Source organism: Nocardia sp. NPDC059240 (assembly GCF_042753865.1).
Taxonomy (GTDB): Bacteria; Actinomycetota; Actinomycetes; order Mycobacteriales; family Mycobacteriaceae; genus Nocardia.
This window is the reverse complement of the sequence record NZ_JBHZAC010000022.1, coordinates 1-57530: the sequence shown is the minus strand read 5'-3', so window position 1 is coordinate 57530 and position 57530 is coordinate 1. Positions and strand designations below refer to the sequence as shown.

Below are 57530 nucleotides of genomic sequence, written 5' to 3'. Positions count from 1 at the left end.
CCGCCTCCGGATCGAGGGTCAGTGAATAGCCGCTGTCGTGCCGGATCACCCTGTCCGGCAGGCTGCTTCGCAGCCGCTTGACCAGGGTTTGCAGGGCATTCACCGCATCCACCGGTAGCTGCTCGTCCCAGATGCGGTCGATCAGGCGCGCGACGGGTACCGGACGCCCGGCTTCCAAAGTCAGCAGGGCCAGCAGTGCGCGTACCCGAGGGCCGCCGATGGGTATCTCGACGCCATCGGTCGCCGTCACCGGCCCCAACAGCCTTACCTGCATGAACTCTCCCTTTCCCGACCAGCGCAATACTGCGTCCAGTGGACACTATTGTCAAATGGGTGCGCCGACAGCCCGTTGCCAGCACGTCGGGCAAGGCTGCGGCCCATGAGAATCTCCCCGCTGCTCGCACTCGCGGGCACCGTCCTGACCTCGGCATTGCTATTGACGACCGCCTGTTCGTCGCCGAAATCCGCTTCACCCACCCCTGTTTCCACCGTGGCGGCGGCACCCCTGCCCGGTTTCACCGAGGGCTCCGCCGACAATGGCGGCGTCGCAGTGCATTACGTGGTCGGCGGGCACGGCCCCGCGGTGGTGCTGTTGCACGGCTGGCCCGAAACCTGGCGCGCCTGGGGCAAAATCGCGCCCGACCTGGCCGCGGACCACACGGTGGTGGCGATCGATCTGCGCGGTTTCGGCGATTCCGGATTCGCGCCGAAGGACGACGGCGGCTATACCGCCCTGGCTGTCGCGTCGGATGTGCACGCCGTCGTGCAGCGGTTGCAGCTCGGCCGAATCGACCTGGCCGGGCACGACTGGGGCGGTCAGATCGCCCTCGCCTACGCGGCGCGCTACCGCGACGAGGTCAAGCACCTGGCGGTCTACGAGGCCCCGCCGTCGACCGACTATCTCGGCATCGTGCAGGCCAAACCCGGTGTGATGTGGTGGGATTGGTTCACCAAGGGCCCGGGCGGCGATCTGCCCGAGCGACTGGTCGCCGGCCACGAGCGCGACTTCTACGGGCACTTCTACGAGGAGTCGGCCGGAGCCATCGACGCCACCGAAGCCGATCAGCTGGTCGCCGCCTTCAGCCGCCCCGGCCGCACCCACGCGGGATTCGAATACTTCCGCCAGCAGGACGTCGGCTTGAAGGAAGTGGACGATCTCCTCGCCCACGACGGCAAACTCACCATCCCGGTTCTCGGCGTAGGCGGCGAGCGCAGCCTAGGCCCCGCCGTCGGTTCTTTCCTCCCGAGAGTTGCCGACCACCCCACCACCGACGTGGTCCCCGGTGCGAATCACTGGCTGCTGGAAGAGAACCCGGCCTATGTGCTGTCCGCCCTGCGCAAGTTCCTCACGACCTGAGTGCCGCAGGTCGCTGACAAGCGGTCCGAATCATCGCAGTCCGTCGAGGAATTCGTTGACCGCCTTGGCGAACCCGTCGGGGTCGTCGGTGTAGACGAAGTGGTCGGTGTCGAGTTCCACCAGGCGGGTGTGGGGGCGGCGGTCGACCATCGCCCGCGCCTGGTCGGCGGGAATCGTGCCGGGAGTGCCGCGACCGCCGCGAATGACCAGCGCCGGGCAGGAACTGGCGAGCCAGTCGGCCCAATGATCACCGTGCACCTGCTCCTCGGACTCGATGATGTCGAGCGGGTGGAACGGCAGGCCCCAGCTGCCGTCGGCGCGTTCGCGGATCAGCGGGCCGAAAAAGCTTGCGAACGGCCCCATCTCGTCGATGAGCTGTTGGTGGGAGGCGGCCTCGTAGGGCAGTGTGCGCAGGAATTCGAACGGGTTGCCGCCGCCGAGTCCGAGCGCAACGGCCGTGTCGGCGTTGATGATCGCCTCCACCCGTTGGGGCTGTTGTGCGGCGAGTTGGTAAGCGTTGACGCCGCCCAGGGAATGTCCGAGCAGCACCACGCTGTCGATTCCGAGGTGGTCCAGCAGTGCGACCACATCGGCGATGTAGCCCGCACGGGTGTAATCCGCCGGACGGTCGGAGTGGCCGTGCCCGCGCTGGTCGAGCGCGATCAGCCGCCACCCGCCGGTGAGGCGCTCGGCCAGCCCGGTGAAGCTCTCGGCGTCGGACATGTGGCCGTGCAGGGCCAGCAGCGGACGTCCGGTGCCGCCGAAGTCCAGGTAGGACAGGGTGCGACCGGCGATGTCGAGGGTGTTGCGAGTGGTCATTGTCAGCTCCGTTTCTGTTGTGCTGACACGACTCTAACAACGTCTTAGACAAATGTGCAAGACATTTGTGCAAGATGCTTGGACCTGCGCTTATGACCGCTGTCAGCCGTGGACAGGGCGCTGACAGTGGCCGGCGGCAGAGTCTGCGGTCGGTATCGGCACTATCCAGGAGACTCAATGCTCGGCCTTCTTCTGATCGCGCTCGTGGTCGTTGTCGGCGCACCCGTTCTCGGGGTGCTCGGCTATCGGCAGGTCAAGCGGGTGATCAATGCCAAACGGCTGCGGATCACCGATCCGCGGGGCGTGGACGAGTCCGGGTTCGTCCGTATCGGCGGTCTCGCCCAATGGATTTCGATTCGCGGCGACAATCGGGACAACCCGGTGATCGTCGAGATCCAGGGCGGTCCCGGCGCGTCCAATCTGGTGTTCATGACCCGGACCCGGGGCTGGGAACGGGATTTCACGATCGTGCGCTGGGATGTCCGCGGCTCCGGCAAGACCTTCGCCGCCGCGCCGGGGAACCAGGGCGAGATGAACTTGGACCAGATCTACCGAGACGCACTGGAAGTCATCGACAATGTGCGCCGGCGGATGGGTGTGGATCGAGTCCTGTTGGTGGCCAACTCTTTCGGCACCAATATCGGGCTGCGCTTGGCGCGCAATCACCCCGAACTGTTTCACGCCTACGTCGGCACCGACCAGAACATCAATGCCGGTGGTCGCGAGCGGTCGGCCTATGAGGCGATGGTTGCGCGACTGCGTGCGCAGGGAAAGAAGAAGGAGCTGGCCGAGGCCGAGGCCATGGGTCCGGACAAGTCCACCTGGACTCCGGAGCAGTGGTCGAAGTACAACAAGTTCGTCATCACCAGCGATCCGCTGTCCTTCGACACCATGAAAACTGTTGTGATCCGGTCACTCTGGTTCTCGCCGCTGCACAGCCTGCGTGGGCTGCGGCTGTACCTGAAGGGCATGACCTTCTCCGAGCAGATGGGCACGCAGGCCGTCATCATCGACGAATGGGCCGAGGGTCTGACCTTCCGTCTCCCGATGTTCGTCTTCCAGGGTGATAGCGACGCCCTCACCCCACCTTCCCCCGCCCGCGCCTACGTCGACGCGATCAACGCCCCGCTCAAGGATTTCGCCCTCATCCACGAGGCGAGTCACTTCGCCGGCTTCCGCCACCCCGACCAATTCCAGCACCTGCTGCTCACCAAAGTCCGGCCTCTCATCGCCGGAGAAACCGCTCATCCCTGAGACATGTATCCCGTTGTGCGAAACGCCCGCTCATGGCTTATGTGAATGGCTTCAGCGCCCCGTCAAGGCTGTGAACTGGCGTGATGTACCTCCAGTGGCGAGTCGATCGCCGATGAAGGTGGCCCGCTGGACTTTTCGTTGTACCAGGCGGCATTTTATGCCTTCTCCGGCGGGCCAATAACGTCGAATTCATGGAATCGAATCTTCAGTCGGCGGAAGAAATGTTGGCGGCACTGCGGGCCGGTGCAGTGACATCGGTGGAGCTGACCGAAGCGGCGATCGCTCGAATCGAGCGGGAAGACAAGGCGATCAACGCCATCTGCGTGCCGGATTTCGATAACGCGCGGGCGGCGGCACAGCGTACCGACGCGGCGCGTGCCCGCGGCGAGGACCGGCCGCTGCTCGGCATTCCGGTGACGGTCAAGGAGTCCTACGACATGGTCGGGCTGCCCACGACCTGGGGCATGCCCGAGTACGCGAACTATCGTCCGGCCGAGGACGCGGCACAGGTTTCGCGGTTGAAGGCGGCAGGCGCGGTGTTGCTCGGCAAGACCAATGTCCCGGCAACGCTGCGAGATATCCAGAGCTACAACGACATCTACGGCACCACCAACAATCCGTGGGATCACACCCGCACCGCGGGCGGATCCTCCGGCGGCTCGGCGGCGGCCCTGGCCGCAGGATTCGGCGCACTGTCCATCGGCTCCGACCTCGCCGGTTCGCTGCGCACGCCCGCCCACTTTTGCGGAATCTACGCGCACAAGCCAACACTCGGTCTGGCGCCGACCCGGGGCATGGTCGCGCCGCCCAGCCCGGCCCTACCGACCGACCTCGACCTCGCCGTCGTCGGCCCAATGGCACGCACCGCCCGCGACCTCACCCTGCTGCTCGATGTCATGGCCGGCCCGGACCCGCTGACCCACGGCATCGCCTACGACGTCGCGCTGCCGCCCGCACGTCACGAGCAGCTGTCGGACTTCCGCGTCTTGATCATCGAGGACCATCCCCTCATCCCGACCGGGTCGGCGGTGCGAGCGGGCGTGAACCGGGTCGCGGAGGCGCTCACCGACGGGGGTGCCCACGTCCGACGCCACAGTCCGCTGCTGCCCGATCCCATCGAAGCGGCGACGCTCTACATGCAGCTGATGCTGTCGAATGCCGCCGCAACACTTCCCATCGACGTCTACGAACGGCTGCGCACCGACGCCGCCGCTTTGCAGCCGGACGACCGGAGTCTCGACGCCGCCCGGCTGCGCGGCATGGTCCTCAGCCATCGCGACTGGGTCCACGCGAATGCTCGCCGCGAACTCCATCGCCAATCCTGGCGTCGGCTCTTCACCGAATTCGACGCCGTCGTCTGCCCCATCACCCCCACCCCCGCCTTCCCGCACAACCACAACGGCGGCTTGGAGGACCGCCACCTCACCATCGACGGCACCGACTACCCCTATTTCGACCAACTCGTCTGGGCCGGAGTGGCCACCATGCCCGGCCTCCCTTCCACGGCCATCCCCACGGGCCTGTCCCCGGAGGGCCTCCCGGTGGGAGTCCAGCTCATCGGCCCGATGTTCGAGGACCGCACCCCACTTCGGCTGGCCGAACTGCTCGAGCAGAAACTCGGCGGCTTTCGACCGGTGAACTCGGCGCGGCTGCACTCGCGCTGAGGAGTCGTTCTCGTATGGTCCTGACCATGACCCAGGTGCGGAGTGGCAACGGCAGCCGGGCGGTCCGGCTCGATTCGTTCGGCGGCCCTGAAGTTCTCGCCGTCCATGAGGTGCCCGTACCGGAGGCCGGGCCGGGTCAGCTGCGAGTCCGGGTCACCGCGGCCGGTCTGAACCCGATGGACTGGTTCATGACCGCTGACGCGGACACCGCCGGCCGGTTCGGCCTGACCCTGCCGGTCGGATTCGGCACCGATTACGCGGGAGTGGTCGACCAGGTCGGTGACGGGGTGACCGGCTTCGCACCTGGCGACCGGGTATTCGGTGGTGCCCTGTCGCGCGCGGTCGCCGACTTCGTGGTGGTCGATCCCATCCCGGGCACGGCGGCGAACGAAGCGCACCACACCCCCGACGGTGTCGACGACCGTACCGCCGCCACCCTCACCATCGCCGGGCGCACGGCATCCGCTGCCCTCGCCGTGGTCGCACCCGGACCGGAGGACACCGTGCTGATCGGCGGCGCGGGCGGGGGAGTCGGGGTGTTCGCCGTCCAACTGGCCCGGATCGCCGGGGCGCGGGTGATCGGAACCGGATCGGCGGCATCGGCCGACTACCTGCGCGATCTCGGTGCCGAGCCGGTCACCTACGGCGACGGCTTGGCGGATCGGGTCCGCACCCTCGCCCCCGGCGGTATCACCGCGGCCATCGATCTCTTCGGCACCGAAACAGTGCATGCCGCAAGGTCACTCGGCGTCCCCGACGCCCGCATTACCACCATCGCCACCCAGATCGACGGAATCACCCCGGCCAACGGCGCCAACGCCGCCCCCGGCGCGCTGGAGGAACTCGCCCGTCTGGTCGCGACCGGTCAACTCCGAGTCCCCATTGCCGCGGAGTTCCCGATCGATCAAATCCGCGCCGCGGTCGAACTCCAGGCCGGTCGACGAGTGAAGGGCAAAGTCGTTATCGACCTCTGAGAACCGGGTCGACCCCGGTCATGGTCGAACGCTATCGAATTCCTGATCGACGGAAGCGGAACGGGCCAGCAGTGCCAGGGAGTCCGACGCGCTGGATCCCGGGGGCGTGGTGACGACCACGATCGACTGTTCGGGTGAGCGGGCGGGGATGAGAATCTGCTGGGTGACGGTGAGCGGGCCGACCAGGGGGTGGCGTAGTTCGTAGGAGTCGGCCTCGCACGGTGTGACCCGATGATCGCTCCACATCTTCACGAATTCCGGGCTCTTCATGGACAATTCGCCGATCAGGGCGGCCAGCAGCGAGTCGTCCGGGTACCGGCCGGCGACGAGGCGGAGATTGCCGACAACGGCGCGGGCCTTGCGTGGCCAGTCCGCGTAGAGGTCACGAGTGTGCGTGTCCAGGAACAGCATTCGAGCATGATTGGGCCGGTCCGCGGGACGATCCGGGGCGGTGGGGTCGATGTGCCCGGCGAGGAGCGCGTGCCCCAGGCCGTTCCATGCGAGCACGTCGGTTCGGCGGCCGAGCACCATGGCGGGCGCGGTGTCGAAGGCGCGCAACAGATCTCGCGTCAGTGGATGCATTCGTTCCGAGGGTGGGAGTCCGGTTCGCGGGCGTCGCGTCGCGAGGTGGCGCAGATGCTCACGTTCGTGTTCATCGAGTCGCAGTGCGCCTGCGAGTGCGTCGAGGATGGCCGCGGAGGCATTGCCGGCCTGTCCCTGTTCCAGCCGGGTGTAGTACGACACGCTCACTCCGGCCAGCTGCGCCAGCTCTTCGCGACGCAAACCGGTCACTCGCCGTCGCCCAGGAAACTCGGGCAGGCCGACGTCCTCCGGGCGCAGGCGCGCACGACGTGCCCGCAGGAACTCTCCCAGCTGCATCGGGCCACCACTCATCAGCCCAGTCTGCACCCCGAGCCGGCCGCGAGCCTGACCCTGCCGGGGATACGCAGAACCGGGGCTGGCTCGCCGTCGCGCCCGGACCGCACGCTGAGGCGGAAGCACCGAAACCTCAGGAGCGCACTATGGACGAGATCGTGCTGGGTGATGTGACGATCACCCGGATCATGGAGTACCACGGCTCGGTCGAGATGACCCCGCAGACCTTCTTCCCCGACAGCCCCGAGGACGCCTGGCAACGCCACCGGTCCTGGCTCGCACCGGATTTCGTCGACACCGATGCCGACGACTGCGTCTCGGCCGTGCAGACCTGGCTGCTGCGCAGCGCGGGCGCGACGATCCTGGTCGATACCGGCGTCGGCAATCACAAGGAACGACCGTATGCACCCGTCTGGGGACACCTGAACACCGACTTCCTCGGCAATCTGGCTCGCGCCGGGGTGCGGCCGGAGGACGTCGATGTGGTGATCAACACCCATCTGCATATCGATCACGTCGGCTGGAACACCTACCTCGACGGCCGCGATTGGGTCCCCACCTTCCCCAACGCCACCTATCTCATGCCGCGACGCGACTTCGACTTCTGGAATCCGGCCAACGGCCACCCGACCGTCTTCGGGCGCGGCAACCAGAATGTGTTCGAGGACAGTGTCATCCCGGTGCACCAGGCCGGTCGGGCACTGCTCTGGGACGACAGCTACCGCATCGACTCGAATCTGACACTGGAGTCGGCGCCCGGGCACACGCCCGGATCATCCGTACTCACGCTGCAGTCCGGCACCGACCGCGCGGTGTTCGTCGGCGATCTACTGCACAACCCCGTGCAGTTCGTCGAACCCGACATCAACAGCTGCTTCTGCGAGGATCCCGCGCAGGCCCGCGCCACCCGTCGCCGGCTGCTCGGCCGGGCGGCCGATACGAACGCGCTCGTATTGCCCGCGCATCTCAGTGGGCACGGTGCCGCCGAAATCATCCGTGACGCAGACACATTCGCCATCAAGGAATGGGCTCCGTTCACGCGGCTGTGACCCGCGGCTGTTCCGAGACACCAGGAGGGACTCACATGTCCGACCCGATCGTCACCACCACCGAAGGCTCCGTCGCAGGCCGCCGCCGTGAGACAGCGCACGTTTTCCTCGATATCCCTTATGCCGCACCGCCGATCGGCTCCGCGCGCTTCGCCGCACCCGGATCGCATCAACCGTGGGCCGGAGTTCGTGACGCCGGCCGTCCCGGACCCACGGCACCGCAGCCACGCCGTGACGGCTTCGGAAAACTCGACATGTCACCGTATTTCGGTCCCGGCTGGATGGCCGGCGCGGACTACCTGACAGTGAACATCTGGACACCACCGCAGGCTCGCAACAGCCCGGTCATGGTGTTCGTGCACGGTGGCGGATTCGTCAGCGGGTCCACGCGCGCACCGCTGTACGACGGAACAGCTTTCGCCCGGGACGGGGTCGTCCTGGTGACCGTCAACTACCGCCTGGGGATCCCCGGATTTCTCGATCTGCCCGGCGCGCCGGCCAATCGCGGCATGCTCGACATCATCGCTGCCCTGCGGTGGGTGCGGCGCAATATCGCCGAGTTCGGCGGCGATCCCGGCAATGTCACCGTGTTCGGGCAGTCCGCCGGGGCCACGATCGTCGGTGGGCTACTCGCCGAGCCCGAGGCGACGGGGCTGTTTCATCGCGCTATCGTGCAGAGCGGCAACGGATTCGGTGCATTCAGTCCGGAACAGGCCGCGCGGGTTACCCACGCGGCAGCCGATGCGATCGGAATCAGCCCCACCGCAGCAGATTTCGCCGATATCCCGGATGAACGCCTCATCGCATTGCTGCCGGAGCTGACCGGCTTGGACCTGCGCACCGAAACCCGGTCCGACCCACTGGCGGGACTCAGCCCCTTCAGCCTGGTCCTCGACCGGCAACCGGCCGAGGCCCTGACCGCGGTCGGTGTGCCACTGATCATCGGAACGAACACCCGCGAAGCCAACCTCTACCTTGTGCCGCAGGCCAATTCGACAACCGAGGTGGAGTTGCACGCCACTGCCGCCCGGATCGATTCCGATCCCGAGGCGCGCATCGCGCGATACCGCGACCTGTCCCCACAGGCGACCCCGGAGGAACTGCAGTCGACACTGCTGAGCGATGCGCTGTTCGGAATCGGCAGCAGACACCTCGCCGCCGCCCATGCTGCCCACCGAACGGCCCTCACCTACACCTATGAATTCGACTGGCACTCAACGGCTGTGGACGGACGCCTCGGCGCGGCACACACCGTGGAACTCCCCTTCGTCTTCGACAACCTCACCCTCCCCGCCCTACACGGTCCCCGCGGCCTACTCGGCCCATCCACCGCCCCAGCCGCGCTCGCCGCACGCATGCACGCGGCATGGATCCAGTTCGCCCACACCGGTGACCCCGGCTGGGCGCCCGCACAAACCCACCGCTTCACAGATCCGTCGTGAGGCGTCCGATCGGGCACATTCGTTCAGATGACCCGTGCGGCCACCAGGGTTTCGAAGGTGTAGGGCCGCACGCCGTCGGTACGGTCGGCGAAGTACCGCTGCTGGAGTTCTGCGCGTGTGGGGTGGTCCACGACCTTCAGGCCGCACCGGCTGACCAGGCTCTCGATCTCGGATACCGGCCAGCCGGGCTGAAGCGGCTCGCCGACCGAAGCCGCGATCGGTGTGTAGATACGGGCGTATTCCGTCGACGCGTCGTCGAGCGCAGCGTCCTCGGCCAGGTAGGAGAACACCACCTCGGACCCGGGCGCAGCCGCCGCGATCGTGCGCAACGTCGACTCGATCGCCTGCGCCGTCAGATAGGGGGCGACGCCCGTCCAGCAGAACATCGCCGGCTGCGTCCAGTCGAACCCGGCCGCGCCCAACGCATCTCGAACCGGTTCGGCCTCGAAATCAACCGGTACGAATACCTGCGAGGGGTTGAGCGGCAGGCCGATCTCTTTGACCCGCTCGAGCTTCCAGACCTGGGAGGCAGGGTGATCAACCTCGAACACCGTCAGCGAGCCGAGCAGATCCGGCCGCCGCCACGCGAACGAGTCAAGTCCCGCACCGAGAATCACGTACTGCGTGAAAGCACCGGCAGCCAGCCGGTCCTCGGCGTACCGGCTGCGGGTGCAGACAGCCGCACGGGCCTCGAGCCGGACCGGGCCGGGAAACAGTGGATCGAACTGGTCTCGCAGCTGCTGCCATAGCGGGCCGACAAGCACCAGGGCCAGCACATCGTCCAGTACCCACGGCGACGCCGTCTCCAGGCGAAACAATCCACGCGATATGGCCGCGAATATCGCCGTCCTGCTCGGCGCGCTTTCCATGCATTCCTCCTTGCCGACCAGAACCCGGCACCCACTTCACAGGATGCGCCTGCAGCGGCCCGACAGCACGTACAGTTCTCGTATTCGCGGGTTTTCGACGCGATGACCTGAGCTTTTCGGCGAAGCGGTTCGGGGGACGGCGTGGAGTTGCGACCAGGTACCTACTTCGCCGGATACGTCATAGAGCGGTTGATCGGGACCGGCGGGATGGGTGCCGTGTACCTCGCGGGTCACCCACGCCTCGAGCGGCGCGTCGCCCTGAAGGTCATCAGCGCTGTCTTCGCGGGCAATCACGGGGCCCGAGCGGCGTTCGAGCGCGAAGCCACCCTCGCCGCCCGCCTGGAACATCCGAATATCGTTGCGGTGTATGACCGTAACGACCCCGGTGATGACGCATTGTGGTTGTCGATGCGTTTCATCGCCGGCGGCGACGCCACCGGCTTGCTGGCTGCCCGCCCCCATGGACTCGAACCGCAACGGGCGATCCAACTGATCACCGACGCGGCGGAGGCCCTCGACTACGCGCACAGTCGAAACGTGCTGCACCGGGACGTAAAACCCGCGAACCTACTGATCGAACATGACCCGCGTCGCGGCGAGCGCGCGATCCTCACCGATTTCGGAATCGCCCGGTCCTTCGACGACACCCTCACCGTCTCCCGCATCACGGCGACCTTCGCCTACGCCGCTCCCGAGCGGTTCGCCAACGACCCCACCGATCATCGTGCCGACATCTACTCCCTCGGTTGCACTCTCCACCAACTGCTTACCGGCCAGCCACCCTTCCCCCGGAAGGATCAGGCGGCCATGATCGCCGCACATCTACTCGACCCGCCACCGAGCCCGCGATCGATCCGGCCCCACCTGCCCGCAGCACTCGATCAGGTCATCGCGACCGCGATGGCCAAATACCCCGGCGACCGCTATCAGAGCTGCGCCGACCTCGCCGCTGCCGCAATGGCCGCCATGTCGGGCACCGCCCAGCCTCCCCCGGCGAGCACGACTGTCGTCCACCGACCGTCTCCGCCGAAACCCAGTGGTCTCCCGCTCTACCAGCCGCCCACACGATCGGCAGCTCACATCGTGCCGTGGATCGCGATCCTCGCGGTAGCGGTTGCCATCATCGCGGTAATCGCCTGGGCGCCATGGCATCACCAGTCGACAGCGACGCTGCCCCCACCAACATCGACCTCGATACCCGCCCAGCCATCCACCCAACCGGCCTCCACCACACCCCCGCCGACCACAACCGTCGCTGACGTACCCGGCCTGACCCCCTTCGTCGGCTCCTGGCACGCCCACGGCTCGGGACTCGAAATCGACCCGAACGGCTCCGGCAGCCTGACCTACGCCGACCTCTCAGCCTGCCCAACCGCCTGCTCCTACGGCGCCGCCCCCTCCGCAACAGTCCGCTTCACCGTGACATCGGTATCGAACGGACTAGCCGCCGGAACCGTCACCGCCTCAACCGATATCGAAAACGACAAAATAGGCGAACAAGTCCGGATCACCCTCGGCTCCGGCCTCCAGGGCAAAGGCGTAGTCCTCACAGTAACCATGGGCAAAATGAACGAGTTCCCCTTCTGCAACGAAACCTCAACCAACTACTGCGGCAGCTGATCCCGTCCACGGGCAGCCCACGCGTACCGCCCTCCATGCCGACCCGCCTGGCGGTTCAGACAACCTGTTAAGGGCGATGATGATCCCCGGCGACTCGGGCAGCTTGAAGTTATAGGTCCACGAGATCGGCATTTCCGGGCCGCAACGCGACCATCTGGACGTTGAATCGGTGCGCTGGAATTGCATTTCATTCTGACTGCGCGTCGAAATCAGCAGGGTATTGGTTTGGCGAGGCAGGGGTCGAGTCGGTTGGCCAGGCGGGTTCGGCGCTGGGCGGACCCGCGTAGGAATGCGGCGATGTGCTTGCGGAGGCGGGCCTCGCGCGGCTGCGGATCGGGTACGACTCGAGCGTCGGGTCGGGCTGAATTGGCTTGGGCCCGTGTCGCCTTGACGGCGATGTGTCCGGCAATGGGATGCATGTCGATCTCCTTGTGCGAGCGTTAACTGCGCACCGGACCGGTGCTGGAGCGGATAACCAGTTTGGTGGGTAGGGCGACGCGGTCTTCGGTGTAGGTCGGATCCAGGAGCATGCGTCCTAGGAGTCTCCCCTTGTCCCGAATCGGTTGGCGGACAGTCGTGAGCCCGACGGTCTCCGCGCCTGGGATGTCGTCGAATCCGGTGACGGAGATGTCGCGCCCCGCCTCCAGGCCACGGCGCCGCATCGCCTCGATGACGCCGAACGCGAGCACGTCGCCGCCGGCGGCGATCGCGGTCGGGCGGTCGCGGCGATCGAGGGCCAGTGCGGCGGCAGCGATACCGGACTCAACGGAGTTGTGACCGCCGGATACAAGCGTCAGCCGAGCGTTCGCCCCGAGCCCCTCCCGTAGGCCCTGCATCCGCAGCTGTGCGTTGTTGTACAGCGTTGTCGCGTCGGTGATCTCGTGCGGCGCGGTACTGGCTCGTCCGGAGTCGACCACCATCGCGACATGGGTATGGCCGAGTCGGGCCAGGTATTTGCCGAGACCACGCATGGCCTCGACCTCATCGATCACCACGCGCCGTCCGGCAGCGAGGTGGTCATCAGTGTGAGCGAACGGCAATCCGCGCTGCGAGATCACCTCGAGGGCAGGATGTCCGGCGTCGATGCAGTAGCCGACGACGCCGTCGACAACGGCATGCCGCACGGTCTCGACCGACTCGCGCATGGTCTCCTCGTCAGCGCCCGGCTCGTACCGGGGCAGCGGGATGAGCAGTAACCCCGTGCGCGTTCCCTCGGCAACCTCGCTCAACCCGGCGAGCAGACCGACCGCGAACGGATCGGAGAACGCAAAGGACAGCTGCTCGGTGAGGAGCAGCCCGATCGCGCCCGCGCGGCGGCTACGCAGCGTACGGGCCGCGGCGTGCGGACCGGAATAACCAAGCTCGCGCGCTGCCGCGAAGACCCTTTCACGCACGTCGGCAGAGAGCTGATCGGGCTTGTTATAGGCATTGGACACTGTCGAAGTCGATACGCCGACCGCAGCGGCGACGGACTTCATGGTCGCTCTCGAAGACACGTACAAACTCCTCCACAACGCCTTCTGTATCGTTCTACTAGAACGATACAGAAGGCTGCCGAGTAATCAATCCATCACGGCAATGAAGATCGTTGTGTAAGTGCGGAGTTGGAGGAAGGTTCGATGAGTCCTTCGTAGCCGTGCAGTGTTAGAACCGTGAGGCCGTTGCTGGGACCCGCGGGGCCCGGATTGGGAATACGCCGGTTGAAAGCTGGGGCGGCCGGGTCAGCCGTTGATTTCACGGATGATCTGTTCGCAGAGTTCGTGGGTGTGCAGGGCGTCTGTGGCGTCGAGTCGGTAGCCGGTGCGGATTGCGTTGAGGAAGTGGTTGACTGCTTGGGATATGCCGCGCTGTTGGCTGACCGGGGTCCAGTCGCCGCGGGGGTGGGTGGTTGTCACGCCGCCGTCGTAGGTGACGGTGTCGCCGAGGTTGGTCACCTTGTATTTGGTGTTGTCACCGGAGATTTCGAGGGTTTCCTCGGTGATTCCGCTGCATCGGTTCATGATTCCCACGGCGGTGAAACCGTCGCCGGACAGCTGCAGAACAATGTGATCGAGCTGCTCGTTGCCGGGAGTTCTGCGGCCGCGTACGTGGATGTCGGTGACCTTGTCAGGGGCCAGGAAGCGCAGGGTGTCCACGACGTGAATGAAGTCGTCGAAGACGAAGGTGCGCGCGGACTCCGGTTGATCGTGGCGGTTCTTCTGCAAGATGATCATCGACCTGCTGCGGCGGGCCGCCTCGACGTAGGCCGGGGCATACCGTCGATTGAAGCCGACCATGAGGCTGCGCTGCAGGCTCTCGGCCAGGTCGACCAGATGGCGTGCGCCCTCCAGGGTGTAATCGAGTGGCTTGTCTACGAATACATCGATCCCCGCTCGCAGCAGGGCATCGACCAACTCGACGTGTGCACTCGTGGCCGCGTGGACGAATGCCGCCCGGATGCCCGCGGCCAGCACGGAATCCAGGCTGGAATGCCGATTGGGCAGCCGGTAGCGATCCCCGATCTGATCCAGTTTCTCCGGATTGCGGGTCATGAGATGGATGTCCAACCCCGGCTCGGCCGCCAGTACCGGCAGGTAAGCCTTCTCAGCGATATCGCCCAATCCGATCACTGCCACCGGCAGCAGCCTGCTCTCCATGCCGATCAGCTTGTCACGTGGTTATAACCAGTCGCCACTGCACGCCGCGCTTCGAGGCGCGGACCACCCTCGAATCCCGCCGCCCGCCGACCCGATTGCTCACCACTCACGTTGTAGCGCAGCATTTTTGGTGCCCCCGCTGGGGTTCGAACCCAGACTGTGCGGATTTTAAGTCCGCTGCCTCTGCCAATTGGGCTACGGGGGCGTCTGGGTCAGACTACCGAGCCGTACGGTCGTGCTGGTAGCAGGTATTCAGGGGGGTGGGTTAGGGGGTGGGGGTGATCATGATGGGGGTTTGGACGGAGAGGAGGAGGGATTGGCTGGTGGAGCCGAAGACTTTCGAGGTGAAGCCGCTTCGGCCTCGGGTGCCTACTACCAGGAGTTGGGTGCTGCCCGAAAGGGTGAGGAGGGAGCGTTCGGGGGTGTCGTGGCTGGTTTCGCGGTCGATGCGGACATTGGGGTAGCGCTCTTGCCAGCCGGCGAGGCTTTCGGCGAGGACGTAGTCGTCGAGGGCGTCCATTTCGGGGTCGTCGGAGGAGCCTTCGGCGTGTAGGGCGATGACTGCCACGCCGCGGGCGGCGGCCTCGTCGAGGGCGGCGGCGATGGCGGATTCGCTGATTTTGGTGCCGTCGACGCCGACCAGGATGGGGCGGGTGGCGAGGTCGAGGGGGAGGGGGACGCCGTCTCGGACAACCACGAACGGGCAGTGGGAGCGGCGGGCCAGGACCGAGCTGACCGAGCCGAGCAGGGCGCGGCGCAGGGTGCCGCCGCCGCGGGCGCCGCCGACCAGCATGCGGGCGGTGCGGGTGCGTTCGAAGAGGGTGGGGATGATTGCGCCGGTGGCGAGTTCGGTGGTGACGGTGAGACCGGGCTCGGCCTTGGCGGCCTCGGTGGCGGCGGTCTCCAGCAGCCAGTTGGCGTGGTCCTCGAGCCGGTCGTAGTCCTCGGTGGTGAGGGTGGTGCCCAGGCCCAGCCCTTGATCGGGGGTGACCTCGAGGACGCGCAGCAGGTGCAGGGGTGCGTGGTGCAGGGCGGCGGTGTGGGCGGCCCAGGCCACCGCGGAACCGGCCGATTCGTCCACCGCGACGATGACGGTGTCCCCGTTCGACATGCTGTAGTCCTCTCCATCCGAATTGCGTGGCGCGGCTACGTGATAGCTGAGCGGTCGCTACCGACCCTACGCCGAGGTGTGCGCCGCGCCGCCGAGCGGCATGCGGCCACCGGTCGCGCGGATGTTGATTGCCCAGGTCCGGCGGGAAGAAACCCCGGGCCGCACCGAGGGGTGTACGGGACTCGGTGCGGACCCGGGCCGGGCTGTCGAAAGCCCATATCGGCATCCTGGTACCTCAACCGCCATTGAGGTCAAGTCGGGCGTAAGGCTCCCTCCGGCCAGCGGACCGTCACCGGCATGCCACGCTCCCGGGCGATGGCCACCACATCGGCGGTGCCGCCGAAACCACGGGCGGGCAGGCCGTCCCACACGGCCAGCAGCTCCGTGGCCTCGTCGAGCATGCGCAGGCTACCGGCCTGGTGCGCTTCGGAATTCGACTCCTCGCGGTCCAGCGCGATGACCCGGTCGGCGGCGTCGAGCAGCCGGTCGTAGTCGGCGTGATGGCTCGCGGGCAGACTCGACCGGTACCGCCGGGCGGGAATCACGGCGGTCAGCAGCCCGCCCGCGTCCAGGATCGCCTGTGCGAAAAGCGAATCCGGCCCGTCGGCCAGGCAGCTCACCCCGAGCAGCGGCGGCCCGCCCGGCCGGATGCGCAGCGCCACCTCCAGCCGCAGCGCCCGATCCACCAGTGCGAGGGTGGCTGCCGGCAGGCCACGGTGCCCGGTGATGGCGACGCTCGTCATTGATCGTCTCGTCCGTAGAGGGTGGCGAGGGCATCGTCGAGTGCCCTGGCCTCGACGGTACGCGCGGGCAGTCCGGCACGGAATGCCCTGGCCAGGCGGGTGATTCGCTCGCTGTGATAGGTGAGCCCGACCATCAGCGCCTCGGCGGCGAGCGCGCATCCGCCCTCCACGTCGCCGGAGCGCGCCAGCACCTGCGCATGCTCGACCTGGGCGAGAGCGCGCGGCTTCTCCGCGGTCAGCGAGGCGTCCGCGTTCTGGAAGGCGATGTGCGCCGCGCGATGATCGCCCAGCCGCGTCAACGCGCTGGCCTGGTAGCGGGCCGCCTTGGGGCCGTCGAAAACGAACACCCACGGCCACTGGGGTTCTCCGCGTTGCCGATCCACCAGCCGCTCGGCCCGCCGCAGTGCTCCGAGCGCGCCCGCGCGATCCCCGGTCGCCGCGTGCGCGACAGCCAGCAGCGACGACATCCATGCCCCGGCACTGTCGGGCACATCGGGACTCAATTGCGATGCGGCGGTGCGCAACAGCGTCAAACCCGCTCGGGCATCACCCATTTCGACCGCGTAGTGCCCGAGGCTGGCGGTCATGTACGACACCAGCAGCGGATGATGCGTCCGCTCGGCATGCCGGATGGCCTCCACGTAGCGCCGCCGGGCCGCCGCGTCATCCCCACGGTCGGCGGCCAACCACGCTGCCAGCCCGGCGATTTCGGATAGTGCCCGGAATCCTCCGGAGGTGCGCAGGCGATCTCGCACTACCCCGGCCACCAGATTCAAATGCGCGTCGACCACCGGCGCGAGCCGGTCCGAGGGGATGGAGGATTCCATTCGGCGGTAGTTGGCGGTGGGCCCGGCCATGGTGTCGATGAGCTCGGATTCCGTTGGCGCGGAATTCGACAGCACCGCATTGGTGGTAACCACCAGGGCGCTGGTGAGGAACTGCTTGCGGTTCACGCTCGGGTCATCCGCCGCGTGATGCGGCGTGCGGAAGCCGAGTTCGGCGTCCGTCGCCACATTCAGGACCGCCCGCATGGCGGCCCGGTAATGCTTTCTGGGCCATGTCGTTTCGCCTCGCTCCCACTTGCCGACGTGTCGTTCGTCGACGGCCCCCCGCTTGCTGGTGGCCCGGAAAACCTGGTCGTTGACGGCGTCCGCCAACTCCCGGCGAGTCATCGATTGTCCCGGCGCTCCGGGGGATTCCATGCGCTGGCGAGCCTCGATGAGCAGCTCGTTCCGTCCGGTCACGGCATGCGGCCTCTCTGCAGGACCTCTCCCGAGAATAGGTCTTCCAAGGATTTGCCGCGCCGCCGTGACCCCTATTTGCCCCGTACTTTCCCCATCGCACGCCATCGATCAATCGGGACACGCGGACCAACGTTGAAGTCGGCACAGTCACCGGCAGCGAAAACCCCTGAGGGATAGCCATGACATCGGAACCCAGCGCCATCGGATGGTTGCGAAGTGACATTTCCGGCGAACGTCAGCAATGGGATGAGGCGCGGATTCGCATCATGGCGCACCGGCTCGGCTACGACCTGCGCAAGACGGTGGTCTTCGGCCCTTGGACCGACCGACCGGTCCATCGACTGCGCGTGCTCGTCTCCCGGCTCACCCTGGATGCCGTCATCGTGCCCAGCATCGAGCACTTCGACGGCGGCTGCGTCCCCGCTGAATTGGTGGCCGTCACCGACATCATCACGGTGACGCCGGAGAACACCTACGCCCGCTACGCCGCCGGCAACCTGCCCGAACGCTTCGAGGCATAGCGGCGGATTCGCCACCCGCGACGAGGGGTGCGGGCGGCGAACCGCCGGGGCCGCGATCAGCGGCGGGTGAGCGGCGGGCGGAGCCCGAGGTGTTCACGCAGTGTGGTGCCGGTGTAAGCGGTCCGGTACGAACCTCGTTCCTGGAGTTCGGGAATCAGCAGATCCACGATCTCGTCCAGACCGGTCGGCACGCGGTAGGGGGTGATATTGAAGCCGTGGCTCGCGCCGTGCCGCACCCAGCGGGTCAGCTCGTCGGCCACCTGACCCGGCGTACCCGCGAAACCGAAACGGGCGGTGGTCTCCACGGCCACCTGCCGCAGCGTCAGACCCTTCGCCTCGGCGAGTCCCCGCCACTGCGCCACGATCGCCCCGCGATCCTGACCGTCCCGCTGCGCACCGCGCGTGGCCGAGATCGCCGACGACTCCGGATCCTCCACCGGCAGTGGACCATCCGGATCCAGATGCGACAGATCCCGCCCCCACACCTGACCCGCCAACGACAGCGCGGTCGCGCCGGTGATCTGCTGCTCCAGCACCCAGCGCTTCTTCTCCTCCACCTCGGACGCGTGCTCGGCCAGCACGATCTGGGTGCCCGGCAGAATCCGGATATCGTCGGCGGGACGACCGGCGGCGACCAGGCGGGCGCGAATATCGTTCGCGAACTCCAGAGCCGGATCGAAGTGAGTTCCGAAGGGGGAGAAGATGACCTCCGCCTGCGCGGCCGCGAAATCCCGTCCGGCGGGGGAGACCCCGGCCTGGAAGATCACCGGATGACCCTGTGCGCTGCGCGGAACGGTTGGGGTGAGACGCACTCGGAAGTGCGTGCTGTCGCGCTCGACCGTCCGCACCGCACCGGGATTCAGCGAGGCATCGTCATCCCGAGACGGCGTGACCTCGTGCTCGGACCAGGAATCCCAGATCTCGCGGGCCAGGCTCAGGAATTCGGCGGCCCGCTCGTAGCGGTGCGCATGATCCAGGTACCCGCCACGTCGGAAATTCTCACCGGTCCAGGCATTGTCGGTGGTCACCACATTCCAGCCCGCGCGGCCGCCGGACAGCACATCCAGGCTGGCCAGTCGACGCGCCAGATCGGCCGGTTCGTTGTAGGTGGTGTTCTGAGTGGCCACCAGGCCGATCCGCCGGGTGATCCCGGCCAGTGCCGCCAATTGTGTGATGGCGTCCGGTCTTCCGGCGATATCGGTGTCGAGCAGCTGCCCGTCCTGTTCGCGCAGCCGCAGGCCCTCACCCAGGAAGAAAGCGTCGAAGAGCCCGCGCTCGGCGGTGGTGGCCACGCGCCGGAAGGTCTCGAAGTCGATCTGCGACCCGCTGCTCGGATCCGACCAGATCGTATGGTGATTCACGCCCTGGAAGAAAACGCCGAAATGCACCTGGGCGTCGGGGAACGGGACCTCGGTCATCGAGCGAACTCCTTCGCGTAGCGGTTGACGGGACGGGCCAGGCCCAGGTTCTCGCGCAGCGTCGAACCGGGAACCGGGCGATGCGCGAGCCCGGTGCGCAGCAGCGCCGGCAGGACGTAGCGAGCCAGGATCGGGAGATCTTCGTCCAGCTGGGCGGGGTGCAGCCGCACGCCGTCGGCGACCGGCGCGAGCTCGGTGAGCAGGGCGACCAGATCCGACGGCGTACCCGAAAACGCCAGGCGACCAGTCGATTCGGGTTCGGCTGCCGTGACCGGCGAGGTTGGGCCGTTGCCGTATTCGAGATCGGTGGCCGCATCCGGGAGGAGCGGGGCGGGTTCGAGTCCGGTGGCCGCATCCGGCAGAAGCGCGGCGGGTTCGAGTCCGGTGGTCCCAGCGGTTCGGTGTCCGTGGCGCTGCCGTGCGGTCGTCGCCGTGTCGAGGGTGACGTCGATATCCACCAGCACACGGGGGATTCCGGCCGCACGCGCCGCGCTGGCCGCGGTGATGACGGCCGCCACGGTGGGGCCGCTGACCAGTGCCACGTCGATGCCCTCGGATTCGGCTGTGCCGTAACCGAAGACGACCACCTGGCCTTGCGGCGGGCGCGGCACGATGGCGGGGCCCTTCACCGAGAAGGTCTCGCCGATGAAATCGATGTGGTGCAGCTTGTCGCGGTCGAGGAACTTCCCGGCGGCGTAGTCGCGGATGACCGCGTCGTCCTCCCATGAATCCCACAGTCGCCGTGCGGCTTCGATGGCATCGACGCGCTCGCGGCGGAGCTCGGGCTCGGTGGTGCGCGGGGTGGCTCCCCAGGTCGAGGCGGCGGCGGGGTCGTTGGTGGCGAGCCAGCCTGCGCGTCCGCGCGAGGCGTAGTCCAGGGTCGCCAGCTGGGACGAAATGTGGAAGGGCTCGGCGTAAGTCGGCGCGATCACTGGGACCAGGCCGAGAGTGCTGGTAGTAGCTGCGACGAAACCGGCGCGGACCGAGGCGTCCAGTCGGGCCGATCCCGGACCCGGCGGCTGCAGGGAGTCGTCGATGGTCGCGAAGGTGAAGCCCGCGTTCTCGGCCGCGTGGACGCGGGATCGCCACGCGTCGGGGTGCAGATCCTGGCCGTCGAGTTCGATTCCCAACGCGAACAGGCCCGTTCGGTATTCGCTGTCACTCGCCATAAGTTTGACGATCGTCGAACTGCGCGCGGTGGGCCACGGTTGCCGTCAGCGTGATCCGAACCCGGCAGAGTCTGAGTGACCCAGCTCACTCCGAGTCATCTTGCGGATACCCCTAGGGGGTATTAACTTGATCATTCGTAAGGCACGAAAGCAGTTGAGAGGGACGAGAAAATGACCACCGAAGCCCACGCCGGACACCACAACCACGCAGCTCACGGCGATCACGCTGCCCATGCCGACCATGCCGAGCAGGCGGCGCACGCCGATCACGCCGCCCAGGTCGCGCACGCCGATCACGCCGCGCACGTGGGTCACGCGAATCACGCTGCGCACGAAGGCCATGACGCTCATGCTGGCCACGACGCGCACGCCGGACATGGCGCTCACACCGGAGATGACGCTCACGTCGGCCATGACGCCCACGCGGCGCATGCTGCGCACGGCGGACTCGATGCGCATGCCGGGCATGACGCCCACGCCGCGCACGGCGGACACGCCGCGCACGGCGGACACGACGCCCACGACGCCCACGCCGGACATGGCGGACATGGCGGACATGGCGGACATGGCGGACATGGCGGCCATGACGCGAGCGTGCCGGGCGGGCTGCAGGTCACCCAGGACGGCTACACACTCGACCTCGCCGAAAAGATCGTCGTCGCAGGCGAAACCGAGTTCCGCTTCCGCATCCTCGGCCCGGACGGCGCGGCCGTCACCGAGTTCGACGCCATCCATGACAAGGAACTGCACCTGATCGTCGTGCAGCGCGAGCTGACCGGCTTCTGGCACGTCCACCCGGTGCGGCAGGCAGACGGCACCTGGACCGTGCGGTTGAACCTCCCCGAGGCGGGCGCCTACCGCGCCTTCACCGATATCGCGCCGCGCGCCCTCGGCAAGACCATCACGCTCGGAGCGGATTTCGCGATCGCGGGCGACTACCGGCCGGGCACCGCGCCGCAGCCGGAGCGCACTTTCACCGTCGACGGCTACGAGGTCACCCTGGAAGGCAACCTGGTCGGGGGAGCGGGCGAACTGCTCACCCTCACCGTGCGCAAGGACGGCGCGCCAGTCACCGATCTGCAGCCCTACCTGGCCGCCTACGGTCACCTGGTGATCGTGCGCGCCGGCGACCTGGCCTACGTCCACGTCCACCCGAACGGCGAGCCCGGCGACGGCGTCACCGCCCCCGGCCCGGACGTCACCTTCCACACCGCCGTCCCCGGCCGTGGCACCTACCGCCTGTTCCTGGACTTCAAGCACGGCGACAAGGTCCGCACCGCCGCCTTCACCCTCCCCACCGCGAACTGAGCTCGGCCCACCGCGAACTGGGCTCGGCGAACTGGGCTCGGCCCGGCGCGAACTGAGCTCGGCCCACCGCGAACTGGGCTCGGCGAACTGGGCTCGGCCCGGCGCGAACTGGGCTCGCCTGGCGCGAGCTGAGCTCGGGCCAGCGGCCAGCTGAATCCCACACCGGTCGAATTGAATCCGCACCAACTGAAAGGAGTCGCCATGTGCGCCTGTCGATGTCACCGCAGCCGTGATCCACCTTCGACATCCAAAGGAAGTGTTCCACCATGCGCACCATGCCCCTGGCCGTCTGGGCCCTGGTCATCGCCGCCTTCGCCATGGGCGCCGACGAATTCGTCGTCGCCGGAGTGGTGCAGGAGATAGCGAACTCCCTGCACGTATCCCTCGGCGCGGTAGGCAGATTCGAGAGCGCCTACGCTCTCGGCGTTGCCATCGGCGCGCCGCTGTTCACCGCCATCGGCAGCCGTGTCAGCCGCCGGTTCATGCTGTTGGCCACCACCGGCGTCTTCCTCGTCGGCAATCTCGTCTCCTTGCTCGGCCCCACCTACGGCGTGATCCTCACCGGCCGCGTCATCGCAGCCCTGGCACACGGTGCCTTCTTCGGCATCGCGGCACTCTTCGCCGCCGAACTGGTCTCGAAGGCCAAGCAGGGCCGCGCCATCGCCACCGTCTTCGCGGGCTCCACGGCCGCAACGATTCTCGGCGCACCCATCGGCGCGGCGGTCGGCAAGGCCCTCGGCTGGCGAGCCACCTTCGGCACTCTCGTCCTGTTCGGCGTGATCGCGGCCATCGGCCTGATCCTGCTGATCCCCAAGACAATCGGCCGCGAACGAGCACGAGCCGTCCAATCCCACGACCACAACCACAGCCCCCACCCTGCCCACGCCCACGCCCACGCCCACGGCGACGCCCACGCCCACGCCCACGGCGACGCCCACGCCCACGGCGACGGTCACGCCCACGGTCCACATGAGCACGTGGCGGAGGCGGCGGATGGGGCTGAGCTGGATGCGCATGCTCGCATGCACATGGCGGGCGGCGGGAGTGCGCCGCTGCGGGATCAGCTGCGGGCGTTGCGGCGGCCCGCGGTGTGGATCGGACTGCTGACCACGCTGCTGGGTTACGGCGGGGTTTTCACCAGCTACGTGTATCTCGCACCGCAGTTGACCGAGGCCACCGGGCTCGGAAAGCAGTGGGTGACACCGATGTTCCTGCTCTTCGGCCTCGGCCTGTTCGCGGGCAATCAGCTCGGCGGGAAATTGGCGGACCGGAATCTGCGCCTGGCCCTGCCAGTTTCGATCGGCGGACTGGCGGTCAGCCTGTTCGTGATGACCCTGCTCATCCACCATCCGATCACCGCGGCACTGGGCCTGTTCGCCTACGGCGTGGCGGCCTTCTCGGTGGTGGCCCCGCTGCAACTGCGGGTCATGCAGCAGGCCGGTGACGCACCGGATATCGCCTCGGCCGCGAACATCTCGGCCTTCACCCTCGGCTCGGCCCTGGGCATCTGGCTCGGCGGCACGGCCATCGACAGCGGGCCGGGCGTCACCTCGGTCAACTGGGTGGGCGGCAGCATCGCGGCGGCCGGTCTGCTCCTGACCCTGGTGTCGCTGGGACTGGACCGGGTCGTGAATCCAGCGCTCGAGAGCGAGCCGTTCCACCAGGAACATCAACACCTGGACGCGGCCGAGTAGGCGGTGAACAGCCGGAGCTGGAATATGCAGGACATCAACGGTTTTCGAAGCCTGCCTCGGTGTCGGGTGGTGCGCGTCGGTTACCGTGAGCTCCACCACACTAGTTTGCTGAAAGATTGCTAACAAGGTTGGCGGTCTGTTCTGGTTGGGGGGTCGGAAGCTCGAAAGTTCTTGAACTGTGGGGTGGATTCGCGTTGTCAATGAGGGTGTTGATGTTCTCTGCAAGTTTGCTGTCTATTGTTTCGATGGGGTGCGGGGTGGCGTCGGCGGAGCTGGTTCGTAGTGCCGACCATGTGGTCACGAAACCGACTGTGGACGGGTGGATCGCGGAAGCGTCGCTGGTGAATGTGCTGGTGAACACGGTCCCGAATCTGGCCCGATCACCCTGGTCGCGTGAGGCTTTCATCGATGCCACCGCGGTCGGCGCTATCAGCGGCCAGGGCAGTACCGGGGTGAAGGCGGGCGTCTTGCGCACCGGTCTGCAGCTGGGGTGCAACACCGACGTCTCGTCCGGCCTGCAGACCGGGTCGTCGGGATCGGTCGGCCCCAATGCGTCGGTGACCGTTTCCGAGCGGCCGTCGCTCGATGTCGGCGGCAGTGCGACGGTGTCCCCGCAGATCCAGACCACGATCAAACCCGGTGCCATCACTACGATCCCGCTCGGTGAACGCATCCTCGAGGGCGCCGTCGGGGCGTCGGACCTGACCGGCATCCAGGTCCACGTCGACAACTGCCTGGGCCCGGTGAGCGTGCGCGTCTACACCCAGTTCTCCCTTTCCAGCCACATCGCCGACACCACGGTGACGGTCTACTCCGACCCGACCACCATCTGAGCGGCAGGATCAGCATGGGCACCGATCCGCACAACAAACCCGCACGACGAACCAGAAGCCTTCTTCCCCAGGCTCTTACGCTCGTTGCCGCCTCGGCAGCCGCCGTCGTCATGACCCTCAACGCGGGCAACGCCGCCGGTGAAACAGCCGCCGAGCGGTGCGCGCGCGAGACCGCGACCTACAACTCGACCTGGGAGTCCACGTGGCGGGCAGCCAATCCCGGCAATCCCGGGCCGCCTCCTGCGCCGCCGGTCCCGTACGTGTGTCACGACCCCGGCGACCAGTCGACGACCACTACGACCGCGCTCCCGTCGACCGCGCCCGGCCTCGCCCCGACCCAGCTGCCGGGTGTAGGTGTCGGGGGTCGGGCAGGTAACGCGCCCACCTCGCTGCCACAGGGAAACGGGACCGACATCGTCGCCGGTCCCCAAACATCGACCCGGATCCAGACCCCCGTGCCGGCCACGGCGAATGCGCCGACCTCGAGCCCGGTGCCGCTGCCGGCTACGACGGTGAGCCCGCCGGTGTCGGCGCAGCCCGTCAGCGGCTGCGGCGTCGACTGGCACGGCCCGCCCTGCGCGGATATCCAAGATTGCCCGCCCGGCTACGCCCTGGTCGACAACCCCGACTACGGGCAGGTGTGCTTCCAGGTCGAGATGCGCAACCCCAGCTACGGCGACCGCAGTGCGATCGCCGGCGGCGCCACCGCCGGTCCACTAGCCGGGCATTACTCCCAGGAAGTGACCGGCACGGCCACCGACACCGTCTCGGGCTCGATCACCAAGACCGACGGCACCACCCAAACACTCGGCACCAGCACCGAAGTCGGCGTCAAGGGCGAAGCCGGTATTCCGCTGCTGGCCAACGCCGAAGCCTCCGCCAAGATCACCGGCAGCTACCAATGGGCCGGAACCTCGCAAACGGCCGACACCAAAAGCACCAGCAACCAATACAGCACCAGCATCAAGCAGACGTTCAACATGGACATCCCGCCCTGCACGCAGCTCTCGATCGTGCCCGAGTACGCGCTGCTGCACTGGCGCATCGCCCAACGCTATTCCTGGCAGCCGATGGGCGAAGGGGACATGACCCACTCCACCGGCAGAATGAAAGCCGTCACCGACTCTGTCCCGCAGGAGTTCTGCAACTGATGATTCGGAGAACACTCAGCATGATCACGGTCCGCATCGCCGGCGTAATCCTGTCCACCGCAGCATTCGCCGCCACGGCCGCGTGCACATCCGGCAACGATGTCGCCGAACCCGCACCCACTTCCGCTGCGGCACCGAGCACGATCTTCGCCACTCCTGCATTCCCGACGCCCGTGACCCGCACCGCGCCCGCCGCGCCCGGTGACCGTCTCATCACTCAGGCCGACCTCTTCTGGAAAACCTACGGTGCGGCCGTGACCACGCTCGATTCCGGCGCCTGGCAGCCAACCACGCTGCCAGTCAAGGCAATGGTCGGCCCGGACTCGGCCGCCAGACACGTTGCCGATTCGGGCGACCAACTCAACGCCTGGATCGTCACGGGCGTGTGCTTCACCAGCGACTACCGTGTCGGCCTGGAAATCACCCCGCGGGAGGACATCCCGGGATTCGACCCCGCTGCCCCACCGGCGGAAGGCAACACCGACTCCGCGGGCCCCGGCGGGCGATGCACCAACGGATTCCTGAACCTGAACCTCACCGCGGATCCGCGCCGCTAGGCGAAGCGGATTCAACCAGCACTGAACAACCACTGAGCGGGTGGTGAACCGCAGTCCGCGCGACACCCTGAAGGGCACTTGAATCCGGTGCGCTTCAGGGTGTTTTCGCATTTCAGGCGGGCCTCGTCCAGGCTCACAGGTAACTCCCAGCCGCCTGGCAGCTCCCCGGCAAACCCGGCACATATGCTCCCCGCCGTCAGTGGGAATTGGCTGGGTAAACAAGGGAAGGCGGGTGGCATGTCGACCATCAGCGTCGCGGATGATGCGGCGTCGACCGGTGGGAGCGATGCAGGGCCCCTCGGTGACAACGAAACGTCGTCGAAAGACGAACGCACGTCCAGATGGTCGACGCTGCTCGTCCCACCCGGTCGGCCGGTCTGGGAACGACCGGCCACCCTGGCACTGCTGATCGCCACGGCGGTCATCAATCTGTGGGGATTGGGCGGCGCTGGCTGGGGCAACGGTTATTACGCCGCGGCCGTGCAGTCCGGCACTCAGAGCTGGAAGGCGCTGCTGTTCGCCTCGCTGGATTCGCAGAATGCCGTCACCGTCGACAAGCCGCCCGCCGCCATGTGGGTAATGAGCCTTTCCGGCCGGATCTTCGGCTTCAACTCGTGGTCCATGTTCGCCCCGCAGGCCCTGATGGGCGTCGCGGCGGTGACACTGCTCATCGCCGCGGTGCGGCGCTGGGCCGGACCGGCCGCCGGCCTGATCGCGGGCGTCGGCCTCGCGGTAACCCCGGTGGCGGCCTTGATGTTCCGCTTCAACAACCCCGACGCGCTCATGGTGCTGCTGCTGGTGGGTGCCGCGTACTGCACGGTCCGCGCCATCGATGCGGAAGGTGACCGTTTCCTCTCGGCCACCACCGGCTGGCTGGTCGGCGCGGGCGTGCTCATGGGCTTCGGCTTTCTCGCCAAGATGATGCAGGCATTCCTGGTGCTGCCCGGACTCGCACTGGTGGTGCTGGTGGCCGGGGCGGGCGGATGGCGCACGCGCATCGGGCAATTGGCGGCCGCGGGCGGAGCGGTGGTGGTATCGGCCGGCTGGTACGTGGCGCTGGTCGAACTGTGGCCCGCCGGATCCCGGCCCTACATCGGCGGTTCCACCGACAACAGCCTGTGGGATCTGGCCGTCGGCTACAACGGCCTGGGCCGCGTCCTGGGCAACAAGAACGGTGGCCATGGCCCGGCGGCCGCGACCACCACGACGGCGGTGCCCACCCCGACGGCGGTGCCGACTCCGACCGGAGCGGCCACGCCGACCTCGGCCCCGGACCCCAACCAGATGCACGGTTTCGGCGGATTCGGTTCGCAACCCGGTCTCACCCGCCTGTTCCACGGCGAGCTCGCCACCGAGTTCTCGTGGCTGCTGCCCGCGGCCCTGATCGCCTTGATCGCCGGACTGTGGCTGACCCGCAAGCTCGCGCGCACCGACCGCGTGCGCGCCGGTCTGCTGCTGTGGGGCGGCTGGCTGCTGATCACCGCGGCCATGCTCAGCTACATGAGCCGCAGCTTCCACTCCTATTACTCGATGGAGCTGGCTCCGGCGATGGCCGCGCTGATCGGTATCGGCGCGACCCAATTGTGGTCGCGTCGTGAGCATCTCGTGGCACGCGGCACGCTCGCGGTCATGTCGCTGCTGACCGGCGTCTGGGCCTTCGCCCTGCTCGGTCAGACTCCCGACTGGCTGCCGTGGCTGCGCTGGGCCGTACTGGCGTTGGCGGTGCTCGCCGCGGCGTTCCTGCTGGTCACTCCGCAGGTGCCTCGATTCGCCCTCGCCGTCGGCGTTTTCGCACTGCTGGCCGGGCTGCTCGCCCCGACCGTCTACACCCTCGAGACCATCACTCAGCCCCAGCTCGGTGGCAGCCCGATGGCGGGTCCGGCGCGCGAGAGCGACGACGGCCCGGGGCAGGGCGGCCCCGGCCAGCTCGGTGTCTCGGACCCGCGGATCATCGACCTGATCAATGGCAGTGACGCCCGCTGGGCCGCCGCCGCGCGCGGCGCACAGGACGTCGACGTCCTCGAATTGGCCACCGGCAAGGCCCTGCTCGCGGTGGGCGGCTTCAGCGGTCGCGATCCGTCCCCGACGCTGGACCGGTTCCAGCAGTACGTCGCCGACCATCAGATCGGCTACTACCTGATCCGCGAGCGGAAGCAGGACGGCGGCCGCCAATGGAACCAGGACGATGACTCCAACTCCACCCAAATCGCCGCCTGGGTCAAAGCCAACTACCAGCCCACCAAGATCGGCAACGTAGAGGTCTACACCTTCAACTGACCCGGCAATCGTGTCACCATGCACTGGTGCAGGCCCTACTCGGGAAACGCCTGCACCAGTGCATGTTCGTCCGCACGGCTGGGCGATGGAACGAAATGGCCGTCGGGACCGACCAGTTCGGTGGAGGAATTCGGCGGATGGGATGGGCGGGGCGGCCGTGGAAAGTTACAGTGGCGGGCGAGAACTGGGGCCGGGCGGGAGGTCGGCGATGGGTGAGCCGCGGGCTCAGGTGGGGATGCTCGGGCCGGTGCAGCTGACCATCGGCGGGGTCGAGCAGCAACTGGGTGGACCCAAGCAGCGCGCGGTACTCGCCTATCTGGCGATCAATGCCAACCGTCCGGTATCGGTCGATGCCCTGGCCAGTGCCGTCTGGGAGGACAATCCGCCGCCCGATGTCCGGGTCAGCCTGCACGCCATCATCTCCAACCTGCGCAAACCCCTGCGCGACGGCGGCATCGACGCGCGCACCGTGCTGCAGCACATGGGCACCGGCTACCGCATCGTCGTCGAGGACGCCGCCTGCGATGTCTTCCGCTTCCGGACCCGCCGCGAAAGCGGCCTGCGCGCCCTCGCCGCCGGACGCTTCGCCGCCGCCACCGACGCCCTCTCCGACGCCCTCGCCCAATGGCGCGGACCGGTGCTGTCGGATCTGCGCGGGCTGGGGTTCGCCGACGCCTACGCGGTGGCGCTGGACGACGAGCGCATCGGCGTGATCGAGGCCCGCGCCGAGGCCGACATCGCCCAGGGGCGCGCCGAGAAGGTCGTGCCCGAACTGAACCTGCTGGTGCGCGATCATCCACTGCGCGAATCGCTCTGGGAACAGCTGATCACCGCGCTCTATCTGACCGGACGGCAATCCGACGCGCTGGAGGCGGCCCGCCGCCTGCGCGGCATTCTCGCCGAGGAGCTCGGCATCGATCCGGGTCACCGCATCCGGGAGCTGGAATCACGCATCCTGCGCCAGGATCCGCTCAGCGTGCGCGCGGTCGGCGCGGCCTCGGCCACCCGGGCGACGACCATCGTCGACCGCAGCTGGCATGAACCGCAGGCCCTGCTGCGCGATCGTTTCGGCCACGTCTATCCGATCGTCGGCTCCACCACCCGCATCGGACGTCTCTCCGACAATGAGGTCGCGCTGGCCGACGGCCGGGTCAGCCGCCATCACGCGCTCATCATCGACAACGGGCACACCTGGGTGCTGAAGGATCTGCAATCCTCCAACGGCGTCTTCATCAACGGCGCGCGCGTGCTCGACAGCGGTCTGCTCTCCGACGGCGCGCTGTTGCGAATCGGCGACACCGAGCTGGTATTCGTTCTCGTACGTACCGACGACGACAACACCGGCTGAACAGGAGTGAACCCCACGTGACCGCAGTGCGACCTGCGGAGCCAATGATTAACTGACCCTTCATTGGTGATCCCCCTCACCGCCACGAACCCCCAAGCTCGGTCGGCGATCCTCGTGAGTAGCCGTTCCTATGCTCACAGGGGAGATCATGGATCGGAGGCGCTTTCTGAAGCACGCCGCGCAAGTGGGTGGTGCGGCCGGAGCCATGTCGATGCTCCCGCCGAGCCTGGCCCAGGCATGGGCCGAGCCGGCCCCGCCCGGCGGCTGGGATGCCATCGAGCACGTGGTCATCCTCATGCAGGAGAACCGGTCCTTCGACCACTACTTCGGCGGCATGCCGGGCGTGCGCGGCTACGCCGACCTCAACGCGCTGCAGCTGTCCACCGGACGCTCGGTCTTCCACCAGCCCGACGGCGGGCGCACCGTGCTGCCGTATCTCACCACGCTGCAGAACATCGACGGCACCGATCACGGAACCCGCACCGGCCATGACGCTTTCGCCTTCGGCAAGCACGACGGCTGGATCCCCGCCAAGGGTGAGGGCACCATGGTCGGCTACGACCGCGACACCCTCGGCTTCTACTATCAGCTCGCCGAGGCGTTCACCGTCTGCGACGCCTACCACTGCTCGGTGAACGGGCCTACCGACCCCAATCGCATGTACCTGTTCACCGGTACCGTGAAAAACCCACTGGCCCTGGACAATTACGCGGAATCGCTGCAGGTCTCGCTGTTCGCCGACGATATGAAGCTGCGCTGGATGCGCAGCCTGCCGGTGAGCGGGATCGTGGACTCCGTGCTCGGCCTGGTGCACGGAATGACCAGTGCGCTACCGCAATCCGTCACCGAGGCACTGACCGGACTGGTCGCGCCGCGCACCGGCAATCTGTTCCTCTACGACGCGCTGCTCTCACCCGACGCCGGGCGCTACGTCAACGATGTCATCTTCGGCCTGCCGTGGACCACCTACGCCGAACGGCTGCAGGAACGCGGCATCGGCTGGCGGGTCTACCAGGAATGGGACAACTACACCGACAACGCGCTGGACTTCTTCCTGCCGTTCCGGGAGGCGGCGCGCGCCGCGCTCAAGCACACCAATGGCGGGCGCGGTGTCGCCTTCGAGAACTTCTTCCGCTATTACAGTGACCTGCAACGGGATCCGAGTCTCGAACTGGCCTACGCCGCCGACCTGAAGCGGGGCATGGACGAGCTGTCGGCGGGACAGCGGGCGCTGGTGGAGAAGGGGTTGCTGCGGTCGCGCACGGGCACCCTGGTCGAATCCTTCCGCACCGATGTGGCGACCGGGCGGCTGCCCACGGTGTCCTGGATCGTCGCGCCCTACGTGGACTGCGAGCACCCGGTGATGGGCCCGCGCAACGGGCAGGCGCTGGTACACGGCGTGCTGGAGGCGCTGGCCGAACACCCCGAGGTGTGGAACAAGACCGTCTTCATCCTCAATTACGACGAGAACGACGGATATTTCGACCATGTCCCGGCGCCGACGCCACCGCCGGGCACGCCGGGCGAGTATTTCGGTAGCCATCACGTCGGTCTGGGTGCGCGGACGCCCGCGATCATCGTGTCGCCGTGGAGCAAACAGGCGGTGTGCTCCGAATTATTCGACCACACCTCGGTCCTGCGATTCCTCGAGCGGGTCACCGGTGTGGCCGAACCGAACATCAGCCCGTGGCGGCGGCAGCTGTGCGGCGATCTGTCCTCACTGTTCGACTTCGGCGCGCGCCGCACCCTGATCGTGCCCGGTACCGCGCCCCGCGCGGAGCAGTCCAGTTCCGGTGCCGCGCAGCCGCTTCCGTTCGTCCAGCGCATGCCCAAACAGCAGGGTGGCAGTCGAGCGCGGGTGCCGCTGCCGTATCGGCTGCAGACGCGGTGTGCACCGGGGGAGAAGGGCGGGGTGGCGCTCACCCTCGAGAATGCGGGTTCCGGCACCGCGCACTGCCTCGTGTATCCGAACGCCTTCGCCCTCGACTACACCCCGGCCCGATTCGATGTGCCCGGCGGCGGTGTCGTCTCCCGCGAATTCCCCTCCACGAATGGTTGTTACGACTACTCGATCTACGGTCCGGACGGATTCCAGCGCCGCTTCGCCGGTGATCTGCGTGGGCCGTGCGGCGACCTGCGGGTCAAGGTGACCGCCTCGGCCGCCGGACCGCGAAAGCTGGCCTTGGTGCTGGAAAATGCTGGCAAGCAGCGGGTTTCGGTGCAGGTGGCCGCCAATGCCTACCGTCACGACGGACCGTGGATCATCGATGCCGCCGCGGGTGGCACCGAACGCCGGGAGCTGACCTGTGCGAGTGACGCCGAGGGAGCGGGCTGGTACGACCTGTCCGTGAGCGCCGACATCGATGCCGGATTCCTCTGCCGGGCACGAGGATTCATCGACAACGGCGAGAGCGGGAATACGGCCGACGATGCCGCGCCCTTCGACCGGCTGCTGCTGGACCGGTCGCTGTACGAGCCCGGCAGGGACCTGGTCGTCACTTTCGGCCTCGCGCAGGCGGTGGCGGCACATCGGCTCGCGGTCTACCCGGATCCGGGTGGTTTCGCGGCCGGGGTGCCCACCGGTCCGGCGTTGCGGACCCTCGCGCTGGGGGATGGGGTGCTGCGCGATGAAGTCGTACTGCCGGTCGTCGCGGATCCCGGCATGTCGGCTGCGGCCGTCCCGGTCGCGGGCATCAGGCAGGTCGGCGCGATCGCCGATCCCACCCGTTCCGGACCGCTGCCCACCGGCTCCTACCTGCTGCATCACCTCGATGACGGGGATCGTGCGCTGGCCCGCCCGGTGCGTTTCCGGGTGCTGTAGTTCGATCCGGTCACCTGGTACAGGTCGGCTATTCTGCAACGGGTTCTAGACAGATCGCGCATTTTGTCTTACCGTCGGTTCATGAGTTCAACGGCGTCTCATGCGGTGCGATTCGAGCTGCGGTCCGGGGAGACCTGGCGCGACCCCTACCCCATGTATTCCCAACTGCGCGACCATGATCCGGTCCATCGGGCCGTCCCGGCGGATCGCGAATCCGACGACTTCTATGTCCTGACCCGGCACGCGGACGTGTACGCCGCCGCGCGGGACCCCGAGACCTTCTCCTCGGCCTCCGGGCTCACCGTCGACTACATCGACCTGGTGGCCGCCGGGTTCGGGGCCGCCAAGCCGTTCGTCTTCATGGATCCGCCCGACCACACCGACTTCCGCCGCCGGGTCTCCCCGGGATTCACACCGCGACAGGTGAATTCGGTGGAACCCGAGGTCCGGGCCTTCGTGATCGAACGCCTCGAGCGGCTGCGGGCCGCCGGATCCGGCGACATCGTCAAGGAGCTGTTCAAGCCGCTGCCGACCATGGTGGTGGCGCACTATCTCGGTGTGCCGGAACAGGATCGGGGCAAGTTCGACGCCTGGACCGAGAACATCGTCGGCGGCGCGGTGGCGGGCGCCGGATTGGCGGCGGGCGATCAGAACGCCTTCACCGCGGTCGGCGAGATGGTCGGCTACTTCAGCGAACTCATCGACCGGCGGCGCAAGGAACCCGGCGACGACACCATCTCGCACCTGCTGGCCTCCGGGCTGGGCGCGGAAGGCGACAACGAGGGCTTGCTCGCCATGCTCGGCTTCGCCTTCACCATGATCACCGGCGGCAACGACACCACCACCGGAAACCTCGGCGGTGCGGTGCAATTGCTGACCACCTTCCCCGAGCAGCGCCGCCTGCTGGTGGAGAACCCGGCGCTCATCTCCGACGCCGTCGAGGAATTCCTGCGCATGACCTCGCCGGTCCAGGGCCTGGCCCGCACCGCCACCCGCGATGTCGAACTGCACGGCGTCACCATCCCCGCCGGCCGCCGCGTGCTGCTCTGCTACGGGTCGGCCAACCGCGACGAACGCGAATTCGGCCCCACCGCCGCCGAACTCGACGTCCGCCGCAACCCCAAGCGCATCATGACCTTCAGCCACGGCCACCACCACTGCCTCGGTGCGGCCGCCGCCCGCATGGTCGCCCGCGTCGCCCTGGAAGAACTGCTCACCCGCTGCCCCGACTACACCGTCGACCTCGACAACGTCCAATGGGCGCACGGCAACTACGTCCGCTGGCCCATCGCGGTCCCGTTCCAGGCGACGGCCTAGCGACGCGAGTCGGCCCGGTGGCTCTGCCCGTCCGCCGCACGGGCAGAGTGTCAGCGAGTGAACCGAAGGGAGATCAGATGAGCCGGGACTGGCTGGCCGATGATCGTGCGGATCTGGCTGCCGAGCGCATTCTGGACGCGGCGGCGCGCTTGTTCGCCGAGCACGGCGTCACCGCCGTCGGCATGGGCGATATCGCCAAGGCCGCAGGCTGCTCTCGCGCCACCCTCTATCGGTATTTCGAGAACCGGCAGGCGGTTCGGCTGGCCTTCGTGCACCGGGAGACCCGGCACATCGCGGCGACGGTCTTCGCGCAGGTGGCCACGATCGAGGATCCGGGCGAGAAGGTGGTCACCGCCATGCTCGGTGCGGTGCGGGCCGTGCGCGCCGATCCGCTGCTGATCGCCTGGTTCCGGCCCGGGGAATCCGGTGCCGCGGGCCGGATCAGTCAGGACTCCGACGTCATCGAATCCATTGCGGCGGGGCTGTTCACACCCACCGCGCTGACCGATCCGGAACGCAGCCGCCTGGCCCGGTGGCTGACCCGCATCATCGTGTCCTTCCTCGCCGCACCCGGTCGTGACGACGAGGAGGAACGCGCCATGCTCGAGGAGTTCGTGGTCCCGGTCGTGGCGCGCGCCTTCGCCTGACAGTTTCGCCTGAGCGCCTTCGCTCGAGGGTCAGCGGCCCGCGCGGTATCCCGTGCGGTGACCGTAGACCCCGTCGGACAGCGCCGATGCGAGATCCGCGACCGCCTCGTGCGCCACCGCCATCGGCATGGCGTGGAAGACATGCCATAGGCCGCGATACTCGTGGTGGCGCAGGGGCGCACCGGATTTCGCCGCATGGTCGGCGAAGCGGCGCGCGTCCCCGGCCAGCAGATCGTCACCCGCCGAATGCATGACGATCGGTGGCAGTCCGGTGATGTCGCGGTAGAGCGGTGAGCGGGCACGCCGTTCGGCCTCGGGTGCATCGGGCAGATATGCGTCCATGAACTGGGTCATGAGCGGCGGATTCAGCAGCGGCTCCCGGCTCGGATCACAGTGGAACGCCGAGGAATCCGCCGACAGATCCAGTACCGGGCAGATCAGGCCCAGGATGGCGGGCTGCGGCCAATGCTTCTCGCGCAATCGCAAGGCCAGGTCCAGGGCGAGTCCGCCACCGGCCGAATCACCGACCACCGCAATGCGTTCGGCGGGAATGCCCTGGGCGAGCAGGGCACGATAGGCGGCCATGGTGTCGTCGATCGCGGCCGGGTAGGGGTCCTCGGGGGCCAGGCGGTAGTCCAGCGCGTGCACGGTGGTGCCCATGGCGGCGGCGAGTGCGCCGGTGAGCGTGCGCACCATGCGCGGCATGCCGATCACATAGCCGCTGCCGTGCAGGTAGAGCACCGCCGCATCGTCGGGAGCCGCAGGGGGCGTGAGGGTTTCGACCGGGATGCCGCCGAGCTGACCGGTCTCGACGGCGATCCCACGGGGTGCGCGGGCGAAAGTGGTGCCCGCGCCGACCCTTGCGCGGACCCGGGACCAGTCGGGGGCCGGGCCGAACCACCAGTGGCCGACGCCACGAGAGACGAAGCGCCACAATGCTGTTTCCATGATCGCGTCACTTCCCGATCGCGACGCGCTGCCGCAGGTCGTAGTCGATGGTGTCGGGGGTACTGCGGATCAGCTTCTCGTACGCGCCGGGCGTCCACGGCCACAACTCCGGCAGGCCGTCCTTGCCCAGGTACCAGCTCTGGCAGCCGGTGGTCCACACCGTGCTCGGCGCGGCCGCCCGCATGCGCGCGTTGTAGCGGTCGGTGGCGGCTCCCGTCGGCGCGATGGTCGCGAATTCCCCTGCCTGCCAACGCCGCAACCAGCCGACGATGCGCGCCGACTGGGCCTCGGCGACCGCGGTCAGCGGATGGTTGGCGAACGGGCTGTGCGGGCCGACGAGCATGAACAGATTCGGGAAGTCCGGCATCATGACGCCCTCGAAGGCGCGCGGTCCCGCCGCCCAGGCCTGGTCCAGGGTGCGGCCGCCGGCGCCGGTGATCGCCATCGGCCGCATGAAGGCGTGCGAGTCGAATCCCGTTGCGAGCACGATGATGTCGAGCTCGTGGCGCTGCCCGTCGGCGGTGACCACGGCGTCCTTGTCGATCCGGTCGATACCCTCGGTCACCAACTCGACGTCGGGACGCTGCACGACCCGGTAGAAGCGATCCGACACCACCAGCCGCTTGCACATGGCCTGATAGTCGGGGGTCAGCTTGCGGCGCAGCTCGGGATCCTTGACGGAGCGCAGATTCCGTTCCACCACCCACTGGATCAGGCGGCGCACCCGGCCCGGATGCACCAGACCCTGCGAGAACACCGCGAAGGCGGCGCGATTGAACAGGTAGGGGAGCTGCCCGAGGGCCGGGACGGCCTGGTACAGCCACTTCGACACCGGCGAGTAGGCCCGGTTGACGGTCGGCAGGATCCACTGCGGCGTGCGCTGGAACATGGTGACCCGCAGGACTTTCCCGGCCAGCGCACCGACCAGCTGGGTGCCGGTGGACCCGGTGCCGATCACGCCGACGCGCTTGCCGGTCAGGTCGATGTCGTGCTGCCAGCGCGCGGAATGCATGACGGTGCCGCCGAATTCGTCCAGGCCCGGAATATCGGGCCGGTTCGGGTGGTGCAGGAAGCCGGTCGCGCACAGTACGAAGTCGAACTCGCGGGTGGCGTCGTCGGAAGTGGTGACCTGCCAGGCGTTCCCGTCGAACACCGCGCCGGTGACCTCGGTGCCGAAGCGGGTATTGCGGTGCAGTCCGTGCTCGCGTGCCACCCCGACCAGGTATCGCTTGATCTCCGGCCCCTCCGAATACAGGTGCGTCCATTCGGGATTCATGGCGAAACGGAATTGGTAGTACCGCGACGGCACATCGCACACCAGGCCCGGATAGTTGTTGTCCCGCCACGTGCCGCCGTAGTCGGTGCCCTTCTCGTAGATGGTGAAGTCGGTGAATCCGGCCCGCTGCAGAGCCACGGCCATGCAGATCCCGGAGATTCCGGCCCCCACGATGGCAATCCGCGGTGAGTACATGGGACGGCAGCCTAGACAGCTGTCCTGGGTTCCGTCGACGGTTTCGGGAAATTCGGTAGACATTCCGTCAGTCGCTAGACTCGTTGTATAGCGAGTGCTACCGTGTGCCCCAGATCACAAGCTCGAGGCGAGGAAGCACGATGCGCGCACTGCAGTGGACCGGACCGGAAAAGGTGCAGATCAATGAGATCCCGGTGCCGGAGATCGGACCCACCGACCTGCTCGTCAAAGTGGGCGCGGCCGGGGTCTGCCACTCGGATCTGACGCTGGTCAACTTCCCGTACCAGCTGCGCGAGGACCCGCTCACCCTCGGCCACGAGATCGCCGGGACCATCGAGGCCATCGGCTCCGACGTGAACGGCCGCGAGATCGGTGAACGCGGTGTCGTGTACCTGTTCTGGACCTGCGGCGTCTGCCGCGAATGCGTCAGCGGCAATGAAAACGTCTGTCTCGCAGCGGGTCGCGTCGCCATGCCGCCCTGCCCCGGCCTCACCCTCGAGGGTGGCATGTCCGACTACGTGCGCATCCCGGCCAGTTCGTTCGTCCCCATCGGCGACCTCGACTTCCTGCAGGCCGCACCCGTCGCCGACGCCGCCCTCACCGCCTACCACGCCATCCGCGGCGCGCGAGAAGCCTTGCGCCCCGGCGGAACCGCCGTCGCCATCGGCATCGGCGGCCTCGGTCACGTGGCCCTGCAGATCCTGCACGCCATCTCCGGCGTCCGCGTGATCGCGGTCGACCAGGCCCAGGAGAAACTCGACCTGGCGGCCGACTGCGGAGCCGACATCGGCTTCCTCTCCGGCGACGACACCGCCAAGCACATTCTCGACCTCACCGACGGCCGCGGCGCAGACGCCGTCTTCGACTTCGTCGGCGTGAACGCCACCGCCAAACTCGCCTGCGAATCCGTCGCCCCCAACGGCGCCTACCGCATGGTCGGAATCGGCGACGGCGCACCGGAAATCACCGCCGGCCCCGCCGGCGGTCCGGGCTGGCCCTGGGGCGCAACCGTTCGAAAGTCTCTCGGCGGCACCCGCTCCGACCTCCACGCCTGCGTAGCCCTGGCCCAAGCCGGCAAACTCCACATGGAGGTGGAACGCTTCGACCTCACCGACGGCCCCGAAGCCCTCCGCCGCCTGGACGCGGGTCAAATCCGCGGCCGCGCAGTCCTCGTCCCCTGAACCCGTTCTCGCAGCAGAATTTCCGTTGCCATGCCAGCTAATCTCGTTGGCATGGGGAGGATCTGGCCGATTGTGGCCATCACAGCCTGTGTTCTGCTTGTCTCCGCCTGTGGGCATGACAGTCCCGCGGCATGTCCGTCGACCACGAAGGCGGCGGTCACGAGTCCCGTGCCGTCGGTAGCCGCCGGCAAGCCGACGGCCACGGCGGTGCCGACGGCGGAATTGCCGATGTGTGCCGATGCCAAAGGCTCTGGGGCGCCGCTGTACATGCCGGGTGATTGCAAGTTGATCTCGCACGACAGTGCGGGCTACACGTTCATCGTGCGCCACGAGACCGGGCTCGGGGCGAAGATCCAGACGATGATCGACGTGACGGGAAGAGACGGCGCGGTTCTCCAGACCTTCTACGCGACGTCCGCCGACCGTCCCCAAGAGCCGTTCCTGGCGGATCTCGTCGGCGACGGTCGGGACGAATTGATTCTGCAGTCGGACGCGGGGGCGGTCGGCAACGGCGGCTACGAGGTGTACCGGCCCAAGTCGAACAAGCCGGAATATGTCAGGGCCGGAACCATTTTCGGCAAGGAACTCGACCGCACGGCCGACGGCTACATCGTCGCCCAGATCCACGGCGACGCCGAGCACATGTACATCGACTTCGAAAAGTTCCAGGCCACCCAGCTGCAGTTCGTGGCCGAGATCATCACAACATCAGGCAAAACCGAAGCGCCGTGCGCTGTCGACAACGACAAGGGCTCCCGGCAATCCGAACTCACCGATGCCGAAGTGCTCCAGCGGTTCTGCGGCATGGAATATGCGAAGGCGGAACCGGCGCACTGACCGCTAGAGTCGCCGTCATGGGGAGGATCTGGCCGGTCTCGGCCATCATTGCTTGCGTACTGCTCACCACGGCCTGCGGCCACACCGATTCGGCCGCCAAGAACACGACGACGACAACGGGTCCGACATCCACCGTTGTGCCTGCGGAAGAGCCGAAGGTCGATATCGCGAAGCTGCCGCTGTGCGATGACCCCCGGCCCGGCTCGAGTGGAACCGACGACTGCAAGCTGGTTTCCCGAGATCGGGCCGGCTACCTGTTCGTCGTCCGGCATCTGACGCTCGAGGAGACGACTGCCATACGGACCGCCACCCGGGTGATGGTCGTCAATGTGGTTTCCAAGAACGGCAAGACGTCCTACGACGCGTTGACTGAAGCAGGCAGCGGCCTCATGTTGCTCGCGGAACCGATGCTGCACGATATCGACGCCGACGGCCGCGACGAATTGCTGGTTCCGCTTGCCGGCGGATCGGGCGGGACCACCTATGCCGTCTATCGCGACTCCATTGACGATCCCGGGCGGGATGCGGCCCATTTCGTGAAGATCGGAGAGGTCAACGGGTCCATTCCCGAGCACACCGACAGCGGCTACATCGCGGTCGTCGGGAAGGGCGGCCTGTACGAGAAGGAAGTCGCCTTCATGAAGATCGAGAATTCCCAACTGCGAAAAATAGTCCGCGTCGAGATCGACCTGAAGGAAGATTCATCAGGCCACCGTCACGGCACCTGCAAGCTCCTCGACGCCAGTGGCCTTGCCGGGTCCGGACTGACTGATGCCGAAGTGACACAACGGTTCTGCAATGAGTCGATAGTCCTGAAATACGAGTAGGGTCACGTCATGGGGAGGATTCGGCCGGTTCTGGCCGTGAGCGCATGTGTCCTGTTCACCGCGGCCTGCGGGCATGACGACTCGGCGGCGAAGAGCACGACGACAGCGGTTCCTACGACGAGCGCTGTGCCCGTGAAGGAACCCACGATCGATATCGCGAAGCTGCCGCTGTGCGGTGACGTCAAGGACGCGGGGATCGGGTTACCTACCGACTGCAAACTGATATCCCGGGATTCGGCCGGATACACCTTCGTGGTTCGGCACGCCGGGCTCGAACGTACGTCGGCCGGGGGCAATACCCGGGTGGTGCTGGTCGACGTGGTCACGAAGGACCTGGTCGACAATTCGGATTATGTGACAGACCGGACGATGGTGGAGACCGGCAGCGGAATGATGTTCGGCGAGCCGATGCTGAGGGACATCGACGCCGACGGTCGCGACGAGGTGCTGATTCCGGTCGGCAGCGGGACCGGCGGAGTCACCGACGCCATCTACCGCGACACCCCCCTCACCCCGGGCTCGAAATCAGCGCATTTCGTCAAGATCGGGGAAATCAACGGTATCGACCTCGAGCACACCGACAGCGGATACATCGCGACCGTCGGAAAGGGCGGCGCAGCCGAGAAGGAGGTCTCCTTCATGAAGATCGAGAATTCCCAACTGCGCGAAATGGTTCGGGTCGAGATCGACCTGTCGGAGAATTCATCAGGCCACGTACAGGGCACCTGCAAGGTCATCAACTCCAGCGGCCTCGCAGGGTCCGGACTGAGCGATAGCGAAGTGACACAACGGTTCTGCTCGGAACCGATAGTCCTGAAATACAAGTAGGGTCATCTCATGGGGAGGATTCGGCCAGTTGCGGCCGTGATTGCTTGCGTTCTGCTCACTGCCGCCTGTGGGCACGACGGTTCGGTGGCGGGTCCGACGACCACGGCACCGGCGGCGGGCACGACGTCGGTCGCACCGAAAACGACCGGTACGCCGCCGATTACAACCACGGTGGTGCCGGTGGCGGACCTGCCGATGTGCGGTGACGTCAAAGGATCCGGTTCCGCGGGTGCGGTGCCCGCCGACTGCAAGCTGATCTCGCACGACAGCGCGGGATTCTCGTTCATCGTGCGTCACGACGCCGGGTCCACGACCGGATTCCGGGCAGTGATCGACGTGACAGGCCACGACGGCGGTGTCCTGCAGACCATCCGTTCCGAGACTTCCGACGCTCCGGGCGAGCCGTTTCTGGCCGATCTGGTCGGCGACGGGCGGGATGAGCTGATCGTGCCGCTGTCCCTCGCGATCGTCGGCAACGGCACGTTCGAGGTCTTCCGGCCCAAGGCGGGCAAGCCGGAATTCGCCAGGTCCGGAAAGATTTTCGGGATCGGCGTGGATCGTGCTGCGGGTGGCTATATCGTCGGCCAGTCCAAAGGTGGTGCCGCGCACTGGTATATCGAGTTCGACAAGTTCCAGGGTTCGCAGCTGGTGTTCGTCGCCGAGATCATCAAGTCTGCCGCCGCCAGCGGATCACCGCCGTGCGCGGTCGACAACGAGCAGGGTTCTCTGCAATCCGAACTCGGTGACGCGGAGATACTTCGGCGGTTCTGCGATGCGGAGATCGTTCGCACCGCACCGGTGAGCTGACCTCAGCGTAGGTCGGTCATTTTGTGCTGGAGCCACTGGCGGTGGTCGGGGTCGTGGGTGTGCAGCAGGATCTTGCTACAGGCGGCGGGGGAGAGGGCGGACAGCAAGGGGGTCAGGTGATCCTCTGTTTCGTCGCTGAGCAGGTAGCGGACTGCGCCCGCGGTGGGGCGGTCATCGGCGATCTCGACCGCGCGGGCGAAATCCGCAGGGGTCTCGAGGTCCAGGAAGCGTTGCGGAATCTCTTCGTGCAGTGGATAACCCGAGTATTCGCCGGTACCCGAACCGAACCAGGTGCAGAGCCGTAGGACACGGTCGACCGGATCGGGATGCGCCGCGAGCAGCATCTCGCGCATCTCGCGGATCTGCGTCGCAGTCAGGTCCCGACCTGTGCGCGAGGTATCGCGGAACAGTTCGAGGTAGGGAGTAAGGGGCGCGGGGATGTCCGACTCCCACAGCCGGTCGATGCGGGCGCTCTCCACCCGTGCCTGCTCGGTCTCTCGATACTCGCGTAGCGGCTCCGAGACTCCGCGCACCGCAAGCCATTCCAGTGTGCGCATGCCGTCGGCCAGGAGCGCGTCCTCCCGCCAGCCCGTCCAGCGGACCGAATAGCCGTGGTGCAGGGTGACCGTCGCGAGCCGGGTGCCGGCTCGGCCGAGGAATTCCAGCGCCACATCGCCTTGGCATCGGCAGACGAAGCCGGGCATGTCGGCGATGCGCAGGGCCTCGCGCAGCGCCTGTACGGCAACCCGGTCGCGCTCGACCAGGAGCGGCACCGAATCACCCGGCATCTCGCGAACCCGGACCTCGTGCGCGTCGGCCAGGATCCGGTCCAGTGCATCCAGGTCCTTGTCTGCAGACCCGCCCCCGAAACCCATACCGGAAACATTAATCCGACCTTCCGGTCCTCGGCGTGGCGTCAACGCGGCACGCGGATGGGCCCTGTTGTCCAACCGGTTGCTGAACTGGTACGTACCAGCTGGTGATACGGTCTCCTGTGACGCCGATAACTCGGACTCCGATCAGTGTCCGAACGCAGTGACGGGGCTGGACCCAGCGAGTCTTTCTGCAGGCCACCAGCGAAAGTGCACCGACCGGGAGCTGAACTGTGGCTGACCGGTGAGAACTGCATAGTTGCCGAGATGTCAGATATGAAGCCAGATATAGGAGAGACAGTGGCGATTTCGGACTCCCCGCCCGACGCTGCCGGTCCCGCTGCCGGGCGCACCACCGGACTGTTCCGCACCAAGAGCGTCGAACAGTCGATCCGCGACACCGACGACCCCGACGCCAAACTCCGCAAGGACCTGACCTCCTGGGACCTCACGGTCTTCGGTGTCGCCGTCGTGGTCGGCGCGGGCATCTTCACCCTCACCGCGCGCACCGCCGGCAACATGGCCGGACCCGCGGTCTCGCTCGCCTTCGTATTCGCCGCCGTGGCCTGTGGCCTGGCCGCGCTCTGCTACGCCGAATTCGCCTCGACCGTCCCGGTCGCGGGCAGCGCGTACACCTTCTCGTACGCCACCTTCGGTGAGATCGTCGCCTGGATCATCGGCTGGGACCTGATCCTCGAATTCGCGCTCGGCACTTCGGTCGTCGCCAAGGGCTGGTCGCAGTACCTGGGCACGGTCATGGGCGGGCATCAGCCCATCTGGCACTTCGGGACGGTGAAATTCGACTGGGGCGCGGTGCTGCTGATCGCCATCCTCGGCGTGCTGCTGGCGGCGGGCACCAAGCTGTCCTCGCGGGTCTCGGCGGTGGCGGTGGCCATCAAGCTGGCCGTCATCGCGCTCGTCGTGGTGGTCGGCGCGACCTACTTCAAGGCCTCGAACCTGAAGCCGTTCGTGCCCGCGTCGGTGCCCAATGCCGACACCGGCGGCGGAAGCAAGGTGCATCAGACGCTGTTCCAGCTGGTCACCGGCGGTGGCAACAGCCACTTCGGCTGGTACGGCCTGCTGGCCGCGGCGTCGATCGTGTTCTTCGCCTTCATCGGCTTCGACGTGGTCGCCACCGCCGCCGAGGAGACCAAGGACCCGCAGCGCAATGTGCCGCGCGGCATCCTGGGCTCGCTGGCCATCGTGACCGTGCTGTACGTGGCGGTCTCGCTGGTGCTCACCGGCATGGTGTCCTACAAGGACCTGCAGGGCGACGATGCCACGCTCGCAACGGCTTTCGCCATCCACGGCGTCACCTGGGCCAAGAACATCATCTCCATCGGCGCGCTGGCCGGTCTGACCACCGTCGTCATGGTGCTGTTCCTGGGCCAGACCCGCGTGCTGTTCGCCATGGCCCGGGACGGCCTGATGCCGCGCAAGCTGGCCCACACCGGTCCCAAGGGCACGCCGGTGCGGATCACCGTCATCGTCGGCGTCATCTGTGCGGTGCTGGCCGGATTCGTGGACTTCGGCACGCTCGAGGAAATGGTCAATATCGGCACGCTGTTCGCGTTCGTGCTGGTGTCGATCGGCGTGGTGATCCTGCGCCGCACCCGCCCGGATCTGCCGCGCGGATTCCGGGTGCCGCTGGTGCCGTTCGTGCCGATCCTGTCGGTGATCGCCTGTGCGTGGCTGATGTTCAACCTGTCGGTGGAGACCTGGTTGCGGTTCGTCATCTGGATGGCGATCGGCATGGTCGTGTACTTCGCGTACGGCCGCCGGCATTCGCTGCTCAACAAAGGTGCTGCTGGAGACAAAATAGGTAGCTGATCGGGTGCTCGAGTTCGATGCTGGTGGTGTGTCGTCGCTATGACACCCCGGTGGATGCGGTTCAATTGCTCTGAATAGTGAGAGTTGTGCCACAAGTTCGGCCCCACCAGCACCGATTCAGCATCCCGAGAGGAACCGATCGTGAGCATGCTCCTCGCAGTGCATGACGCCTACCACACGGTTGTCGCGCAGATCGGCAACCCGACCCCGGAGACGCCGCCGGTGGCGGACAAGCTGATGAAGCTGGTCCGCTACTTCACCTGGTTCACCATGCTGTCCGGCGTCACCGCCATCACCTACGGCGGCGGCCGCTTCGCCTGGGAGAAGTGGAGTGGCGGCGGGCTCGAATCGCCGAAGATGGTGGCCGGAGCCATGATCGGCGGGGCCACCGCCACCAGCGCCGGCACGATCATGAACGCCGTTATCGGCAGCTGATACAACTCTCGTGACTCTCAGGGGCTTCGCCCCCGAACCCCCTCGAGATTCGCGCCCGCGGGTGCGCCGAAATCGGCGCACCCGTTTCGCGTCTCCTGACTAGCTCTGGCCGAGCATGGTGTTCATCTGACCGATCTCCTGCTGCTGCGCGGTCACGATGGACTGCGCCAGCGCCTTCGAATCGGCGTTGCTGCCCTGTGCCAGTTCGGTATTCGCCATGGTGATCGCACCCTGGTGGTGCTCGATCATCATCTGCATCCACATCTTGTCGAACTCCGGGCCGGAGGCGGCCTCGAGCTTGGTCATCTGATCCTTCGACATGATCCCGGGCATCTCGTGATTCATCTCGCCGCTCGGCACCGGCTTGCCGAAACTCCCCAGCAGCGTGGTGATCTGCTGCATCTCCGGCGACTGCGCCTGCTCCACCGCGTTGGCCAGGGTGATCAACTGCTGGTTCTGCGAGCGGGTCGGCACCAGCTTCGCCATCTCGACGGCCTGCGCGTGATGCGGATACATCATGGTCAGGAAGGTGAGGTCGGCATCGTTGAAATCGCTGCGGGTGGCGGCGGGCGCCGTGGTGGTGGTGCCGTGATCCATCCCGGGCATGCTGCCGTGATCCATCGCCGCGGTGGTGGAAGTGGTTGCGGCCTTGGGAGTGTCGCTGCTGCTACAACCGGCGGCCGACAGTGCGGCGGCCGAGGTGACGGCGATCAGGGCAAGCTTGGTACGGGTGCTGAACATGGTTGGGCTCCTCGGTAATTGCTGATCGGAAAGTGGGTACGCGAAAGGCGCGGCCCATCAGATCCGCAGAATTGCCAAGTCGGCCAAGGAGAGCACGGTCCACGGCGGCGGCCGGGCCGGGTGGGCGCGCGGCAGGCGCAGGTGTGCGGTGATCGCGTCGCGGCGGATGAGCCCGACCCAGGCCAGCAGGGCCAGGCCCAGACCGAGCAGGAGCGCGGACAGCACGAACAGGCAGCCGTGCATTCCGGCATGACCGTTGCCGCAGTCACCCCCGCAGCCGGGCATGGACATGCCGCGGTCCTGATTCATGACCATCGCGGCCGGTGCGGTCACGGCGGTCATGCTGTGCTCGGTGGTCATGGTGCGCCCGGCGTGCGCGTCGCTCATGCCGAGCACCAGTGCGTGCATGGCCACGATTCCGGCCATCAGTGCGAGCAGCCCGAACGCCCGGATGAACCGGGTGCTTCGCGTCGGCTGTTCGATCACGGCGACCATCCTACCGTCCCCTCCCGTATACCCCCTGTCGGTATCACTACGGGACGCGCCCGGTTCGCCACCGCGAGGATCGCGGACCTGGGCGGTAGCCTGGCGGCCGTGTCACAGCGCGAACTGGTCATCCTTGGAACGGCCAGCCAAGTACCGACCAAACAGCGCAACCACAATGGCTACCTGCTGCGATGGGACCGCGAGGGGCTGCTGTTCGACCCGGGGGAGGGCACCCAGCGACAGATGAGCTTCGCGGGCGTGGCCGCCAGCGGGATCACCCGCATCTGCATCACCCACTTCCACGGCGACCACTGCTTCGGACTGCCCGGCGTGCTCGGCCGCATCAGCCTCGACGGCGCACTGCATCCGGTGGACGTGTACTTCCCGGCCTCGGGGGAGGTCTTCTACGAACGCCTCATCGACTCCTCGGCGCACAATCGCCAGGTCGAATTGCAACCGCACCCGATCACCGGCAACGGCGACCTGCCGCCGCCCGGGGCCGGATTCACGCTGCGCGCCGCGCACCTCTCGCATCCCGTGGAGACCTTCGGCTACCGGCTCGACGAACCCGACAGCCGCCGCTTCGTGCCCGAACGCCTGCAGGAACTGGGCCTCTCCGGCCCGGTGGTCGGTGAGTTGCAGCGCCGCGGCGAGGTCCAGGTGGGCGGCCGCACCGTCACCCTCGACGAGGTAAGCGAGGACCGGCCCGGCCAGAGCTTCGCCTTCGTCATGGACACCCGCCTCTGCGACGGCGTGTACGACCTCGCCCAAGGCGTCGACATGCTGGTCATCGAGGCCACTTTCATCGACGCCGACGAACAACTCGCCGTCGAATACGGCCATCTCACCGCCGGTCAGGCCGCCCGGGTCGCCGCCCGGGCCGGAGTCCGAACCCTGGTGCTGACCCACTACTCCCAGCGTTACCGCACCCTGGATCAGCACCTCGCCGATGCCCGCGCCCACTTCGACGGCGAGATCGTGGTGGCCGAGGATTTGATGCGCATTCCCGTTCCGGCCCGACGCTGAGGGTGCGAAGTTCCCGCGCGCCCGCGAGACCGGGCCCCGCGCAGGCATGATGGGCGGCATGGACGCGCACGAGGAACTCATCGCACTCGCCGACCGGTACTGGGACGCCCTGCTCGAGGCCGCGCCGAGTGACGCGACCCTGTTGGGGGACAGGCGATTCGACGATCGGATCGAGGATCTGTCGGTCGCCGCCGAGGAACGACTGCTGGGCACCTGGCGGGGTCTGCTGTCCGAGGTGGATGCCCTGGATCCGGGCCGGCTGGGCGCGGAGGACCGCACCACGCGGAGCCTGCTGCGCACCGAATTGGCTTCCGCCGTCTCGCATCTGGAGTGGCGACCCATCGAAATGGCCTCCGACCAGATGACCGGCGTGCACGCGGGCATGCTGACCATGGCCCCGCTGGTGAACGCACCCGAACCCGAGCACGCCCGCAAGCTGCTCGACCGGTATCGGCAGTTCGGCACCCTGATGGGGCAGGCCGCGGAACGATTCCGGGCGGGACTGGCCGCCGGGCGCACACCCGCGCACATCACCATCGAGCGCTCGCTCAATCAGCTGGACAGTTACCTCGCCGCCGATCTCGCCGACGACCCGTTCGCCGCCCTGGCCGGCCCGTCGGACTGGGACGGCGAATCCGCTTGGCGCGCCGAGCTGACCGAGGTCACCCGCGACATCATCCGGCCCGCCTTCGCCGCCTACCGTGCGATGCTGGCGACCGAACTCCTCCCCGTCGCTCGCCCCGACGACCGGCCCGGACTGTGCTGGCTCGGCGACGACGGCGCGGACATCTACGACCGTCTGCTGCGCCACCACACCACCCTGCCCGACCTGGGCGCGGACGAGATCCACCAGCTCGGCCTCGACGAATTGGCCGGGCTGCGCGCCGAATACGAGGAAGTCGGCACCCGGCTGTTCGGCCTGTCCGACCAGACCACCATCTTCGCCCGATTGCGCGACGATACGGCCTTGCGCTACAACGCCGGCGAGGAAATCATGAGCGACGCTCGCGCGTATCTCGCTGCGGCCCAAGCGGAAATGGGCAACTGGTTCGGCCGACTCCCGCGCCAATCCTGCGACATCCTCCCGGTCCCCGATTTCCTGGCTGCCGACGCACCCGCCGCCTACTATTTCCCGCCCGCGGCCGACGGCTCGCGCCCCGGCGCGTACTACGTCAATCTGCGGGAACCCAAGTCCCGCAACCGCTACGAAACCGCTGCCGTCGCGTACCACGAGGCCATCCCCGGTCATCACCTCCAGCTCACCATCGCCAACGAGCTGGATCATCTGCCCCGCTTTCAGCGAATGTCTTTCTCCAACACCGCGTTCGTCGAAGGCTGGGCTCTGTATACCGAGCGGCTCGCCGACGAAATGGGTTTGTACACCGACGATCTCGCCCGGATCGGCATGCTGGCCGCCGACTCCTGGCGCTCCTGCCGCCTGGTCGTGGACACCGGCCTGCACGCCAAAGGCTGGACCCGGCAGCAGGCCATCGACTTCATGGTCGCCAACGCCCCCGTCGGCGTGGACGAGATCATCGTCGAAATCGACCGCTACATCGCCATGCCGGGGCAGGCCGTCGCCTACAAGGTCGGCCAGCTCGAGATCCGCCGCCAACGCGCCCAGGTCGCCGAACGTCACGGCGCCGCCTTCGATATCAAGGCTTTCCACGACCGGGTGCTCGGCTCGGGCTCGGTGAGCCTCCCCGTCCTACGCAACTTGGCCGGCTCACTCTGAATCCGTGGCAATTGGCCTATTCAGGGTTGATGTCCCATTGCGTCGGATTGTCGCGCGCCCAACGGGACATGGTCGACCGGAGCATGATTAAATGCCCGCACACGTAGCCGCCTGTGCCGGCCCCGACGGTAGGACGCCAAACGATGCCGAGTAGCGATCGAGCTGTAAGTATCGATGCGACGGATGAACCGGCGGACCATGACGCGGACTGCATCTTCTGTCGCCACGCGGATCGTACTGTCAACAGCGTCGTGCATCGGCTCGGCACGATGTACGCACGCTGGGACAACTTTCCGGCCAGTCGTGGCCATATGGAGATCGTCCCTTTCCGTCATGTGCTGTCATTTTTCGACATGACCAGCGAAGAGACGCGCGACATGCACGCTCTCGCAAAAGAAATGCGGCACCTGCTCGAATCGGAGTATCAACCGGACGGGTTCACGATCGGGGTCAACGACGGGTCCGCGGCGGGCCGTACGGTCCCGCATCTGCACCTGCACATAATCCCGCGATGGCACGGTGATGTCGCAGATCCACGTGGCGGAATACGGCGGGTATTCGGCGACTGCGATCCCGAAGCCTGGCTTCAGCCGGCTTCGGGTTTGACGGCGACGGCCAGCAGCCACTGATTTCTGGATGGCCCGTCGATCGTTATTCGGCAGTAGCCGATCTGCGAGAGCCAACCGCACAGTTCTGCCTTGTTCGTGTAGGTGAACAACCGACCGTCCGAGCGGCGCTCGCTCCCGCTGCCCTCTTTCATGCTCAATCCCATTGGCCCACCGGGGCGCAGCATTTCGTAGCACCGGGCCAGAACGTCGGGTATCTCCGAGTGCGGCAGATGCAGCAGGCTGCCGCAGGCCCAAATTCCATCTATCGATCCGGGCGCGAAGGGCAAGGCGACGAGATCGGCATTCACGCCGATGATCCGATGTTCGGGCGACGCCGAGACGAGACACCGCTCGAGCAATGGGCGGCTCCGGTCGACCGCGATCACGGTATGCCCCGCGGCGGATATCAGGCGTGCGTCCCGGCCGCTGCCGGATCCGAGGTCGACGACGACAGCACCGTCGCGCAAGCGTCCGACGAATTTCAGCAAGTCCTGTTCGAGCCCGCGAAATGCTTCGAACGAGTCGTTGCGGGCGATGTAGTTGGTCGCGAACTCCTCGTACCAGTAGATGGTCTGTCGGTCCATATCACATCTCTTCGAATTCGTGAGATTGCATGCGGAGTGCCAATTCGTTCAAGAGCTCCGGGACGTCGGAGGATGCGAGTGCGGAATAGCCGCTCTTGGCATCGAGGCTCATGCAACCACGAAAGTTGTTGTTGCGGTCCCGAATCGGTGAGGCGAATACGGCACCGCGGTGCCTGACGTTCTTGAATTCCTCCCACGTCAACCCCATGACCGCGGCGTCGCCGGCGGTGGCCCGCAGCGCCTCGAACGCGGCCTCGGTGTCCACGCGGGCAGACAGCTGTTCGACGTCGAACGCCTCTTCCGCGTTGTGTTGCCAGCACAGGCCGACGACACCCTGCCCGCGTCTGGGCTCGAATTTCCGGAGTACGCCCTTGCCGCCCAGGCGGTAGGTGGCAACCCGCCGCAGTCGGGCCTCGCCGGGATGCCGCCACGTTCGACGAACCTGCCAGACGTGTAGTCCGAGATCCTCGAGCTGAAATTTGTCGTCTACACGGTCCGATTCGTGGATTATCCGGCCGAATTGGATGAGCATCTCCTGGATGACCTGGGTGCGCCGGTCCACCAGGCCTTGCTGGGTGCGGGCGGCGAACGGGCCGAGGGTGAAGATCGCCGTGACGACCAGGAGAGTGGGTACGAGCCACGGCGCGTGCGTGTTGAGGTGCTCCCATAGCCGCTGATCTGGGAAGTTCTGGCTCCTCGCCGCGAGAGCGGCCAGGGTGGCCGTTGCGATGGACTTGTCCAATGCCGTCGCGGTTCTCGACTTCACTATCCCGTATCCCGCCTGTCTCAATGACTTTCGTTTCCGCATCGAGGTCGATCGTGGTAATCATAGACCTGCACGCAATCTTGCGAATGCAAAATCATTTGCGCACTGGGCATGTCGTGGTCATTTGTCCGAATAGTGCGTTCCGTAGGGAACTTTCGATCCTGCGGATGAGTGGCCGATGCTAGACTCGGCGAGTGGGGAAGTCCGGTTCGTGCGACCGATCGGACTTGTGCGCCGAATTCTCCGGAACAGCAAACACGGAGTTCACGCGGACCTATTCGGCATTGACTCGAAGATCTCTGGCCGGATCCGACGACAGTATTGCTGTCGTCGATCTTTCTCCGTTGACCACCGGTCATGTACTGGTGTGCCCCAGGCTGCACTACTTCAATGCCGCGCAGGCGATCGCTGATCCGGCATGCGGATTCGGGGTATTCCTGGAAGGGTTTCTCAGGAAGTACGTGGAAGTATTCGGTGAGTTCACGATCCTGGAACACGGCTCGACGCGGGTGATGCCCACCGCCTGTATCAGTCATGCGCATCTGCATGTCCTGCCGATGGCGTTGGAGCCGATAATCAGACGAATGTACCGAGATGGACTCTCGCTCAACATGCTGGACGGTTGGGGAGAAGTCTCCGATTTGGTTCTCGACGAGTCGCCGTACTACCTTGCCGCAGACAGCAGCCGCTTCTTTGTCGCCCAGCCGCTGCAGCGCATGGCGGGTCAGTATCTGAGAGTGGTAGCAGGGGAATGCATCTCGATCCCAGCGGAAGAATGCGACTGGGCGGTTGTCATCAGGCGTGAGATTTTCCATCGGACCGTACAACTCTGGGCGGCTCATCCCGCCAACGAAGGAGTGATGCTGTGACCATCCGCGGGCTGACTGCCGGCACTCCCCTGGACGAGCCCGGCAAGATTGCCCAGATCGTCGTGCCCGCGCTGGGCGATGCCACGATGCGGTCGTCCCTGTCGAACGGCGCTACCGCTGAATTGCTGCTCGGCGCGGGTGCGCAAGACGATTGTGCCGCGTTTCGGCTGCGCGGTGACCTGGTCCTGGTTGCGGGCACCGACTATGTGCGGGGCCCGAAATTCAGCCTCTACGAGAAGGGATTCCTCAGCAATTACGACATCGGCTGGTATCTCGCCGGAGCGAATATCAGCGATGTGGCAGCGATGGGTGCGGTCCCGGTGGGGCTTCTGTCGGTAGTCCGGTACCCGAAAAGTCTTCCGGACAGCGACTTTGCCGAATTGATCGAGGGAATTCGCGACGGTGCTCGAGCCGTTGGTGTGCTGAATGTCGGCGGTGATATCGGTAGCGCTGAGCGAATTATATTGTCGGCCAGTGCCTTCGGTGTCGTCGAGCCCTCGAACCTGCTTCCGCGCACCGGTGCTCGGCCGGGGCAGCTGCTCTGTCTGACCGGACCGACCGGCCTTGCCGGTAGCGCGATGAAACTCGCCAACCAAGGTGAAGACATCTCGGGTGACGATTACTCCGCGCTCCTCGCGCGATGGCAGCGGGTTTCACCCCGGGTCGAGCACGGCCGTATTTTCGCGAATCATCCGGGCGTCACCGCGTGTATCGATACCTCGGACGGTTTGAAGGGGGCCATCGAAACCTTGGCCCGGGCGAGCGGCATGGCCGTCGATGTCGACGAAGCTTGCTTGCCGGTCCACGACTCGGTCCGGCGGGCAGCCGCATCCTTGAATCACGATGCGCTGCAATTGGTATTCGGTGACTCGGTCGACTTCGAGCTGGTGGCTGCGATAGACGCGGAAGCGGTGACCGAGGTGGCTCGGGAGTGCGCAGAATCAGGGCTCGAGTTGCACGTGATCGGAAGCATTCGTGCCGGGTCCGGTGCAATGCTCTCCCGGCGTGGGGTGACGACGAATATCCCGGGGGACGTCTGGCGGCATGCGTGACGTGATCGGGGTGGGATGGAATAGCAGCCCCTCTGGTGTGTTCGACTCAGGTGGTGAGTTGGGCTAACGAGAGGGGTCGCCGGTGACTGCTACGGACCTGAAGTCATCGATCGGGTTGCGGTCGGAGCGGGGGCCGATCCTGGCGGCGATCATGTTGTCGACCTCGTTGGTTGCGTTGGACTCCACCATCATTGCCACGGCGGTGTTGACGATTACCGATCAGCTCGGTGGATTCGCGCAGTTCCCTTGGCTTTTCAGCATCTATCTGCTGGCGCAGGCGGTGACCGTGCCGATCTACGGGAAGCTGGCCGACATGGTGGGCCGGAAACCGGTGATGCTGTTCGGGATCGGGGTGTTCGCGCTCGGGTCGTTGTTGTGCGGGCTGGCCACCAGCATGATCGGGCTGATCGCCTTTCGGGCGGTGCAGGGGATCGGGGCCGGTGCGGTGAGCCCGATCTCGATGACCATCGCGGGCGATATCTACACCGTGCGGGAGCGGGCCAAGGTGCAGGCGTATCTGGCCAGTGTGTGGGCGGCGTCGTCGGTGCTGGGGCCGCTGCTGGGCGGCGTGTTCTCCGAGTACGTCAGTTGGCGTTGGATCTTCCTGATCAACCTGCCGTTGGCGGCGCTGGCCGCGTGGATGATCCTGCGGAAGTTCACCGAAAGCGCGCCGCGGCAAAGCCATCGGATCGACTATCTGGGTGCCGGACTGCTCACCGTCGGCGCGGGTGCGCTGATCCTCGCGCTGTTGGAGGGCGGGCAGGCGTGGGCCTGGACCGCGCCGCCGAGCGTGGCGCTGTTCGCGGGCGGGGCGGCGGTCCTGGTGGCCTTCGGCCTGGTGGAGCGACGGGCCGCGAATCCGATTCTGCCGCTGTGGGTTTTCACCCGCCGGATCGTGGTGGCCAGCAGTTTGGCCTCGCTGCTGGTCGGGGCGATCCTGCTGGGCCTCACCTCGTACGTGCCCACCTTCGCGCAGGGCGTGCTGGGCAGCGGTGCGCTGCTGGCCGGACTCACCGTCGGCGCGCTCACGCTGGGCTGGCCGGTGTCGGCGTCGCAGGCCGGAAAGGTGTACCTGCGCATCGGCTTCCGCGCCACCGCCGTGATCGGCAGCGTGCTCGCGGTCGCGGGTGCGGCGTCGCTGCTGCTGGTGGACGCGAACTCCGGTCTGCTACAGGTGGCTCTCGGTTGTTTCATCGTCGGTATGGGCATGGGTCTGGTGGCCAGCCCCACCCTGATCGCCGCGCAGGCCAGTGCGGAATGGTCCGAGCGCGGGGTGGTGACCGCCACCAACATGTTCGCCCGTTCGCTGGGCAGTGCGGTCGGGGTGGCGGTCTTCGGGGCGATCGTGAACGCGCGCCTCGGCAAGGTCGATCATCCGGCGGCGTCGGAGCTCGCGCCCGCCGTGCACCTGGTCTTCGTCGGGGTGGCGGCCATGACGGTGATCCTGATCGGCGCGGCCGCGGTCATGCCCGGGCGAAGTGACGGCAATCCGGAAAGTCATTCCGCGTGAACGGAATCGGCAACTCTTTTGTGGGGCCGCAGAATAGTGCCGGGCCTCATTCTATTCCGCCAAAATCCTCTCGGCGGTGCCGAATGGAATAGTGCGGCAATGATCTAGCACACTGTAGGTGTGGTTGAGGTCGAGGACGTGCTGCGCCGGTTGCGGCGGTATCCGGATGTGGAAGCGGTGAACCTGTACGCGGTGGACGCCGCGGACCGGTTCATGCTTGATGTCGCCGCGGATTCGCTGGCGAGTGCCGGTGATGGCCGGGTTGCGGTGATCGACGATGGGTACGGCGCGCTGACACTCGGCGCGATCGCCGCCCATGAACTCCGCGGTGTGCGCGTGCATCAGGATTTGCTGACCGGTGAATTGGCGCTCACCAATAATGCCCGAATTGTCGGACTATCCGATCGATTCAGCACCCGGGAATTGGGCCCGGAATTACTCGGCGACGTGCGCGTCGTGCTGTGGCGGCTGCCGCGCGCCCTCTCCGGTCTCGCCGAGACCGCCGAGGCCATCGCCCGCTACGCCGCCCCCGACGTCGAGGTCTTCGCCGGCGGTCGCGACAAATACCTGACCCCCGCCATGAACGAGGTGCTCGCCGAATCCTTCGGGTCGGTGCGCGCCAGCCGCGGCCGCCAGAAGTCGCGCATCCTGCTCGCCGCCGACCCCAAACCGCTTGGCGAGCCCCGCTTCCCGATCCGCAATCGGCTCGAGGACCTGGATCTCGAGGTGGTCGCGCACGGGGCCGCCTTCTCCGGCCCGCGCCTGGATATCGGCACCCGCTTCCTGCTGGACTACCTCAAGCGCATGAAGCCCGATGCCCGCGACGCCATCGATCTCGGTTGTGGCACCGGCATTCTCGCGGTCGCCCTGGCCAAGGCGCGGCCCGGCATCCGGGTCGCCGCGACCGATCAGTCCGCCGCCGCGGTGGCCTCCGCCCGCGCCACCGCCGACGTCAACGGCGTATCGGACCGGGTCACGGTGCTGCAGGACGATGCCATGTCCGCCACCCCGGACCACAGCGCCGACCTGGTGCTGTGCAATCCGCCCTTCCATGTGGGCGCGGCCGTGCACACCGGTTCGGCCATCAAGATGTTCCAGCAGACCGGCCGGGTGCTGCGCCCGGGCGGCGAACTCTGGACCGTCTACAACACGCATCTCAACTACCGGGGCGTGATGGAACGCATGGTCGGCAAGACCGATGTGATGGGCCGCAATCGCAAGTTCACGGTGACCCGCTCGGTCCGCGGTCTGCACGACGCCGAACAATAGGGCGCATGGGACGAATCGATCTTCGAGTCTTCACCGAACCCCAGCAGGGCGCGACCTACGACACGCTGCGCACCGTCGCCAAGACCGCCGAGGACCTCGGCTACGACGCCTTCTTCCGCTCCGACCACTACCTGAAGATGGGTGACGGCGACGGCCTGCCCGGCCCCACCGACGCCTGGATCACCCTTGCCGGCCTGGCTCGCGAGACCCGCCGCATCCGGCTGGGCACCCTGGTCACCTCGGCCACCTTCCGCCACCCGGGCGTGCTGGCCATCGAGGTGGCGCAGGTCGACGCCATGTCCGGCGGGCGCGTCGAATTCGGTTTCGGCGCGGGCTGGTTCGAATCCGAGCACGCCGCCTACGGCATCCCGTTCCCGGCCGAGAAGTTCCCGCGCTTCGAGGAGCAACTGGCCATTGTCACCGGGCTGTGGAAAACGCCGGTGGGGGAGACGTTCTGCTTCGACGGCGAGCACTACACGCTCAAGGACTCCCCGGCGCTGCCCAAGCCGGTGCAGTCGCGGATGCCGGTCATCATCGGCGGCATGGGCGCCAAGCGGACCCCGCGTCTGGCCGCCCAGTACGCCACCGAGTTCAATGCGCCGTTCCAGTCGCCCGAGGCCAGCGCCGAGCAGTTCGAGCGAGTCCGCAAGGCCGCCAAGGACGCCGGACGCGACCCGCACGACATCACCTTCTCCAATGCTTTGGTCGCCTGCGTCGGCGGATCCGATGCCGAGGTGGCGAAGCGGGCGGCCGTCATCGGCCGCGAGGTGGACGAGTTGAAGGCCAACGGTTTGGCGGGCAGCCCGGACGAGGTGGTCGACAAGATCGGCCGCTACGCGGAAATCGCTGGCACCAGCCGCATCTACCTGCAGATCTTGGATCTGTCGGATCTGGATCACCTGGAGTTGATCGCGCAGCGCGTGATGAGTCAGCTGGGCTGACGGGCGCTCGGCGAGCGGCAGGTTCGGTAAAGCTCAGGTAAAGTCCAGTTAGTCCGATCTATGGGGGTTCGGGAACTCCGGACCCCCGTAGCACGTTGGACGAGTAGCTTCACAGGCCACGACCTACGTGAGCCGCGACTCCAGAAAGGGACGCACAGTGCGCTCCACATCCAACCCGGTTTTCCGGAATATGCAGCCGCAGCAGGGTGGCTACGCCGGCTTCGGCCAGGCACCTGGAGCCGGACAGTACCCCACCGATCCCTACGCGCAGCAGCCCGGCTACGGCCAGCAGCCGCCGCAGTACCCGGGCTACGGCCAGCAGCCGTACCAGCCCGCCATCCCCACCACCCGCCCGATGACCATCGACGACGTGGTGCAGAAGACTGGCATCACGCTCGGCGTGGTCAGCCTGATGGCGATCGTGTCCTACGCACTCACCGCGGGTAATCACGCGCTGGCCCTGCCGTTCCTGCTGGTCGGCGGCCTCGGTGGCCTGGTGCTCGGCCTGGTCATCTCCTTCGGGCAGAAGTACAGCCCGGCACTGGTGCTGAGCTACGCGGCACTGGAAGGTCTGCTGCTCGGGTCGTTCTCGTTCCTGTTCACTGGTCAGATCGCTGGTGCCAGCGGTTCCGGCCTGATCGCGCAGGCGGTGCTGGGCACCTTCGGCGTGTTCTTCGGCATGCTGGTCGTTTACAAGACCGGCGCCATCCGCGTCACCCCGCGCCTGACCCGCATGATCGTGGGCGCGCTGATCGGTGTGGGTGTGCTGATGCTCGGCAACATCGTTGCCAGCTTCTTTACCTCGGGCGGTCTCGGACTGCGCTCCGGCGGCACCATGTCGATCATCTTCAGCCTCGTGGTCATCGGTGTCGCGGCGTTCAGCTTCCTGCTGGACTTCGACGCCGCCGACCAGCTCATCCGGGCCCAGGCTCCGGAGAAGGCGGCCTGGGGCGTGGCGTTCGGCCTGACCGTCACCCTGGTCTGGCTGTACCTCGAGATCCTGCGTCTGCTGAGCTACTTCCAGGGCGACCGCTAGTACCCGGAAGAGGCTGACGCACAGCCGAATATCTGACGTGGGGGGGGCCCCCGAAACCGGGGCCCCCCCCAGCGGGGTTGGCAGCCCGGGAGGCGTAAATGGTGGCGCACCACCACCGGAACGACAAAGGGGGGCACCTGTTTGTGGGCCCC

At 66.9% G+C, this 57530-nt stretch carries 53 protein-coding genes and 1 tRNA gene (1 of these 54 running past the window's edge); 34 read left to right on the top strand and 20 right to left on the bottom strand.

Annotated features, from left to right (window positions below; all coding sequences use genetic code 11):
* Window positions 1-274: the 5' portion of a BTAD domain-containing putative transcriptional regulator gene (locus ACFXHA_RS44515; RefSeq protein WP_379367351.1), read on the bottom strand. Its footprint begins 3059 nt before the window's first position; 274 of the gene's 3333 nt are visible here — the first part of the coding sequence; the start codon lies at window positions 272-274; its stop codon lies off the left edge, out of view.
* Between the two features lie 105 nt (window positions 275-379).
* Between ACFXHA_RS44515 and ACFXHA_RS44510 the strand changes: the two genes are divergently transcribed.
* Window positions 380-1357 (top strand): alpha/beta fold hydrolase, encoded by a 978-nt coding sequence (locus tag ACFXHA_RS44510; protein ID WP_379367349.1) that lies wholly within the window; start codon window positions 380-382, stop codon window positions 1355-1357.
* 30 nt (window positions 1358-1387) lie between these two features.
* Here the strand turns inward: ACFXHA_RS44510 and ACFXHA_RS44505 are convergent, their stop codons facing one another.
* The gene (locus tag ACFXHA_RS44505) at window positions 1388-2176 is read right to left on the bottom strand and encodes an alpha/beta fold hydrolase (protein ID WP_379367347.1); all 789 of its coding nucleotides are present in this window, start codon (window positions 2174-2176) and stop codon (window positions 1388-1390) included.
* Window positions 2177-2353: 177 nt separating this feature from the next.
* On the opposite strand from ACFXHA_RS44505, the gene ACFXHA_RS44500 reads away from it, so the two are divergent.
* The 3 genes from ACFXHA_RS44500 to ACFXHA_RS44490 all read left to right on the top strand — a co-directional run bounded on the left by ACFXHA_RS44500 (window position 2354) and on the right by ACFXHA_RS44490 (window position 6068).
* Entirely contained in the window at window positions 2354-3430 is a 1077-nt protein-coding gene (locus tag ACFXHA_RS44500) for an alpha/beta fold hydrolase (RefSeq protein WP_379367345.1), read from the top strand.
* A 191-nt stretch (window positions 3431-3621) separates the two neighbouring features.
* Window positions 3622-5094, top strand: coding sequence for an amidase (locus tag ACFXHA_RS44495; RefSeq protein WP_379367343.1), 1473 nt, complete (start codon window positions 3622-3624; stop codon window positions 5092-5094).
* A 26-nt stretch (window positions 5095-5120) separates the two neighbouring features.
* The gene (locus ACFXHA_RS44490; RefSeq protein WP_379367342.1) at window positions 5121-6068 is read left to right on the top strand and encodes an NADP-dependent oxidoreductase; all 948 of its coding nucleotides are present in this window, start codon (window positions 5121-5123) and stop codon (window positions 6066-6068) included.
* An 18-nt stretch (window positions 6069-6086) separates the two neighbouring features.
* On the opposite strand, the gene ACFXHA_RS44485 is transcribed toward ACFXHA_RS44490, so the two are convergent.
* Complete coding sequence (locus ACFXHA_RS44485) at window positions 6087-6962, bottom strand: helix-turn-helix transcriptional regulator (protein WP_379367340.1); 876 nt, start codon at window positions 6960-6962, stop codon at window positions 6087-6089.
* Window positions 6963-7090: 128 nt separating this feature from the next.
* On the opposite strand from ACFXHA_RS44485, the gene ACFXHA_RS44480 reads away from it, so the two are divergent.
* Window positions 7091-7993, top strand: coding sequence for an MBL fold metallo-hydrolase (locus ACFXHA_RS44480; RefSeq protein ID WP_379367338.1), 903 nt, complete (start codon window positions 7091-7093; stop codon window positions 7991-7993).
* A gap of 35 nt (window positions 7994-8028) precedes the next feature.
* Window positions 8029-9435 (top strand): carboxylesterase/lipase family protein, encoded by a 1407-nt coding sequence (locus ACFXHA_RS44475; protein WP_379367337.1) that lies wholly within the window; start codon window positions 8029-8031, stop codon window positions 9433-9435.
* 23 nt (window positions 9436-9458) lie between these two features.
* Here the strand turns inward: ACFXHA_RS44475 and ACFXHA_RS44470 are convergent, their stop codons facing one another.
* Window positions 9459-10304: a class I SAM-dependent methyltransferase gene (locus ACFXHA_RS44470; RefSeq protein WP_379367335.1), complete on the bottom strand. Its 846-nt coding sequence runs from the start codon at window positions 10302-10304 to the stop codon at window positions 9459-9461.
* A gap of 141 nt (window positions 10305-10445) precedes the next feature.
* On the opposite strand from ACFXHA_RS44470, the gene ACFXHA_RS44465 reads away from it, so the two are divergent.
* Entirely contained in the window at window positions 10446-11924 is a 1479-nt protein-coding gene (locus tag ACFXHA_RS44465) for a serine/threonine-protein kinase (RefSeq protein WP_379367334.1), read from the top strand.
* Window positions 11925-12364: 440 nt separating this feature from the next.
* On the opposite strand, the gene ACFXHA_RS44460 is transcribed toward ACFXHA_RS44465, so the two are convergent.
* From ACFXHA_RS44460 to ACFXHA_RS44435, 6 genes are all read right to left on the bottom strand, one after another.
* The gene (locus tag ACFXHA_RS44460) at window positions 12365-13402 is read right to left on the bottom strand and encodes a LacI family DNA-binding transcriptional regulator (RefSeq protein ID WP_379367333.1); all 1038 of its coding nucleotides are present in this window, start codon (window positions 13400-13402) and stop codon (window positions 12365-12367) included.
* A gap of 243 nt (window positions 13403-13645) precedes the next feature.
* Window positions 13646-14560 carry a Gfo/Idh/MocA family protein gene (locus tag ACFXHA_RS44455; protein ID WP_379367332.1) on the bottom strand — a complete coding sequence of 305 codons (915 nt, stop codon included), beginning with the start codon at window positions 14558-14560 and terminating at the stop codon, window positions 13646-13648.
* A 128-nt stretch (window positions 14561-14688) separates the two neighbouring features.
* Window positions 14689-14765 (bottom strand) — tRNA-Leu (locus tag ACFXHA_RS44450).
* Between the two features lie 60 nt (window positions 14766-14825).
* Entirely contained in the window at window positions 14826-15671 is an 846-nt protein-coding gene (locus ACFXHA_RS44445; RefSeq protein ID WP_379367330.1) for a universal stress protein, read from the bottom strand.
* A 251-nt stretch (window positions 15672-15922) separates the two neighbouring features.
* Complete coding sequence (locus ACFXHA_RS44440; RefSeq protein WP_379367328.1) at window positions 15923-16414, bottom strand: hypothetical protein; 492 nt, start codon at window positions 16412-16414, stop codon at window positions 15923-15925.
* Window positions 16411-17658, bottom strand: coding sequence for a hypothetical protein (locus ACFXHA_RS44435; protein WP_379367326.1), 1248 nt, complete (start codon window positions 17656-17658; stop codon window positions 16411-16413). Before ACFXHA_RS44435 ends, ACFXHA_RS44440 begins: the two co-directional genes overlap by 4 nt.
* Before the next feature lie 179 nt (window positions 17659-17837).
* On the opposite strand from ACFXHA_RS44435, the gene ACFXHA_RS44430 reads away from it, so the two are divergent.
* Complete coding sequence (locus ACFXHA_RS44430; protein WP_379367324.1) at window positions 17838-18179, top strand: hypothetical protein; 342 nt, start codon at window positions 17838-17840, stop codon at window positions 18177-18179.
* A 56-nt stretch (window positions 18180-18235) separates the two neighbouring features.
* Here the strand turns inward: ACFXHA_RS44430 and ACFXHA_RS44425 are convergent, their stop codons facing one another.
* Genes ACFXHA_RS44425 through ACFXHA_RS44415 form a run of 3 tightly spaced genes read right to left on the bottom strand, consistent with a single transcriptional unit; the run spans window position 18236 to window position 21351 of the window.
* Complete coding sequence (locus tag ACFXHA_RS44425; RefSeq protein WP_379367322.1) at window positions 18236-19597, bottom strand: NtaA/DmoA family FMN-dependent monooxygenase; 1362 nt, start codon at window positions 19595-19597, stop codon at window positions 18236-18238.
* Window positions 19594-20766 carry an LLM class flavin-dependent oxidoreductase gene (locus ACFXHA_RS44420; RefSeq protein ID WP_379367320.1) on the bottom strand — a complete coding sequence of 391 codons (1173 nt, stop codon included), beginning with the start codon at window positions 20764-20766 and terminating at the stop codon, window positions 19594-19596. Before ACFXHA_RS44420 ends, ACFXHA_RS44425 begins: the two co-directional genes overlap by 4 nt.
* Window positions 20767-20811: 45 nt before the next feature.
* Window positions 20812-21351: a hypothetical protein gene (locus ACFXHA_RS44415; protein WP_379367319.1), complete on the bottom strand. Its 540-nt coding sequence runs from the start codon at window positions 21349-21351 to the stop codon at window positions 20812-20814.
* Window positions 21352-21360: 9 nt separating this feature from the next.
* Here ACFXHA_RS44415 and ACFXHA_RS44410 point away from each other — a divergent pair, with 9 nt between their 5' ends.
* The 10 genes from ACFXHA_RS44410 (at window position 21361) to ACFXHA_RS44365 (ending at window position 34719) form a co-directional block, all read left to right on the top strand.
* A complete protein-coding gene (locus tag ACFXHA_RS44410) occupies window positions 21361-22074 on the top strand; it encodes a hypothetical protein (RefSeq protein ID WP_379367317.1) in 714 nt (237 codons plus the stop codon).
* Window positions 22075-22340: 266 nt separating this feature from the next.
* Entirely contained in the window at window positions 22341-23768 is a 1428-nt protein-coding gene (locus tag ACFXHA_RS44405; protein WP_379367315.1) for an MFS transporter, read from the top strand.
* A 257-nt stretch (window positions 23769-24025) separates the two neighbouring features.
* Complete coding sequence (locus tag ACFXHA_RS44400) at window positions 24026-24601, top strand: MspA family porin (RefSeq protein ID WP_379367314.1); 576 nt, start codon at window positions 24026-24028, stop codon at window positions 24599-24601.
* Window positions 24602-24615: 14 nt separating this feature from the next.
* Window positions 24616-25752 (top strand): hypothetical protein, encoded by a 1137-nt coding sequence (locus tag ACFXHA_RS44395; RefSeq protein ID WP_379367312.1) that lies wholly within the window; start codon window positions 24616-24618, stop codon window positions 25750-25752.
* Window positions 25752-26309 (top strand): hypothetical protein, encoded by a 558-nt coding sequence (locus ACFXHA_RS44390; RefSeq protein ID WP_379367310.1) that lies wholly within the window; start codon window positions 25752-25754, stop codon window positions 26307-26309. Before ACFXHA_RS44395 ends, ACFXHA_RS44390 begins: the two co-directional genes overlap by 1 nt.
* A gap of 237 nt (window positions 26310-26546) precedes the next feature.
* Entirely contained in the window at window positions 26547-28586 is a 2040-nt protein-coding gene (locus ACFXHA_RS44385) for an ArnT family glycosyltransferase (protein ID WP_379367308.1), read from the top strand.
* 208 nt (window positions 28587-28794) lie between these two features.
* The gene (locus ACFXHA_RS44380) at window positions 28795-29934 is read left to right on the top strand and encodes a BTAD domain-containing putative transcriptional regulator (protein ID WP_379367306.1); all 1140 of its coding nucleotides are present in this window, start codon (window positions 28795-28797) and stop codon (window positions 29932-29934) included.
* Between the two features lie 148 nt (window positions 29935-30082).
* Window positions 30083-32755 (top strand): alkaline phosphatase family protein, encoded by a 2673-nt coding sequence (locus ACFXHA_RS44375; protein WP_379367304.1) that lies wholly within the window; start codon window positions 30083-30085, stop codon window positions 32753-32755.
* Between the two features lie 81 nt (window positions 32756-32836).
* Complete coding sequence (locus tag ACFXHA_RS44370; RefSeq protein ID WP_379367302.1) at window positions 32837-34072, top strand: cytochrome P450; 1236 nt, start codon at window positions 32837-32839, stop codon at window positions 34070-34072.
* Window positions 34073-34149: 77 nt separating this feature from the next.
* Entirely contained in the window at window positions 34150-34719 is a 570-nt protein-coding gene (locus ACFXHA_RS44365; protein WP_379367300.1) for a TetR/AcrR family transcriptional regulator, read from the top strand.
* A gap of 30 nt (window positions 34720-34749) precedes the next feature.
* Here ACFXHA_RS44365 and ACFXHA_RS44360 read toward each other — a convergent pair whose 3' ends face one another.
* Entirely contained in the window at window positions 34750-35667 is a 918-nt protein-coding gene (locus ACFXHA_RS44360) for an alpha/beta hydrolase (protein ID WP_379367298.1), read from the bottom strand.
* 7 nt (window positions 35668-35674) lie between these two features.
* The gene (locus ACFXHA_RS44355) at window positions 35675-37138 is read right to left on the bottom strand and encodes a flavin-containing monooxygenase (protein ID WP_379367296.1); all 1464 of its coding nucleotides are present in this window, start codon (window positions 37136-37138) and stop codon (window positions 35675-35677) included.
* A gap of 140 nt (window positions 37139-37278) precedes the next feature.
* On the opposite strand from ACFXHA_RS44355, the gene ACFXHA_RS44350 reads away from it, so the two are divergent.
* From ACFXHA_RS44350 to ACFXHA_RS44330, 5 genes are all read left to right on the top strand, one after another.
* The gene (locus tag ACFXHA_RS44350) at window positions 37279-38319 is read left to right on the top strand and encodes an NAD(P)-dependent alcohol dehydrogenase (RefSeq protein WP_379367294.1); all 1041 of its coding nucleotides are present in this window, start codon (window positions 37279-37281) and stop codon (window positions 38317-38319) included.
* Between the two features lie 51 nt (window positions 38320-38370).
* Window positions 38371-39156 carry a hypothetical protein gene (locus ACFXHA_RS44345; protein ID WP_379367292.1) on the top strand — a complete coding sequence of 262 codons (786 nt, stop codon included), beginning with the start codon at window positions 38371-38373 and terminating at the stop codon, window positions 39154-39156.
* 137 nt (window positions 39157-39293) lie between these two features.
* Window positions 39294-39983 carry a hypothetical protein gene (locus ACFXHA_RS44340; RefSeq protein WP_379367290.1) on the top strand — a complete coding sequence of 230 codons (690 nt, stop codon included), beginning with the start codon at window positions 39294-39296 and terminating at the stop codon, window positions 39981-39983.
* A gap of 132 nt (window positions 39984-40115) precedes the next feature.
* Complete coding sequence (locus tag ACFXHA_RS44335; protein ID WP_379367288.1) at window positions 40116-40811, top strand: hypothetical protein; 696 nt, start codon at window positions 40116-40118, stop codon at window positions 40809-40811.
* Window positions 40812-40895: 84 nt separating this feature from the next.
* Window positions 40896-41618: a hypothetical protein gene (locus ACFXHA_RS44330; RefSeq protein ID WP_379367286.1), complete on the top strand. Its 723-nt coding sequence runs from the start codon at window positions 40896-40898 to the stop codon at window positions 41616-41618.
* A gap of 2 nt (window positions 41619-41620) precedes the next feature.
* Here ACFXHA_RS44330 and ACFXHA_RS44325 read toward each other — a convergent pair whose 3' ends face one another.
* Entirely contained in the window at window positions 41621-42493 is an 873-nt protein-coding gene (locus tag ACFXHA_RS44325; RefSeq protein ID WP_379367284.1) for a hypothetical protein, read from the bottom strand.
* A 303-nt stretch (window positions 42494-42796) separates the two neighbouring features.
* Between ACFXHA_RS44325 and ACFXHA_RS44320 the strand changes: the two genes are divergently transcribed.
* Window positions 42797-44320, top strand: a complete 1524-nt coding sequence (locus tag ACFXHA_RS44320) for an amino acid permease (protein ID WP_379367444.1) — start codon at window positions 42797-42799, stop codon at window positions 44318-44320.
* A 147-nt stretch (window positions 44321-44467) separates the two neighbouring features.
* Window positions 44468-44755 carry a hypothetical protein gene (locus tag ACFXHA_RS44315; protein WP_379367442.1) on the top strand — a complete coding sequence of 96 codons (288 nt, stop codon included), beginning with the start codon at window positions 44468-44470 and terminating at the stop codon, window positions 44753-44755.
* Window positions 44756-44854: 99 nt separating this feature from the next.
* Here ACFXHA_RS44315 and ACFXHA_RS44310 read toward each other — a convergent pair whose 3' ends face one another.
* Both ACFXHA_RS44310 and ACFXHA_RS44305 read right to left on the bottom strand, forming a co-directional pair.
* Window positions 44855-45496 carry a DUF305 domain-containing protein gene (locus ACFXHA_RS44310; protein ID WP_379367282.1) on the bottom strand — a complete coding sequence of 214 codons (642 nt, stop codon included), beginning with the start codon at window positions 45494-45496 and terminating at the stop codon, window positions 44855-44857.
* Window positions 45497-45553: 57 nt separating this feature from the next.
* Entirely contained in the window at window positions 45554-45982 is a 429-nt protein-coding gene (locus ACFXHA_RS44305; RefSeq protein WP_379367280.1) for a DUF6153 family protein, read from the bottom strand.
* Window positions 45983-46090: 108 nt separating this feature from the next.
* Between ACFXHA_RS44305 and ACFXHA_RS44300 the strand changes: the two genes are divergently transcribed.
* The 3 genes from ACFXHA_RS44300 (at window position 46091) to ACFXHA_RS44290 (ending at window position 49372) form a co-directional block, all read left to right on the top strand.
* The gene (locus ACFXHA_RS44300) at window positions 46091-47008 is read left to right on the top strand and encodes a ribonuclease Z (protein ID WP_379367278.1); all 918 of its coding nucleotides are present in this window, start codon (window positions 46091-46093) and stop codon (window positions 47006-47008) included.
* Between the two features lie 58 nt (window positions 47009-47066).
* Window positions 47067-48743, top strand: a complete 1677-nt coding sequence (locus tag ACFXHA_RS44295; protein ID WP_379367277.1) for a DUF885 domain-containing protein — start codon at window positions 47067-47069, stop codon at window positions 48741-48743.
* Between the two features lie 143 nt (window positions 48744-48886).
* A complete protein-coding gene (locus tag ACFXHA_RS44290) occupies window positions 48887-49372 on the top strand; it encodes an HIT family protein (RefSeq protein WP_379367275.1) in 486 nt (161 codons plus the stop codon).
* Here the strand turns inward: ACFXHA_RS44290 and ACFXHA_RS44285 are convergent.
* Window positions 49330-49935: a class I SAM-dependent methyltransferase gene (locus ACFXHA_RS44285; protein WP_379367273.1), complete on the bottom strand. Its 606-nt coding sequence runs from the start codon at window positions 49933-49935 to the stop codon at window positions 49330-49332. The genes ACFXHA_RS44290 and ACFXHA_RS44285 overlap by 43 nt on opposite strands.
* A gap of 1 nt (window position 49936) precedes the next feature.
* On the bottom strand, window positions 49937-50701 hold the full coding sequence (locus ACFXHA_RS44280; RefSeq protein ID WP_379367271.1) for a hypothetical protein: 765 nt from the start codon (window positions 50699-50701) through the stop codon (window positions 49937-49939).
* Between the two features lie 194 nt (window positions 50702-50895).
* Between ACFXHA_RS44280 and ACFXHA_RS44275 the strand changes: the two genes are divergently transcribed.
* The 6 genes from ACFXHA_RS44275 to ACFXHA_RS44250 all read left to right on the top strand — a co-directional run bounded on the left by ACFXHA_RS44275 (window position 50896) and on the right by ACFXHA_RS44250 (window position 57378).
* On the top strand, window positions 50896-51570 hold the full coding sequence (locus ACFXHA_RS44275; RefSeq protein ID WP_379367269.1) for a hypothetical protein: 675 nt from the start codon (window positions 50896-50898) through the stop codon (window positions 51568-51570).
* Entirely contained in the window at window positions 51567-52622 is a 1056-nt protein-coding gene (gene thiL / locus ACFXHA_RS44270) for a thiamine-phosphate kinase (protein ID WP_379367267.1), read from the top strand. Before ACFXHA_RS44275 ends, thiL begins: the two co-directional genes overlap by 4 nt.
* An 82-nt stretch (window positions 52623-52704) precedes the next feature.
* Window positions 52705-54132: an MDR family MFS transporter gene (locus ACFXHA_RS44265; RefSeq protein WP_379367265.1), complete on the top strand. Its 1428-nt coding sequence runs from the start codon at window positions 52705-52707 to the stop codon at window positions 54130-54132.
* Between the two features lie 120 nt (window positions 54133-54252).
* Window positions 54253-55401 carry a class I SAM-dependent methyltransferase gene (locus ACFXHA_RS44260; RefSeq protein WP_379367263.1) on the top strand — a complete coding sequence of 383 codons (1149 nt, stop codon included), beginning with the start codon at window positions 54253-54255 and terminating at the stop codon, window positions 55399-55401.
* Window positions 55402-55415: 14 nt separating this feature from the next.
* Window positions 55416-56342, top strand: coding sequence for an LLM class F420-dependent oxidoreductase (locus ACFXHA_RS44255; protein WP_379367440.1), 927 nt, complete (start codon window positions 55416-55418; stop codon window positions 56340-56342).
* A 157-nt stretch (window positions 56343-56499) separates the two neighbouring features.
* A complete protein-coding gene (locus ACFXHA_RS44250; protein WP_379367261.1) occupies window positions 56500-57378 on the top strand; it encodes a Bax inhibitor-1/YccA family protein in 879 nt (292 codons plus the stop codon).
* The last annotated feature ends 152 nt before the right edge of the window (window positions 57379-57530 follow it).

Excerpts from the sequence above, each read along its gene's own strand:
- ACFXHA_RS44510 (WP_379367349.1), top strand. The coding sequence starts at position 380 with ATGAGAATCTCCCCGCTGCTCGCACTCGCGGGCACCGTCCTGACCTCG.
- ACFXHA_RS44505 (WP_379367347.1), bottom strand. The coding sequence starts at position 2,176 with ATGACCACTCGCAACACCCTCGACATCGCCGGTCGCACCCTGTCCTAC.
- ACFXHA_RS44500 (WP_379367345.1), top strand. The coding sequence starts at position 2,354 with ATGCTCGGCCTTCTTCTGATCGCGCTCGTGGTCGTTGTCGGCGCACCC.
- ACFXHA_RS44495 (WP_379367343.1), top strand. The coding sequence starts at position 3,622 with ATGGAATCGAATCTTCAGTCGGCGGAAGAAATGTTGGCGGCACTGCGG.
- ACFXHA_RS44490 (WP_379367342.1), top strand. The coding sequence starts at position 5,121 with ATGACCCAGGTGCGGAGTGGCAACGGCAGCCGGGCGGTCCGGCTCGAT.
- ACFXHA_RS44485 (WP_379367340.1), bottom strand. The coding sequence starts at position 6,962 with ATGAGTGGTGGCCCGATGCAGCTGGGAGAGTTCCTGCGGGCACGTCGT.
- ACFXHA_RS44480 (WP_379367338.1), top strand. The coding sequence starts at position 7,091 with ATGGACGAGATCGTGCTGGGTGATGTGACGATCACCCGGATCATGGAG.
- ACFXHA_RS44475 (WP_379367337.1), top strand. The coding sequence starts at position 8,029 with ATGTCCGACCCGATCGTCACCACCACCGAAGGCTCCGTCGCAGGCCGC.
- ACFXHA_RS44470 (WP_379367335.1), bottom strand. The coding sequence starts at position 10,304 with ATGGAAAGCGCGCCGAGCAGGACGGCGATATTCGCGGCCATATCGCGT.
- ACFXHA_RS44460 (WP_379367333.1), bottom strand. The coding sequence starts at position 13,402 with ATGAAGTCCGTCGCCGCTGCGGTCGGCGTATCGACTTCGACAGTGTCC.
- ACFXHA_RS44455 (WP_379367332.1), bottom strand. The coding sequence starts at position 14,560 with ATGGAGAGCAGGCTGCTGCCGGTGGCAGTGATCGGATTGGGCGATATC.
- ACFXHA_RS44445 (WP_379367330.1), bottom strand. The coding sequence starts at position 15,671 with ATGTCGAACGGGGACACCGTCATCGTCGCGGTGGACGAATCGGCCGGT.
- ACFXHA_RS44440 (WP_379367328.1), bottom strand. The coding sequence starts at position 16,414 with ATGACGAGCGTCGCCATCACCGGGCACCGTGGCCTGCCGGCAGCCACC.
- ACFXHA_RS44430 (WP_379367324.1), top strand. The coding sequence starts at position 17,838 with ATGACATCGGAACCCAGCGCCATCGGATGGTTGCGAAGTGACATTTCC.
- ACFXHA_RS44425 (WP_379367322.1), bottom strand. The coding sequence starts at position 19,597 with ATGACCGAGGTCCCGTTCCCCGACGCCCAGGTGCATTTCGGCGTTTTC.
- ACFXHA_RS44420 (WP_379367320.1), bottom strand. The coding sequence starts at position 20,766 with ATGGCGAGTGACAGCGAATACCGAACGGGCCTGTTCGCGTTGGGAATC.
- ACFXHA_RS44415 (WP_379367319.1), bottom strand. The coding sequence starts at position 21,351 with ATGGCCGCCATGTCCGCCATGTCCGCCATGTCCGCCATGTCCGCCATG.
- ACFXHA_RS44405 (WP_379367315.1), top strand. The coding sequence starts at position 22,341 with ATGCGCACCATGCCCCTGGCCGTCTGGGCCCTGGTCATCGCCGCCTTC.
- ACFXHA_RS44395 (WP_379367312.1), top strand. The coding sequence starts at position 24,616 with ATGGGCACCGATCCGCACAACAAACCCGCACGACGAACCAGAAGCCTT.
- ACFXHA_RS44390 (WP_379367310.1), top strand. The coding sequence starts at position 25,752 with ATGATTCGGAGAACACTCAGCATGATCACGGTCCGCATCGCCGGCGTA.
- ACFXHA_RS44385 (WP_379367308.1), top strand. The coding sequence starts at position 26,547 with ATGTCGACCATCAGCGTCGCGGATGATGCGGCGTCGACCGGTGGGAGC.
- ACFXHA_RS44380 (WP_379367306.1), top strand. The coding sequence starts at position 28,795 with ATGGGTGAGCCGCGGGCTCAGGTGGGGATGCTCGGGCCGGTGCAGCTG.
- ACFXHA_RS44375 (WP_379367304.1), top strand. The coding sequence starts at position 30,083 with ATGGATCGGAGGCGCTTTCTGAAGCACGCCGCGCAAGTGGGTGGTGCG.
- ACFXHA_RS44370 (WP_379367302.1), top strand. The coding sequence starts at position 32,837 with ATGAGTTCAACGGCGTCTCATGCGGTGCGATTCGAGCTGCGGTCCGGG.
- ACFXHA_RS44365 (WP_379367300.1), top strand. The coding sequence starts at position 34,150 with ATGAGCCGGGACTGGCTGGCCGATGATCGTGCGGATCTGGCTGCCGAG.
- ACFXHA_RS44360 (WP_379367298.1), bottom strand. The coding sequence starts at position 35,667 with ATGGAAACAGCATTGTGGCGCTTCGTCTCTCGTGGCGTCGGCCACTGG.
- ACFXHA_RS44355 (WP_379367296.1), bottom strand. The coding sequence starts at position 37,138 with ATGTACTCACCGCGGATTGCCATCGTGGGGGCCGGAATCTCCGGGATC.
- ACFXHA_RS44350 (WP_379367294.1), top strand. The coding sequence starts at position 37,279 with ATGCGCGCACTGCAGTGGACCGGACCGGAAAAGGTGCAGATCAATGAG.
- ACFXHA_RS44345 (WP_379367292.1), top strand. The coding sequence starts at position 38,371 with ATGGGGAGGATCTGGCCGATTGTGGCCATCACAGCCTGTGTTCTGCTT.
- ACFXHA_RS44325 (WP_379367284.1), bottom strand. The coding sequence starts at position 42,493 with ATGGGTTTCGGGGGCGGGTCTGCAGACAAGGACCTGGATGCACTGGAC.
- ACFXHA_RS44315 (WP_379367442.1), top strand. The coding sequence starts at position 44,468 with ATGCTCCTCGCAGTGCATGACGCCTACCACACGGTTGTCGCGCAGATC.
- ACFXHA_RS44310 (WP_379367282.1), bottom strand. The coding sequence starts at position 45,496 with ATGTTCAGCACCCGTACCAAGCTTGCCCTGATCGCCGTCACCTCGGCC.
- ACFXHA_RS44295 (WP_379367277.1), top strand. The coding sequence starts at position 47,067 with ATGGACGCGCACGAGGAACTCATCGCACTCGCCGACCGGTACTGGGAC.
- ACFXHA_RS44290 (WP_379367275.1), top strand. The coding sequence starts at position 48,887 with ATGCCGAGTAGCGATCGAGCTGTAAGTATCGATGCGACGGATGAACCG.
- ACFXHA_RS44285 (WP_379367273.1), bottom strand. The coding sequence starts at position 49,935 with ATGGACCGACAGACCATCTACTGGTACGAGGAGTTCGCGACCAACTAC.